The organism is Escherichia sp. MR, assembly GCF_005280595.1.
Classification (GTDB): Bacteria; Pseudomonadota; Gammaproteobacteria; order Enterobacterales; family Enterobacteriaceae; genus Escherichia; species Escherichia ruysiae.
The window spans coordinates 1-57,671 of sequence record NZ_SZVK01000013.1; the positions used below are offsets into that span (position 1 = coordinate 1).

Here is a 57,671-nt window from a genome sequence, read left to right on the forward strand (position 1 = left end):
GAAAGCGTGCGTATTGCCTGAAAACACAACCCGCTACGGGGGAGACTTACCCGAAATCTGATTTATTCAACAAAGCCGGAAGAGGCAGTAATACGCGAGAAGATGGGCTTTAATCCGCAGACTCTGCGCGAAGTATTGCAATCATGTCAGCAACAAGGGTATGTAGCTAAAAGCCTCGACTTAGACGTCGTAATGATTATTATTGATGGTGCCTTCAGCGGTATTGTTCAAAACTGGTTAATGAATATAGCGGGTTACGATCTTTATAAACAAGCACCCGCATTAGTCGATAATGTATTAAGAATGTTTATGTCAGATGAAAACACAACGAAATTAATTCATAAAACAAATGAATTAGGTATCGTATAAAGTTACATTCTATTGTGAAAATCCAGTTCGTCACAGTTAACCAGTTTTAGCGGATTAACCGAGTTCATATTGCGACATTTGTCTGTTTCTGTTGCCAGTAGTTCAATCCACTGCATCAGTAAGGTATCAAACAGAAAAACGGAGACAGCGAAAACGACGAGCCACCAATACTTGCGAATCATTACCTGAGCCTGTGCATGTTTAACCAAGTCTGGCAGGAAATATACACGAAATGAATAATCTGAAAACCAGGCTTACACTTCCTTTACTTTGCAATGAGATCGGGGTCAACTTCGCTGATCCGGCTTCGTTTTGACAGGTTGCCGGTCTTTCTTTTTTTCACTTTCGCCAGTTCCTCCGCGGAGTAATGCGACACGACATCCAGCCGTCGAAGTCCCATCTTGATGTACTCGCTGTTAATCTCAATACCAATGAATTTTCGCCCGCTGGCGACGGCTACGGCGCCGGTAGTAAAGCTACCGGCAAACGGATCGAGAACGACATCGCCAGGGTTGGAAGAAGCGAGAATTATGCGCTTCAGTAATGCTTCCGGTTTTTGCGTCGGATGGTTTTCATATTCATCCATCAAATAACGCACGCGCGGAAAATCCCAGACATTACCCGGTACTTTTTGGTGATTGTAAGGCTGTGGAGGATTTTTGCGATAATCGATCAACGCGCGTTGCGCACCGGTTTTAGCTTCAACCAGAATAGCATCACCGTTGAACGTGTAGTTCTTTGCATCTTTCACCATCATCAGGATGGGTTCGTACATGGAGCCATAGTGTTTCTTCGCCTGCACCCCAGAACTGTCATATGACCAGACGATGCGACTTTTGATGGTAAAGAACTTGCGGCACTGGATATCGATAAAGGGCATGTTTTCCGTGCTGTTCATGATGTACATGCTGCCCTGTTTTTTCAGAACGCGGTGGCACTCTGCAATCACTTCAAACAGCCAGTCGATAAACAGATCTTCTTTCCAGGCTTCGATCAGACCATCAAAATTTTTACCGATGTTATAAGGTGGGTCGGCAAAGATCAGATCGATGCTTTCGGTGGGTAGTTTTTTAAGCTCGGCAAGCGCATCACCGTGAATAATGGTCTTAGCTTCATTACCAAACCGGGTCGGTTCACATCCTGTTCTCATGGTCACTCCCTTTGTGACACCTATAAAAAAGGCGCTTCCCCATGCCGAGTCGCGCCTTTTTAATCAAGCATTTAGCTAACCTGAATTAGTTCATGCCGTACTTTTTCAATTTTTTACGCAGCGTACCACGGTTGATGCCCATCATCAGCGCAGCACGGGTCTGGTTACCACGGGTGTATTGCATCACCATGTCCAACAGGGGCTGTTCTACTTCAGCCAGTACCAGCTCATAGAGGTCATTCACATCCTGACCATTCAGTTGAGCAAAATAGTTCTTCAGTGCCTGTTTAACCGAGTCACGCAGGGGTTTTTGGGTTACCTGATCCTGAGAGTTAACGGTAGAAACGGTCAGTACGTCAGAATTTACGCGTTGTTCGAACATAGTTCTGTCAGCTCTTTATTTCTGTTTACGCAAAATTTTCGAAGTATGCCTCCAACGCCTCCAGCTGTTCGCTGGCATCCTCAATGGCGTTGAATGTGCGCCGAAACTGGTCATTTGGAGCGTGTTCCTGGAGATACCAGGAAACGTGTTTACGTGCAATTCGGTATCCTTTTGCCGGACCATAAAAGTCATGCAGTTCCCGAACGTGCGCGCAAAGCAAGCGCTTAACCTCTGCCAAAGGCAGCGGGGGCAGCAACTCCCCAGTGTCCAGATAATGCTGGATTTCCCGAAAGATCCAGGGTCTTCCCTGAGCTGCACGGCCTATCATCAGAGCATCCGCCCCTGTATAGTCGAGCACAGCTCTGGCTTTAAGCGGGTCAGTAATGTCGCCATTCGCGATAACCGGAATGGAAACTTTCTGCTTAACTGCCCGAATACTGTCGTACTCAGCTTCTCCATTGAACAAACAGGCGCGTGTACGGCCATGAATGGTCAGAGCCTGAATGCCACAGTCTTCAGCCAGTTGGGCAATCTCTTCACAGTTACGGTGTTCCGGCGCCCAGCCGGTGCGAATCTTCAGGGTAACAGGAACGTCCACTGCATTGACGACCTCGGTAAGGATCGATTTAACGACATCCGGGTACTGCAAGAGGGCTGAACCTGCGAGCTTGCGATTCACTTTTTTAGCCGGGCAACCCATATTGATATCAATAATCTGGGCACCGCTTTCCACGTTAATACGTGCTGCATCTGCCATTTCTTTCGGATCGCTACCGGCAATTTGCACGGTACGAATACCGGGTTCATCAATGTGCACCATCCGTAAACGAGATTTGTCGCTTTCCCAAACCTGAGGGTTAGAAGACATCATCTCGGATACTGTCAATCCGGCTCCCATCTCGTAGCACAACGTCCGAAAAGGTCTGTCTGTAATGCCAGCCATGGGCGCTGCGATCAGGCGATTTCTGAGCTGATATTGTCCGATGCGCATGAGTTAAGAAATGACCATACTGTGACTGCAAGGCGGCGTATATTACGCATTTTTTGCACGAGATGAAAGGCCAAACTTTGACCAATCCTCTGAGATGGATCAAAGAATTGCATTTAAAATGAGCGTGGCGCGATAATTACTCATAAAAATCATCATATTAGAAAATAGTGACTAAAATTTACACTCCAAGAAATTTGAGTAAGTTCTCAATTTTTCTTTATGAATGAAAATTTTGGCACGCAAAATTGCGTAAATAATCAGCAAATTTACGTGCCTTTTGTGACCTTGCTCGCACTTTGCTCTGCATCACCATGCGGTGATGCGAAGGTTAATTCTTACGACCGGTAATGCGACACCACTCTTCTTTTTCCACAACCGGGTCGAGCGTGAAGTTAGCTGCATAAGCCTCACAAACGCTCTCTGCCTGGCTTGCCAGAATACCGGAAAGGCCCAGCAAACCGCCTGAAACCGGCAGGACGCTGATTAACGGTGCCAGTTCACGTAATGGGCCTGCCAGGATATTAGCGACCACCACGTCGGCTTTCATTTCTTCTGGCTGATCTTTCGGGAGATAGAGTTCCAGACGGTCAGAAACGCCATTACGTTCGGCGTTGTCGCGGCTGGCCTGAATCGCCTGCGGATCGATATCAATACCAATGGCTTTTGCTGCACCCAGCTTCAGCGCCGCGATAGCCAGAATGCCGGAACCACAACCAAAGTCGATGACCGTTTTACCGGTTAAATCGAGGCTGTCGAGCCATTGCAGGCACAGAGAGGTGGTTGGATGAGTCCCTGTACCAAACGCCAGCCCTGGGTCTAACATCACGTTAACCGCATTTTCGTCCGGCACATCACGCCAGCTTGGGCAGATCCACAGTCGTTCACCAAAGCGCATCGGGTGGAAATTATCCATCCATTCGCGCTCCCAGTCTTTATCTTCCAGTTGTTCGATTTTATGCGCGAAGCCTGCGCCGAGCAGCGGATGGTTTTCCAGAATCGCCACCACGTCGTTCATATCGGTTTCAGCGTCGAACAGACCTATCACATCGGTATCGCCCCACAGGCGAGTTTCGCCAGGCAGAGGCTCAAACACCGGCGTATCGTGGGTGTCCTGAAAAGTGATAGAAACGGCACCTGCTTCCATCAGCGCATCGCTAAGATCTTCTGCGTTCGCGCCGGTGGTGTTCAGTTTCAGTTGGATCCAAGGCATGGCAAAACTCTTTATTTATCAGTAGTCAAAACGGTAGCTTGCGGGACGGATGTACCGAAACGGTTTCCGACCAGGAAAGCCAGCAAACTTAGCAGTAACGAGGGCACGATAGGGTGGAAGCCCAGGTACTGAATATTCAGCGTCGCAAGTACGGCATACAGCACGCCGCCGACGATCATCGCACTTAGCGCGCCTTTGGCGTTGGCGCGTTCCCAATAAAGACCCAGCACCAGCGGCCACAGGAAAACGGCTTCCAGTCCACCGAAGGCCAGCAAATTCAGCCAGATGATCATTTCTGGCGGCTTCCAGGCGGCAAGCAGCAGCAACGCGCCGAGAACTAACGTAATTACTGCCGACATCCGCTTCAGACGCGTCTCATTTTGCATTTGATCCGGACGGATATTCAGATAGAGATCTTTAATGATCGTAGCGGAACTTTGCAGCAATTGGGCGTTGATTGTTGACATGATCGCAGCCATTGGTGCAGCAAGGAAGATCCCGGCAGCAAACGGTGGCAGCACTTTTACCATCAGCGTCGGGATCACCAGATCCGGCACGGTGAGATCGGGGATCACTGCACGACCTAACGCTCCGGCAAGGTGCATTCCAAACATCAGGATCGCCACTACAACCGTACCAATGATGATCCCACGATGTACTGCTTTACTGTCTTTATAAGAGATGCAGCGTACCGCAGTATGTGGCAGACCAATCACGCCAAAGCACACCAGCACCCAGAACGACGTCATAAAGGCAGGTGACAGAATATCGTCAGCACCTTGTGGCGTAACCAGTTGTGGATCGATGGTTTGCAGCGTCTCTACTGCGTTGCTTAAGCCGCCAGCAGCATGAACCACGCCGACCAGCAGCACAATGGTGCCAATCAGCATCACCAGTCCTTGCATGGTGTCGTTCAGCACGCTGGCGCGAAAGCCGCCAAAGGCGGTATACAACGCAATACTAATACCGAAAATCAGCAGCCCGGTTTCATAAGGAATACCCGCAGCGGTTTCCAGCAGGCGCGCACCGCCGATAAACTGCACGGTCATTGCACCAACGAACGCAACCAGCAAACTCAAACTCGCCAGCCACACCAGAAGACGGCTCTGGTAGCGGGCAAACAGCATATCGTTCAGCGTCACCGCATTGTAGCGGCGCGCGAGAATCGCGAACTTTTTGCCAAGAATACCGAGTGAAAGCCATACCGCAGGCAACTGGATCATCGCCAGCAACACCCAGCCCAGCCCGTATTTATAAGCAGCACCTGGCCCGCCGATAAACGAACTGGCACTGATATAGGTTGCGGTGAGCGTCATCGCCAGCACAATACCGCCCATAGAACGGCTGCCGAGGAAATACTCATTAAGGAACGTGCCCGCGCTCCGTTTACGCATCGCGTAGACAGAGATCCCGAACACCACCACCAGATAGGCGACCAGCGGTAGAATTACTTCAAGCTGCATCGTCATCCTCCAGCGGGATATCGCGATAGATAAATTTTACCATTGCCCAGCACAGCCCAATAAACAGCAGCGGCGTCAGGATGCAGGCCATCTCAAACCAGCGCGGAAAGCCGGTAAAACCGGGGGCAACGCCAGGTAAGTAAGCGGCTACTAACCATACTGCCAGATACAAAAGGGTCAGCCCCAGCGCCCAGCGCGCCTCTTTATGGGCCTGAACAAAACGAGTGTCCACGGAAGGGGTCCTCCTCATGGGGGGATACGAGAAACGGGCAATTCTACGGCAAGTCTTCAGGCAGGGAAAACAATCTGACAGAAAATTGCCGTTCAGTGCCGTTGCAAAAAGTCTTCAATGTCAGCCAGTGAGGATATCCCTTCCATCGGGCCTTGCTGCATTACGGCGAGTGCGCCGCTGGCGTTAGCATATTGTAACGCCTTGTGTGCCGGGAAACCCGACAAGAAAAGAGTGACAAAAGTAGCGCCAAAGCAGTCGCCAGCACCGGTTGGATCGATGATTTCGCTATCGTGGCCTGCAATATGCTGGGCGTGTAATGTCCCGTTTTTTAGTTGGTAATAGCTGGCTCCACGCTGGGCGCGTTTTATCGCCACATGTTTTACGCCGCCGTGGAGAAGATCGCTAATAATCTGTTCTTCTGACAGATTTTTGTGACGGGCGAAGAAAGGGAGTTCGCTTTCGCTTGGGATAAAGATATCTGTATATTCAATTAAATAATCGAGAGCCTGCGCCATTTCGGGAATACTCAGCATCTCTTTGCGAATATTGGGGTCGAAAGAGACGGTGCCGCCAGCAGATTTGATCGTTGTTATCGCTTTGCGCATGACATCGATCATACGAAATGAGAACAGTGATGAACCCACAATGTGCAGATGATTACACTGTCTTAGCAAATCCTTATCAATGTGCCCGGCAGTAAACAAACCGCAGGCACTATTAGGAATATTAAAGACGAAATCCCGTTTCTGCGGATTTTGATAACTGACAAACGCTGTGCCTGTTACAGCATTGTTCATTATGTGGATACCATCGGTAATGACACCTTCATGACGCAGGCGTTCAATAATGAGACGGCCAAAATCATCGTTACCAACGCAACCGAAGAAAATAGCCCGCCGGGACAATTTTGCTACCTGTGCAGCAAAGATTGCTGGTGCGCCGCTGGGAAATGGCCCGATAAACTCCCCTGGCTGAGTGAATTTTTGTTGTGGGTTGCGGGACAAAAACTCGGCCAGCAATTCTCCCATAGCGCAGATGGTTATTGTCACAAAACCCCTCTCATTCCTGAAGCCTTTCGCGATTGGACCAGGTAAAGCAGTCATTGCTGGTATAAAGAATAACGAAATCTGCAGACTGCAATTGCTGCTGATATCGTTCGTTCATGCTGCGACTGACAATCACATTTTCTGCCTGATGAAGATGTCCGATAGCAGCCGTCGATGAATCGGTATTGGCAGTGACGATTACTGTCTTATTTTGGGCATTGTCAAAACAGAGTTGCCAGGCGGCGGCAACTCTGGGGGTATTGATATTCAGAGTACCATCTGCATCCAGATGACTGATTTCCAGAATGCTATGGGTAATGGTGAAATGCTGAAGCGCCTGTTCGAGCGGTTTTCCCGCCAGTGCGGTGTCAGGGCGCAGCATTTCACTGCCAGCCAGAATTATTTCGCCATCAATAAACTGATTTGCCAGCAGCGCATGTTCGGGATCGTTAGTGATCAGACGCAGTTTTTTTACTTCGCTGAGTAATGGAATGATCTTGCGGCAGATTGTTCCATGTCCAAGAAATAGCGTGTCACGATCGCTGATAAGGCGGGCACAATGCCGCGCAATTTCCATTTGTTGGGTCAGAGACAATATCGTAATGGGTGGTGCCGATTCAGGTTCAGGGGCGAGTGGTGTCGCAATGGCACCACCAAAAGAACGCTTTAAATACCCCTGTTGCTCCAGATAACTGAGATCGCCACGGATTGTCACGCCAGAGACGCCAAGTTGAGCAGATAAGTCATCAACTTTGATTTCACCCTGGGTAGCAACAATTTCTGCAATTTTTAATCTTCGTTTCAGTAGGTTAGATGATTTTCTCGGCACGTTAACACTCATCATTGGCCTTTAATGCGTAACACTATAGCCCCTTGTATTTTTCTTTGAAAGTTACCCTTCAACGTTATCTACATTTTGAAAATAAAACACTGGATAAAAAAACAGCAACGCAAAGTATTTAATTTATTGAAATTAATAAGAAATATTTTTATTGAGATATTTTTGTGATGGTTTCGTTTATAAAGTAAAAACCAACTTTAGTTATATCTTGTAAGTTATTTTGACGATATTCGACATGCATCACGCTTTTTGGCGCTTTTGCTGTGCTACTTTGCTTTCAAAATGAAAGTAATAATTCTCTTTCTTCGTTTTGTAAGAAGAACGCCGAAAAACAGGAGCCGCGATGTACATCATTTCAAGCAAAAATATGCTGAAAAAAGCCCAGTCAGAGGAATATGCCGTCCCCGCTTTCAATATTCATAACCTTGAAACATTACAGGTTGTCGTTGAGAGCGCCGCACAACTTCGCTCTCCCGTTATGCTGGCGGGAACACCCGGTACTTATCGTTATGGCGGAGTGGGAAGTTTAATTTCGTTAGTACAATCTCTGGCTCATGAGTACCGCCTGCCATTAGTCCTGCATCTCGACCACCATGAAGAGAGCGATGACATTTTTAATAAAGTACGCGCAGGGATTCGTTCAGTCATGATTGATGGTTCTCATCTGCCGTTTGAAGAAAATATAGCGCGGGTGAAAGAAGTCACTACGTTTTGCCACAGCCTTGATGTCAGCGTCGAGGCTGAACTGGGCCGCCTTGGCGGGCAGGAGGATGATCTGCTGGTGGATGAAAAAGATTCAGCTTATACCTCACCTGTTGCAGCCGCAGAGTTTGTACAACGCACACAAATTGACTCCCTGGCGGTAGCAATAGGCACTGCACATGGCTTGTATGCGAATGAACCACGTCTGGATTTTGCCCGGCTGGAACAAATTCGTCAGTTAGTGGATGTTCCGTTGGTGTTGCATGGCGCTTCGGGGTTATCGGAACAGGACATTCAGCACTGTATCCGCAGCGGTATCTGCAAAGTGAATGTTGCGACAGAACTGAAAATTGCTTTTGCCGATGCGTTAAAAGGATATTTCTACAACAATCCGGCAGCAAATGATCCTCGCCATTATATGCAGCCAGCAAAAGCCGCTATGAAGGAAGTCGTTACGCGCATTATCGGCGTTTGCGGCAGTGAAGGAAAAATTTAATACGTTGTACCCTACAAAAACAATGAGGACTGTTTATGAAAAATATTAAATTACTTGGCTCGGCAATGTTGGTGAGTCTGGCGTTGTTCTCACAAAGTTCATTAGCAAAAGAGTATAAAATTGGTGCATCATTATTAACGCAACAACATCCTTTTTATATCGATCTTGCGAATGCAATGAAAGAAGAAGCTAAAAAAGATAATGTCAATTTAAGCGTTTCTATTGCCAACCAGGATTTAAATAAGCAACTTTCAGATGTCGAAGATTTTATTACTAAAAAAGTGGATGCCATTATTATCTCTCCAGTGGACTCTAAAGGTGTACAGGCTGCGATAATTAAAGCCGACAAAGCTGGTATCCCTGTTATCACTGTTGATGTTGCTGCGGAAGGTGTTCCGGTAGTATCGCATGTTGCGACCGATAACTACGCGGGAGGTGTTGAAGCGGGCAAGTTAATGGGAAAACTATTGAACGGCAAAGGGTCTGTAGCCATTATTTCTTACCCGGCACTGCAATCGGTAGTTGCGCGCGTCGATGGTTTTAAAAAAGGGTTAAGTGATACACCGGAGATTAAAATTGTTGCTGAGCAACCGGGTATTACGCGTGCTGAAGCGTTAACGACGGCACAAAATATTATGCAGGCAAACGCCAACCTGAATGGGCTGTTTGGTTTTGGTGATGATGCCGCACTGGCAGCGGTTATAGCGGCGAAATCTGCGCATAACGACAATATCAAAATTATCGGTTTTGATGGCATGAAAGAAGCGCGCGATGCCGTAGACAGTGAAAAAACCTTTGCCGCAGTGATTCGACAATACCCGGATCAAATGGGCGCTAAAGCGATTGATGCCGCTGTGGATCATCTCAATGGTAAACCGGTAGAAAAAATGATCCCGGTACAACCCGGCGTTTATACAGGTAAATAATAAACATCTTCAACTCACAACAAAACGTCATCGGCGTTTTGTTGTGACACCGAGGTCATTATGACGGATGTTATTCTTGATGTTTCGCATATTGCGAAGACATTTGGTCATGTTCAGGCGTTAAAAGATATTACACTCTCCTTACGCAAAGGGCGGGTGCATACTTTATTAGGCGAGAATGGAGCGGGTAAGTCGACATTAATGAAAATACTCGCTGGAGTTTATCCGCCAACTCAGGGAACGATAAAACTACGTGGTGAAACCATCACCATTAATAATCCACAACATTCACGCCAGTTAGGGATTGCTATTATTTTTCAGGAATTAAGCCTGAGCAACAATATGACAGTGGCGGAAAACATTTATGCCAATAATGAACCACGCCGTTTTGGCATTATTAACGATAAAAAAATGCTCGCAGATTGCCAGAGTCTGCTCGCGGAACTGGGCATCCCACTGGATCCGCTGGAAATGGTCGGCAATATGTCGATGGCGCATCGTCAACTGGTAGAAATCGCCAAAGCATTAAGCTACGCGGCGGATGTCGTGATTATGGATGAGCCGACATCTTCGCTCAGTGATAACGAAGCAGAGATTTTGTTTAATATTATTGAAAAGTTAAAACAGCGAGGATGTGCGGTTATTTATATCTCTCACCGCATGGATGAAATTATGCGGATTTCGGATGATATTTCAGTGATCCGCGATGGTGAATATATTGCAACGCATGAAAAGAAAAACAGTGATATCCAGCATTTGATTGCCCAGATGGTTGGGCGGGAAATGAAAAATATCTGGCCAGCACGTCTTGGGGAAAAGCCGGATGAAAATGTTCCTGCAAAACTGGAAGTAAAAAATCTTTCCCATCCTTCGCTCTTTAAGGAGGTTAATTTTGCTGTTCGCCCGGGGGAAGTGCTGGGATTTTTTGGCCTTGTAGGTGCCGGGCGTTCTGATGTTATGAAGGCGCTGTTTGGCCTTATTCCGTACCACGGAACAGTGTTGATTGATGGCAAAGAGGTCAGGATCGCTAATCCCAAACAGGCCATTGATCATGGAATTGCTTTCGTAACGGAAAACCGCAAGGAAGAAGGGTTGGTGCTGATGCACGACGTCAATATGAACACGCACCATGTGGCGTTTCAATATAACGCTTCGCGGATGGGACTCATTAATCACCGGCAAGAAGAGGCGAGAACGGTTAAATCTGTCGCCAGAATGAACACAAAAGTGAGTTCCGTACATCAGGCTGTGGGGGCGCTGAGCGGCGGCAATCAACAAAAAATCGTGTTATCGAAATGGCTGGAGAAAACCCCGCGAATTTTATTGCTTGATGAGCCAACGCGCGGTGTGGATGTCGGCGCAAAATTTGAAATTTATAACGTGATACGCCAACTGGCGGCGGCGGGGACGGCCATTATTCTGGTGTCTTCTGAACTGCCAGAGGTTATGGCGCTAAGCGATCGTCTGGTGGTGATGCGTAATAAAACAATTGCCGATATTTATTCATGTGAAAATTTAACGCAGACGCAAGTAATGACCGCTGCAACAGGAGTGCGCTAAATGACAGAGAAAACTCTCTCCAGTCCAAAACGTTCTGAAATTCCCATCGCAAATAGCTTTAAAAAAGTCTTCAGGCAATATGGCGGTATCCTCAGTGGAATGGTGGTGTTAATCATTCTGTTCAGTTTTATTAATGACAGTTTTTTTACCACCAATAACATCACCAACATCATTCTTCAGGTGTCGATAATTGCAATTACCGCCTATGGAATGACTTATGTTCTTTTACTTGGCGATATTGATTTATCGGTCGGTTCAACTATTGCATTGATTGGTACATTTGCTGCGCTTGGGGCTTCATGGGGAATTCCATTTATTTTATTAGTTCCATTATCCATTATTGCAGCACTGGCTCTGGGGATGATAAATGGTGGCTTGACGGCTATAGCGGGTATCCCTTCGTTTATTGTCACCGTTGCTACTATGGGGATCTTCCGTGGGATCGCTTATATAGTGACTGACGGTATGCCTGTCATGATTAAAGATGATGCCTTTCTGGCGCTGGGGAACGGTGAATTTCTCTATATACCTATTCCTATCTGGATATTAATAATCTTATTGCTGGTTAATCATTTTATTCTTACTAAAACAACCTTTGGTCGGAAAATATATATTACCGGCGGTAATAAAGAAGCGGCAATCTATTCGGGTATTAATGTAACTCGCCTAAAAATTAAAGTCTTTATGATTACGGCGGTGTTGGCAGGCATTAGTGGGATGATCCTCGCCTCGCGCCTTTACTCAGGGCAGCCGAATTCCGCACTTAGCTACGAGTTGGATGCCATTGCTGCTGCCGTATTGGGGGGCACCAGTCTCAACGGTGGTTATGGCACGGTGGTGGGTACGGTGATCGGCGCATTAACCATAGGCATTATTAATAATGGTATGAACTTAATGAACGTTCCCTATTTCTACCAGATGGTGGTTAAAGGATTAGTCATTCTGGTAGCCGTTTATTTTGACGTAAGAAATAAAAGAAAACGCAGCTAATCATTTCAAGGAATTAATCATATGAATAAGGTCTTCACAATTGGAGAAATTCTGGTTGAAATTATGGCGAGTAAAATCGGCCAGCCATTTGACCAACCGGGTGTCTGGAACGGCCCTTATCCCAGTGGCGCGCCTGCTATTTTTATTGACCAGGTAACACGTCTGGGGGTTCCATGCGGTATCATTAGCTGTGTGGGGAATGATGGTTTTGGCGATATTAATATTCATCGCCTGGCGGCTGATGGTGTTGATATCCGGGGAATTTCCATCTTACCTCTGGAAGCTACCGGTAGTGCTTTTGTGACGTATCATAAGTCAGGCGACCGTGATTTTATTTTTAACATTAAGAATGCCGCGTGCGGTAAATTATCAGCGCAGCATGTTGATGAAAATATTCTGAAGGACTGTACCCATTTTCATATTATGGGCTCATCCCTGTTTTCATTTCATATGGTAGACGCAGTAAAAAAAGCAGTAACCATCGTTAAAGCAAATGGTGGTGTTATTTCTTTCGACCCTAATATTCGGAAAGAGATGCTCGATATTCCAGAAATGCGCGACGCCCTCCACTTTGTTCTTGAGTTAACGGATATCTATATGCCCAGCGAGGGCGAAGTGTTGCTCTTGTCGCCACATTCGACGCCGGAGCGTGCAATCGCTGGTTTTCTTGAAGAAGGTGTTAAAGAGGTGATTGTGAAGCGCGGCAATCAAGGTGCCAGTTACTACTCCGAGAATGAGCAGTTTCATGTTGAGAGCTATCCGGTGGAAGAAGTTGACCCAACCGGTGCGGGAGACTGCTTTGGTGGTGCGTGGATTGCCTGCCGCCAGCTAGGGTTTGATGCCCATCGGGCATTGCAATACGCCAACGCCTGCGGTGCACTGGCGGTAACCCGACGCGGCCCGATGGAAGGGACTTCCCGGTTGGCGGAGATCGAAGCGTTTATCCAGTGCCATAGCATGACTATTCGGGAAGCCGCGCAATGAATAATGAAATATGGCCGTGGATAGGCGATCTCTCGCAGGTTGCCGGGATTAAACACTATGAATTACGTAGTGGCAGAGCAAAGGGCACGGAAGCGTTTGATGTCCGCACAGGTGCGGGGCTGGCGTTTACGGTGGTAAAAGATCGTGCGCTGGACATTGCCTGGGCCAGCTATAAAGACACGGCGCTTTCTTTCATCACCCCCAACGGCATCGTCGCGCCAGCTTTTTTTGAGCCGCATGGCAACGGTTTTTTGCGTAGCTTCTATGCGGGATTATTAACCACCTGCGGGTTAAGCTACATCGGTACGCCCTGTGAGGATAATGGTGAAATGTTAGGATTACATGGGCGCCTGGCTGCGACACCAGCTGAAGAGGTGGGGTATCGCACAGAACGAACCGACGACGGTATTGAATTTATCATCAATGGCAAAGTGCGGGAAACGCGGCTGTTCGGTGAAAATCTGACGCTTGAGAGAACCATTCGCTGCCGCTATGGCGAAAATGTGCTGCGCATTGAAGACAGGGTTACTAATCAAGGTTTCACCCGCCAGCCGCTACAAATTCTCTATCACTTTAATTATGGCTGGCCTTTATTATCGCCACGGGCCGAAATATTGCTGTCAGCGAAAAGCGTGACGCCACGGACTCCGCGCGCGGTGGAAGGGTTAGCCAACCATCTGGAGATTTGTGCCCCGCAGCCAGGTTTTGACGAGCAGGTTTACTATCTCACGTTGAATAGTGACGATGACGGAATGAGTAAGGTTGCGCTGGTGAATGCCGAACTGGGATGGGGAATTTACGAAAAATTCGACACCCGGCAGCTACCCAATTTTATCCAGTGGAAAAATTTAGGTGCAGGCGAATATGTTATGGGACTGGAAGTGAGCAACAGTTTCCCTGATGGGCGCGATAAAGAACGAGCGCAGGGGCGTCTGCCCTTTATTGAGCCAGGGGAAACAAAGACATACAGCTTTGAGCTGGGAATTGTTGATGGCGATGCTGAAATTACTGCGTTAAAAACGGAAATTGCAGGTTACCGTTAGCGGCAATAAAAACGCCGGGCAGTGTTAACAGGCCCGGCGTTAATGCATTCATTGTTAAGCGCGATGAAAACACCGCGCGTCACAATTATTTTTCCTGAAGACCGAGTTTTTTCTCCAGATAGTGGATGTTAGTGCCACCATGCTGGAAGTTCTCGTCGTTCATGATGCGGATCTGCAGATCAACGTTGGTTTTGATACCGTCGATGATCAGCTCCTGCAGCGCATTCTTCATGCGAGCAATCGCCACGTCACGGTTTTCACCGTAGCAAATCAGTTTACCGATCATTGAGTCATAGTACGGCGGCACGGTGTAGCCAGCGTAGATATGAGACTCCCAACGCACGCCAAAACCGCCAGGTGCGTGGAAACGGGTGATTTTGCCCGGGCTTGGCAGGAAGGTATTCGGATCTTCGGCGTTGATACGGCATTCCACCGCATGGCCGCGAACGTGAACTTCTTCTTGCTTGATCGACAGCGGTTGACCTGCCGCGATACGCAGCTGTTCTTTGATCAGGTCAACGCCGGTGATCATTTCAGTAACCGGGTGTTCTACCTGAATACGGGTGTTCATTTCGATGAAATAGAACTCGCCGTTTTCGAACAGGAACTCGAAAGTACCTGCACCGCGATAGCCGATATCAACACACGCTTTAGCGCAACGTTCGCCGATGTAACGACGCAGTTCTGGGGTAATGCCCGGTGCTGGTGCTTCTTCGACCACTTTCTGGTGGCGGCGCTGCATGGAGCAGTCACGTTCCGCCAGATAGATAGCGTTGCCCTGACCGTCCGCCAGTACCTGGATCTCGACGTGGCGAGGATTTTCCAGGTATTTCTCCATGTAAACCATATCATTGCTAAAAGCAGCTTTTGCTTCCGCACGGGTCATGGAGATAGACTGCGCCAGTTCAGCGTCGCTGCGCACAACGCGCATACCGCGACCGCCGCCGCCACCGGAGGCTTTGATAATCACCGGATAACCAATGCGTTTTGCAATGGCGCGGTTTTTATCCATATCGTCGCCCAGCGGGCCGTCAGAACCCGGTACGCAAGGAACGCCAGCTTTTTTCATTGCTGCAATTGCAGACACTTTGTCGCCCATCAGGCGAATAGTGTCTGCTTTCGGGCCGATGAAGATAAAGCCAGAGCGTTCAACCTGCTCGGCAAAATTGGCGTTTTCGGAAAGGAAGCCGTAACCCGGATGGATTGCTACTGCGCCGGTGATTTCAGCGGCGCTGATGATAGCCGGGATGTTCAGATAACTTTTTACTGACGGAGCCGGGCCAATACAGACCGTTTCATCTGCCAGTAATACGTGTTTTAAATCGCGATCCGCGCTGGAGTGCACAGCGACAGTCTTAATGCCCAGTTCTTTACAGGCACGAAGAATACGCAATGCAATCTCGCCACGGTTGGCAATAACAATTTTATCCAGCATGTTCGCCTCGTTACTCGATGACGACCAGCGGCTCGTCAAATTCTACCGGTTGTCCACTTTCGACCAGAATTGCTTTCACAGTACCGGATTTGTCTGCTTCGATCTGGTTCATCATTTTCATGGCTTCAACGATGCACAGGGTATCGCCCACGTTCACTTTCTGACCCACTTCGATGAACGCTTTCGCGTCCGGGCTTGGGGTGCGATAGAAAGTACCAACCATTGGGGAACGTACGATGTGACCACTGATTTCCGCTGCTGCTGGCGCTTCCATGGAAGGAACGGTCGCCGGAGCGGCTGCGTTAGATTGAGCTGGCTGCTGCATCATCGGTGCAGCGTAAGCTTGTTGCATCATCGGGAAACTAGCGGCAGGTGCTGCACGGCTGATGCGTACTGACTCTTCGCCTTCAGAAATTTCCAGTTCAGAGATGCCTGATTCTTCAACCAGCTCGATCAGTTTTTTAATCTTACGAATATCCATGAGTGGGTTCCGTACTCTTTGTTTAGTGTGATTGTGACAGGCGTTTCACCGCCGTCTGTAAAGCGTATGCCCCGACAGCTGTATGCATAGCGATAAATTCCAGCTGACCGGGACGCCGGTCTATTTTGCCCCAGAGCGTCAATGTGAGACTTGACGGACATTGTGCAGCGATCTGCTGCTATCCTCCGGCAAAAAACAAAATATACCTTCGTTGCGCCATTGTCACCTTTTCCGCAGCTTAAAAACCGCGTTAGGGAGAACGAAGTCGCACATTATAACGATTTCGTAGCAATTGGCAGCTAAATACTGGTCTTATCAGGGAAGATAATCAACAGCTAACATGTAAATAACTTTCAACGCCGCGCATTTTGCAACAAGCCGCACAGTTCATGAAATTAGCGCCACCATTGACGGAACTTCTTAAAACGTAAGGCTAAAAGTAATAAAGCCAGCCCGGCGTAGATAACCGGCTGTGGTGAGATAATCTTCACTGACCACAGATAATGTATGGGAGCCAGGATCGCGACCAGATAGACGAAGTTATGCAACTGTTGCCAGCGTTTGCCTAATTTTCGCTGCATCGCCTGCGTGGAAGTCAATGCTAAAGCCAGTAAAATCAGCCAACTGACAATTCCGAGCGTTAAATAAGGTCGGGTGATTAATTCCTGACCGAATAACGTCAGATTATTCACGCCCAGTTCCAGTAAGGCATAACTGGTTAAGTGCAGCGTTGCCCAGACGAAACACCATAAACCCAGCAGGCGGCGGGTGCGTATCAATAAGGGCTGTTTAGCATAGCGCGCTAATGGCGTAATTAATAAGGTCGCCAGCAAGAATTTCAGCGCAGTCCGACCGGTAAAATGTTGAATATCTTTCACCGGGTCGGCGCTTAATCCGCCATGATTAATTGCCCATACCAGCCAGACAAACGGCAAAAATCCGGCAAGATGCAGGCAAACTTTCAGCCATGTCACTTGTTTTGCTGTCAGTCGCACTTAAAAATTCTCCCGTAAATCCAGGCCACGATAAAGCGACGCCACTTGATCGGCGTATCCGTTAAACAGCAGCGTTGGCTGGCGTTGTACATCCAGAATGCCACCTGAACCAATAAAACGTTCGGTGGCCTGCGACCAACGGGGATGATCAACATGCGGATTGACGTTGGCGTAAAAGCCATATTCATTGGGCGCTGCCAGATTCCAGGTGGTTGGCGGACGTTCACGGGTCAGCTTAATACTGACAATCGATTTAATCCCTTTAAAGCCATATTTCCACGGCACAATCAGTCGCACCGGTGCGCCATTTTGTGGCGGTAGCGCCTTGCCATAGACACCGACGGTCATCAGCGTGAGTGGATGCATCGCTTCGTCGAGACGTAATCCTTCTATATAAGGATATTTCAGGCCACCGCCAATAAACCGATCCTGCTGGCCTGGCATCTGTTCCGGCGCATAAATGGTTTCGAAGGCGACGTATTTCGCGTTACTGGTTGGTTCCGCCAGTGCCAGTAATTTGTGCAGCGGGAAACCAATCCACGGTACTACCATCGACCACGCTTCCACACAGCGCATACGGTAAATCCGCTCTTCCAGCGGGAAACGATGGGTTAAGGCGTCATGGTCGAGCGTTAATGGTTTGGCGACTTCACCACTGATTTTCAACGTCCACGGATCGGTTTTCAGGCTGCCGGCATTTGCCGCTGGATCCGCTTTATCCAGCCCGAACTCATAGTAGTTGTTATAGCCGGAAACTTTATCTTCCGGCGTGAGCGGCAGGTTATTTTGCCAGGCGGCAGGTTTACTAAACTCCAGCTGCTTCCCGGCTGGCGCGGGCGGACGATCGTTGCCCTTAAACCAGCTAAGCAGGTCGGCATGTGTAGTGGTTGGCAGAGAAAGTGCAGCTGCGCTGATGCCTAACGTTTTCAGAATCTGCCGACGTTGCATAAAAAAAGCCGATTCGGCAGTGACATCGGCTTCTGTAAATTGACGAATTTTTTTCATAACAGACTCCCGGTATGCTCCTGATTACTATGGCAGGGAGAATGTCAAAGTGCTGCTAAAATTTGTTAGTTATATGTAAATTATTTTGTACGAAATCTTAACTTATTTTTACCAGAGTGCGCCCCTGCACCTGGTTATTGATAATGGCTTCGGCAAACTTCGGTGCCTCTGTCAGTGAGATTTCTTTTGCTGCTTGTGAATAGAATGATTCCGGTAGATCGGCGACCAGACGCTGCCAGGCCTGCGCCCGACGAGCTGGTGGCGTCATGACTGAATCCACTCCTTGCAGACGGACGTTGCGCAGAATAAACGGCATTACCGTGGTTGGCAGAGCAAAGCCACCCGCCAGACCACAAGCCGCCACGCAGCCGCCGTAGTTCATTTGTGCCAGCACTTTCGCCAGTACTTTGTCACCAACAGTGTCAATTGCGCCTGCCCAGAGTTGTTTTTCCAGGGGACGGGACTCAGCAAACTCATCGCGGGGCAGAATACGGCTGGCTCCTAAACTTTTCAGATATTCATGGGTACTTTCGCGACCAGATACAGCAACGACCTGATAACCCAACTTATGCAGCAGCGCCACAGCCGTACTGCCGACGCCGCCGCTGGCGCCCGTCACCACAATCTCGCCATCCTGCGGACGAATACCGGCATCTTCCAGTGCCATTACGCACAGCATGGCGGTAAACCCGGCAGTACCAATAATCATCGCTTTACGCGCGTCCAGACCTTGCGGCATCGCAACCAGCCAGTCACCTTTTACGCGCGCCTGTTGTGCCAGCCCGCCCCAGTGGTTTTCACCGACGCCCCAACCCGTCAGTAACACTTCCTGACCGGCATGAAAACGAGGATCTTCACTGGCGCGTACAGTTCCGGCAAAGTCAATACCAGGAATCATCGGAAAATTACGGATGATTTTTCCTTTACCGGTAATCGCCAGCGCATCTTTATAATTCAGACTCGACCAGTGGACATCGACCGTCACATCGCCTTCCGGCAGGCGACTTGCGTCCAGAGTCTGTACAGATGCGAGGGTTTTACCGTCCTGCTGTTCTAAAAGTAACGCCTGCATAAGAGATCCTCATGTGCATGATGGATTGGAAAATAATTTCTGAAGACTATACTCGCTAATGGAAAAGCAAAGCCGATGAAGCGCAATAAATTGCGAGATAAATCTGATTTGCTAGTATGCCCGCGTCCTCACTATCGGAGTTAACACAAGGATGAGATTAACGACGAAATTTTCGGCCTTTGTCACGCTGCTCACCGGGTTAACAATTTTTGTGACCCTGCTGGGCTGCTCGCTTAGTTTCTATAACGCCATTCAGTATAAGTTTAGTCATCGTGTTCAGGCAGTGGCGACGGCGATCGATACCCACCTTGTGTCGAATGACTTCAGCACGTTGAGGCCACAAATCAGCGAACTGATGATGTCTGCGGATATCGTTCGCGTGGATCTTTTGCACGATAAAAAACAGGTTTATACCCAGTCCCGCAATGGTAGTTACCGTCCGGTGGGAACCAGCGATCTGTTTCGCGAACTGACTGTGCCGTTGATTAAACATCCGGGGATGTCGCTGCGTTTGGTTTATCAGGACCCGATGGGCAACTATTTCCACTCGTTGATGACCACCGCACCGCTCACCGGTGCGATTGGATTTATCATTATTATGCTCTTCCTGGCAGTACGCTGGTTACAGCGGCAACTTGCCGGGCAAGAATTGCTGGAAACCCGCGCTACACGTATTTTAAATGGCGAGCGTGGCTCGAATGTGTTGGGAACCATCTATGAATGGCCGCCCAGAACCAGCAGTGCGCTGGATACGCTGCTTTGTGAAATTCAGAACGCACGCGAACAGCACAGTCGTCTTGATACACTGATCCGCTCCTATGCTGCTCAGGACATCAAAACCGGCCTCAATAACCGACTTTTTTTCGATAATCAGTTAGCAACGTTACTGGAAGATCAGGAGAAAGTGGGTACTCACGGGATCGTGATGATGATCCGCCTGCCGGATTTCAATATGTTGAGCGACACTTGGGGGCACAGCCAGGTTGAAGAACAGCTCTTTACCCTGACAAATCTGTTATCGACATTTATGATGCGTTATCCCGGGGCGCTATTGGCGCGTTATCACCGTAGCGATTTCGCCGTGCTGTTGCCACATCGGACATTAAAAGAGGCGGAGAGCATTGCCGGGCAATTGATCAAGGCGGTCGATACCTTACCGACGAATAAAATGCTCGATCGTGATGATATGATTCACATCGGCATCTGTGCCTGGCGTAGCGGGCAGGATACCGAACAGGTGATGGAACATGCGGAATCCGCCACGCGCAATGCGGGATTACAGGGCGGCAATAGCTGGGCTATTTACGATGACTCGTTACCTGAAAAAGGACGCGGTAACGTTCGCTGGCGGACGCTCATCGAGCAAATGCTGAGTCGCGGAGGCCCGCGTCTTTATCAAAAACCGGCGGTTACTCGTGAAGGGCTGGTTCATCATCGCGAACTGATGTGTCGTATCTTTGATGGTAACGAAGAGGTCAGTTCGGCGGAATATATGCCGATGGTGTTGCAGTTTGGCTTATCGGAAGAGTATGACCGTCTGCAAGTCAGTCGCCTCATCCCGCTGTTACGCTATTGGCCACAAGAAAATCTGGCGATTCAGGTCACCGTTGAGTCGTTGATTCGACCGCGTTTCCAGCGTTGGCTACGTGATACGCTGATGCAGTGTGAAAAATCACAGCGAAAACGCATAATTATTGAACTTGCAGAGGCTGATGTTGGTCAACATATCGGTCGCTTGCAACCTGTCATTCGTTTGATGAATGCTTTAGGGGCTCGGGTCGCCGTCAACCAGGCTGGTTTGACGCTGGTAAGTACCCGTTGGATCAAAGAACTTAATGTTGAATTACTCAAGCTCCATCCGGGGCTGGTAAGAAACATTGAGAAGCGAACAGAGAATCAATTGTTGGTTCAGAGCATGGTAGAAGCGTGTTCCGGGACCAACACCCAGGTTTACGCTACTGGTGTACGTTCGCGAAGCGAGTGGCAGACCCTGATTCAGCGTGGGGTTTTGGGTGGGCAGGGAGATTTTTTTGCGTCCTCACAGCCACTTGATACTAACGTGAAAAAATATTCACAAAGATACTCGGTTTAACCTGCCGTTTGATCCGTTTTCACGTAGAATAACGCGCGCTGCGTTTCACGGGAGCGTGCTTGTCTGTTCGCCAGATTGTTGCAGCACATATGCAGATTAATGACCTTACGCAGTTGCAAACAGGCGAGGAATGCATGCTGATGCATTTAGCCTCTCTGGACTCAGGTAGAGATTTGTAACAAAGGAAACAAACTGCACTAATTTTCACCGTAGCAGATGATTTTTGCGCCTTGTCGCTGCTGCGTGTGGTTGGTAAAGTAAGCGGATTTTCTTTTCCGCCCCAGCTTTCAGGATTATCCCTTAGTATGTTGAAAAAATTTCGTGGCATGTTTTCCAATGACTTGTCCATTGACCTGGGTACTGCGAATACCCTCATTTATGTAAAAGGACAAGGCATCGTATTGAATGAGCCTTCTGTGGTGGCTATTCGTCAGGATCGTGCCGGTTCACCGAAAAGCGTAGCTGCAGTAGGTCATGACGCGAAGCAGATGCTGGGCCGTACGCCGGGCAATATTGCTGCCATTCGCCCAATGAAAGATGGCGTTATCGCTGATTTCTTCGTGACTGAAAAGATGCTCCAGCACTTTATCAAACAAGTGCACAGCAACAGCTTTATGCGTCCAAGCCCGCGAGTTCTGGTTTGTGTGCCGGTTGGCGCTACCCAGGTTGAGCGTCGTGCTATTCGTGAATCCGCGCAGGGCGCAGGCGCCCGCGAAGTATTCCTGATTGAAGAGCCGATGGCAGCAGCAATCGGTGCCGGCTTGCCGGTATCTGAAGCAACCGGCTCCATGGTGGTTGATATCGGTGGTGGTACTACTGAAGTTGCCGTTATCTCTCTGAACGGTGTAGTTTACTCCTCTTCTGTACGTATTGGCGGTGACCGCTTCGACGAAGCGATCATCAACTACGTTCGTCGTAACTACGGTTCTCTGATCGGTGAAGCGACTGCAGAACGTATCAAACACGAAATCGGTTCTGCTTATCCGGGCGATGAAGTCCGTGAAATCGAAGTTCGTGGCCGTAACCTGGCAGAAGGCGTGCCACGCGGCTTTACATTGAATTCCAACGAAATCCTCGAAGCGCTGCAAGAACCGCTGACCGGCATCGTTAGCGCGGTGATGGTTGCGCTGGAGCAGTGCCCGCCGGAACTCGCTTCCGACATTTCCGAGCGCGGAATGGTGCTCACTGGCGGTGGTGCGCTGCTGCGTAACCTTGACCGTTTGTTAATGGAAGAAACCGGCATTCCAGTTGTTGTTGCTGAAGACCCGCTGACCTGTGTGGCACGCGGTGGCGGCAAAGCACTGGAAATGATCGACATGCACGGCGGCGACCTGTTCAGCGAAGAGTAATCGGATGCAGGCAGGGGGAACATCTGTTTGCCCTGCCTGGTCTGATACGAGAATACGCATAACTTATGAAGCCAATTTTTAGCCGTGGCCCGTCGCTACAGATTCGCCTTATTCTGGCGGTGCTGGTGGCGCTCGGCGTTATTATTGCCGACAGTCGCCTGGGGATGTTTAGTCAAATCCGTACCTATATGGATACCGCCGTCAGTCCTTTCTACTTTGTTTCCAATGCTCCTCGAGAATTGCTGGATGGCGTATCACAGACGCTGGCCTCGCGTGATCAACTAGAACTTGAAAACCGGGCGTTACGTCAGGAATTGCTGTTGAAAAACAGCGAACTGCTGATGCTTGGACAATACAAACAGGAGAACGCGCGCCTGCGCGAGCTGCTGGGTTCTCCGTTGCGCCAGGATGAGCAAAAGATGGTGACCCAGGTTATCTCTACGGTTAACGATCCGTATAGCGATCAAGTCGTTATCGACAAAGGCAGCGTTAACGGAGTTTATGAAGGCCAGCCGGTCATCAGCGACAAAGGTGTTGTTGGCCAGGTGGTGGCGGTCGCCAAACTGACCAGCCGCGTGTTGCTGATTTGCGACGCGACCCATGCACTGCCAATTCAGGTACTCCGTAATGATATCCGCGTAATTGCTGCGGGTAACGGTTGTACTGATGATTTACAACTTGAGCACCTGCCAGCGAATACTGATATTCGTGTTGGTGATGTATTGGTGACATCTGGTCTTGGTGGACGCTTCCCGGAAGGTTATCCGGTGGCGGTCGTCTCTTCTGTGAAACTCGATACCCAGCGCGCTTATACCGTGATCCAGGCGCGTCCGACTGCGGGACTGCAACGTTTGCGTTATCTGCTGCTGCTGTGGGGCGCAGATCGTAACGGCGCTAACCCGATGACGCCGGAAGAGGTGCATCGCGTTGCTAATGAACGTCTGATGCAGATGATGCCGCAGGTATTGCCTTCGCCAGACGCGATGGGGCCAAAGTTACCTGAACCGGCAACGGGGATCGCTCAGCCGACTCCGCAGCAACCGACGACAGGAAATGCAGCTACTGCGCCTGCTGCGCCGACACAGCCCGCTGCTAACCGCTCTCCACAAAGGGCTACGCCGCCGCAAAGTGGTGCTCAACCGCCTGCACGTGCGCCAGGAGGGCAATAGTGGCGAGATATCGTAGCCAGGGGCGCTGGGTTATCTGGCTCTCTTTCCTCATCGCCTTGTTACTACAAATTATGCCCTGGCCGGATAATCTCATCGTTTTCCGGCCAAACTGGGTATTGCTCATCTTGCTGTATTGGATCCTGGCCTTGCCCCATCGCGTAAATGTGGGCACAGGTTTTGTGATGGGTGCCATACTGGATCTGATCAGTGGCTCTACGCTCGGTGTCCGGGCGTTGTCGATGAGTATCATTGCTTATCTGGTAGCACTGAAATTCCAGCTTTTCCGCAACCTGGCATTATGGCAGCAGGCGCTGGTCGTCATGTTGCTTTCGCTGGTAGTGGATATTATTGTTTTCTGGGCAGAGTTTTTAGTGATCAACGTCTCTTTCAGACCCGAAGTGTTCTGGAGTAGTGTAGTCAATGGTGTGCTCTGGCCGTGGATTTTCTTGCTGATGCGCAAAATCCGTCAGCAGTTTGCAGTGCAATAAAGGTTTCTATGACTTCTCTGTATTTAGCTTCCGGTTCTCCGCGTCGTCAGGAGTTACTTGCGCAACTTGGCGTGACCTTTGAACGTATTGTTACGGGCATTGAGGAACAGCGCCATCCGCAGGAGAGCGCGCAGCAGTATGTTATGCGTCTGGCGCGTGAGAAAGCGCAAGCAGGTGTTGCTCATACTGCGCAGGATCTCCCAGTACTGGGAGCGGATACCATTGTTGTCCTGAATGGGGAAGTGTTAGAGAAACCGCGCGATGCAGAACATGCGGCGCAGATGTTGCGCAAATTATCGGGACAGACTCATCAGGTAATGACGGCGGTGGCGCTGGCAGACAGCCAGTACATTCTCGATTGTCTGGTGGTCACCGATGTGACGTTCAGAACGTTAACAGACGAAGACATCGCGGGCTATGTTGCCAGCGGTGAACCGTTAGATAAAGCAGGTGCATACGGTATTCAGGGGCTGGGTGGTTGTTTTGTCAGGAAGATAAATGGCAGCTATCACGCCGTAGTCGGCTTACCGCTGGTTGAAACGTATGAATTATTAAGTAATTTTAACGCACTGCGTGACAAAAGGGATAAACATGACGGCTGAATTGTTGATAAACGTAACGCCTTCGGAAACACGAGTGGCGTATATTGATGGCGGTATTCTGCAGGAAATTCATATTGAACGTGAGGCGCGACGCGGAATAGTAGGCAATATCTACAAGGGTCGTGTAAGTCGTGTACTTCCGGGTATGCAGGCGGCTTTTGTAGATATTGGGCTGGATAAAGCCGCGTTTCTTCATGCATCCGACATCATGCCACACACCGAATGTGTGGCGGGTGAAGAACAAAAGCAGTTCACGGTGCGCGATATTTCGGAGCTGGTGCGTCAGGGACAAGATCTGATGGTGCAGGTGGTGAAAGATCCGCTTGGCACCAAAGGTGCGCGTCTGACCACCGATATCACGCTGCCGTCTCGCTATCTGGTGTTTATGCCAGGGGCTTCTCACGTTGGGGTTTCCCAACGCATTGAAAGTGAATCTGAACGTGAACGCCTGAAAAAAGTGGTCGCAGAGTATTGCGACGAGCAGGGCGGATTTATCATCCGTACTGCGGCGGAAGGGGTTGGCGAAGCGGAGCTGGCCTCCGATGCTGCCTACCTGAAACGCGTCTGGACCAAAGTGATGGAACGTAAAAAGCGTCCACAGACCCGTTATCAACTGTACGGCGAACTGGCGCTGGCGCAGCGTGTTCTGCGTGATTTCGCCGACGCTGAGCTGGATCGTATTCGCGTTGACTCGCGCCTGACTTACGAAGCGTTGCTTGAGTTCACTTCGGAATACATTCCCGAGATGACCAGTAAGCTGGAACATTACACCGGACGCCAGCCAATTTTCGATCTCTTTGATGTCGAAAACGAAATCCAGCGGGCGCTGGAACGCAAAGTAGAACTGAAGTCCGGCGGCTATTTGATTATCGACCAGACCGAAGCGATGACTACCGTGGACATCAATACCGGGGCGTTTGTTGGTCATCGCAATCTGGACGACACCATCTTCAATACCAATATTGAAGCGACGCAGGCTATCGCTCGCCAGTTACGGTTGCGTAATCTGGGCGGGATTATCATTATTGATTTCATCGACATGAATAATGAAGATCACCGTCGCCGCGTACTGCATTCGCTGGAACAGGCGTTGAGCAAAGACCGGGTGAAAACCAGCGTTAATGGTTTTTCGGCGCTGGGGCTGGTGGAGATGACGCGTAAACGCACCCGCGAAAGCATTGAGCACGTACTGTGTAATGAATGCCCAACCTGTCACGGTCGCGGAACGGTGAAAACCGTGGAAACCGTATGCTATGAAATCATGCGTGAGATCGTTCGCGTGCACCATGCTTACGACTCTGACCGTTTCCTGGTCTATGCTTCCCCGGCAGTAGCTGAAGCCTTGAAAGGCGAAGAATCGCACTCGCTGGCGGAAGTGGAAATTTTCGTTGGCAAACAGGTTAAAGTACAAATTGAACCGCTCTACAACCAGGAGCAGTTTGACGTCGTAATGATGTAAACAGATGCTGGGCCGCCATCCGGCAAAGGGTTTTTGAGTCACATTTTTAGCAGACAAGGAGTGACGGGTGAGGCGATTGCCGGGGATTTTACTGCTTACTGGAGCCGCGCTCGTTGTGATTGCTGCGCTGCTGGTCAGCGGCCTGCGTATTGCTTTACCGCACCTCGACGCCTGGCGCCCGGAAATCCTTAACAAAATTGAATCCGCGACGGGTATGCCGGTGGCAGCCAGTCAGCTCTCCGCCAGTTGGCAAAATTTTGGCCCAACACTCGAAGCGCACGACATCCGCGCTGAGTTGAAAGATGGCGGTGAATTTTCGGTTAAACGCGTCACCCTGGCGCTGGATGTCTGGCAGAGCCTGCTGCATATGCGCTGGCAGTTTCGTGACCTCACTTTCTGGCAACTGCGCTTTCGCACCAATACACCCATCACCAGTGGTGGTAGCAATGATAGCCTGGAAGCCAGCCATATCAGCGATCTGTTTCTTCGTCAGTTCGATCACTTCGATCTCCGCGATAGCGAAATCAGCTTCCTGACACCATCCGGTCAGCGCGCTGAACTGGCGATCCCGCAACTCACCTGGCTTAACGATCCACGTAGACACCGTGCGGAAGGTCAAGTAAGTCTCTCCAGTCTGACCGGACAACACGGCGTGATGCAGGTGCGCATGGATCTGCGTGATGATGAGGGACTGTTAAGCAATGGTCGCGTCTGGCTTCAGGCTGATGACATTGACCTGAAGCCGTGGCTCGGTAAATGGATGCAGGACAATATTGCGCTGGAAACGGCACAGTTCTCCCTTGAAGGCTGGATGACCATCGACAAAGGCGATGTGATCGGCGGCGATGTCTGGCTGAAACAGGGCGGTGCAAGCTGGCTGGGCGAGAAAAAAACGCATTCGCTGTCGGTGGATAATCTGACTGCGCACATAACGCGCGAACATTCGGGCTGGCAGTTTTCCATTCCTGATACGCGGATCACGATGGACGGCAAACCCTGGCCGAGTGGAGCTTTGACGCTGGCCTGGACACCAGAACAGGACGTTGGCGGGAAAAACAATAAACGCAGTGACGAACTACGGATTCGCGCCAGCAATCTGGAGCTGGCGGGGCTGGAAGGCATACGCCCATTAGCAGCGAAACTTTCACCTGCGCTGGGTGATATCTGGCGTTCAACCCAGCCGAGCGGCAAGATCAACACGCTGGCGCTGGATATCCCGCTTCAGGCGACAGAGAAAACCCGCTTTCAGGCGTCGTGGAGCAATTTGGCCTGGAAACAATGGAAATTACTGCCGGGTGCGGAACATTTCTCCGGGACGCTTTCAGGAAGCGTAGAAAATGGTTTGCTGACGGCTTCCATGAAGCAGGCGAAAATGCCTTATGAAACGGTATTTCGCGCACCGCTGGAAATTGCCGACGGCAAGGCAACCATAAGCTGGTTGAATAATGATAAAGGTTTCCAGCTGGATGGGCGTAACATCGACGTTAAAGCCAAAGCCGTCCATGCGCGCGGCGGTTTTCGTTACCTGCAACCTGCTAACGATGAACCCTGGCTGGGGATTCTGGCTGGCATCAGTACCGATGATGGTTCACAAGCCTGGCGCTATTTCCCGGAAAACCTGATGGGGAAAGAGTTAGTCGATTATCTAAGTGGCGCAATTCAGGGCGGTAAAGCGGATAACGCGACCCTGGTTTATGGCGGCAATCCACATCTTTTCCCTTACAAACACAACGAAGGTCAGTTTGAAGTGCTGGTGCCGCTGCGTAACGCGAAGTTTGCCTTCCAGCCGGACTGGCCTGCATTAACTAACCTTGATATTGAACTGGACTTTATTAACGACGGTTTATGGATGAAAACCGATGGCGTTAATCTGGGCGGTGTGCGCGCCAGTAACCTCACTGCGGTGATCCCTGACTACTCGAAAGAAATGTTGCTTATTGACGCTGACATTAAAGGTTCGGGTAAAGCCGTTGGTCCTTACTTTGATGAGACGCCGCTGAAGGATTCTCTGGGGGCGACCCTACAAGAACTCCAGCTAGACGGCGATGTGAATGCTCGCTTACATCTCGATATCCCGCTGAATGGCGAACTGGTTACAGCGAAAGGTGAAGTGGTGCTGCGCAACAACAGCCTGTTTATCAAACCCCTCGACAGCACCCTGAAAAATTTGAGCGGTAAATTCAGCTTTATCAATGGTGATCTGCAAAGTGAACCACTGACCGCAAGCTGGTTTAACCAGCCACTGAACGTGGATTTTTCCACCAAAGAAGGGACAAAAGCCTATCAGGTTGCGGTGAATCTCAACGGTAACTGGCAACCAGCGAAAACCGGCGTTCTGCCTGAAGCGGTGAACGAAGCGTTAAGCGGCAGCGTGGCGTGGGATGGTAAAGTGGGCATTGAGCTGCCTTATCATGCTGGCGCGACCTATAACGTAGAGCTGAACGGCGATCTGAAAAATGTGAGTAGTCACTTACCTTCGCCGTTAGCCAAACCTGCGGGTAAACCGCTACCTGTAAATATTAAGGTTGATGGCAATCTCAACAGCTTTGAATTAACCGGGCAAGCTGGCACGAATAACCATTTCAATAGCCGCTGGTTGCTCGGTCAAAAGCTGACGCTTGAGCGCGCCATCTGGGCGGCAGACAGCAAAACGCTTCCACCGTTACCGGAACAGAGTGGTGTTGAGTTAAATATGCCGCCAATGGACGGCGCCGAGTGGCTGGCGCTATTCCAGAAAGGCGCGACGGAAAAGGTTGGCAGCGCGGCGAGTTTCCCTCAGCACATTACGTTGCGTACACCGGCGTTGTCATTGGGGAATCAGCAGTGGAATAACCTGAGCATCGTCTCGCAGCCGATGGCAAACGGTACGCAGGTTGAGGCGCAAGGGCGTGAAATCAACGCTACGCTGGCGATGCGTAATAACGCGCCGTGGCTGGCAAATATTAAATATCTCTATTACAACCCGAACGTGGCAAAAACCGGTGGTGAATCAACGAATTCATCACCTTTCCCGACCACGGGGCGCATTAGCTTTCGTGGCTGGCCGGATGCGCAAATACGTTGCGCAGAGTGCTGGTTCTGGGGGCAAAAATTCGGTCGCATCGACAGCGATATCACCATTTCCGGCGATACGTTAACGCTGACTAATGGACTGATTGATACTGGTTTCTCGCGACTCACTGCCGATGGTGAATGGGTTAACAATCCGGGGAATGAACGCACCTCGCTGAAAGGAAAACTGCGCGGCCAGAAAATTGATGCCGCCGCAGAATTTTTTGGTGTCACGACGCCAATACGCCAGTCGTCATTTAATGTGGATTACGATTTACACTGGCGTAAAGCACCGTGGCAGCCGGATGAAGCGACGTTGAATGGCATCATTCATACCCAACTGGGCAAAGGCGAAATTACCGAAATCAGCACCGGACATGCCGGGCAATTGCTGCGCTTATTGAGCGTTGATGCCCTGATGCGTAAGCTGCGTTTTGATTTCAGAGACACCTTTGGCGAAGGGTTCTATTTTGACTCCATTCGCAGCACGGCGTGGATTAAAGACGGTGTTATGCACACCGATGACACGCTGGTGGATGGCCTGGAAGCGGATATCGCCATGAAAGGGTCGGTGAATCTGGTACGCCGCGATCTGAATATGGAGGCGGTTGTCGCGCCGGAAATTTCCGCGACGGTGGGGGTGGCTGCGGCCTTTGCAGTTAACCCCATTGTCGGCGCTGCGGTGTTTGCCGCCAGTAAAGTGCTGGGGCCGCTATGGAGCAAAGTCTCCATTTTGCGCTATCACATTTCTGGTCCGCTGGACGATCCGCAAATCAACGAAGTATTGCGCCAACCGCGTAAAGAAAAAGCGCAATGATTTGACGAGGGCGCGTAATTGCCCCAATCTCTTATGATAATCGTTGCCAAAGGCCAACGAGCCGGAACATAACCGTAGGTCGGATAAGGCGTTCACGCCGCATCCGGCAGCCGTAAAAAATCCTCTACCGCAGTAACTAACGAGTAGCAAAAACGATGAGTCTGAACCTGGTAAGTGAACAATTGCTAGCGGCGAATGGCCTGAAACATCAGGACTTGTTCGCGATCCTCGGTCAACTGACCGAACGTCGCCTTGATTATGGCGATCTCTATTTTCAGTCGAGCTATCACGAATCCTGGGTTTTAGAAGACCGCATTATTAAAGATGGTTCTTACAACATCGATCAGGGCGTTGGCGTGCGTGCAATCAGCGGTGAAAAGACCGGATTTGCTTACGCTGACCAAATCAGCCTGCTGGCGCTGGAACAAAGTGCGCAAGCGGCGCGTACCATTGTGCGTGACAACGGCGATGGCAAAGTACAGACGCTGGGCGCGGTAGAGCATAGCCCGCTGTATACCTCGGTTGACCCGCTGCAAAGCATGAGCCGTGAAGAGAAGCTGGATATCCTGCGTCGTGTCGATAAGGTTGCTCGCGAAGCGGACAAGCGCGTACAGGAAGTGACTGCCAGCCTCAGTGGCGTCTATGAATTAATTCTGGTTGCGGCGACTGACGGCACGCTGGCAGCGGATGTGCGCCCTCTGGTGCGTCTTTCTGTGAGCGTTCTGGTCGAAGAAGATGGCAAACGCGAACGCGGCGCCAGTGGCGGCGGCGGTCGTTTTGGTTATGAGTTCTTCCTTGCCGATCTCGATGGCGAAGTCCGTGCGGATGCATGGGCAAAAGAAGCCGTGCGTATGGCGCTGGTCAATCTTTCTGCTGTTGCCGCACCTGCGGGCACCATGCCGGTAGTTCTCGGCGCTGGCTGGCCCGGCGTGCTGTTGCATGAAGCGGTCGGTCATGGCCTGGAAGGCGACTTCAACCGCCGTGGTACTTCAGTCTTTAGTGGACAGGTCGGGGAGCTGGTGGCTTCTGAACTGTGTACCGTGGTTGATGATGGCACGATGGTCGATCGCCGTGGTTCGGTAGCGATTGATGATGAAGGTACGCCAGGTCAGTACAATGTGCTGATTGAGAACGGCATCCTGAAAGGTTACATGCAGGATAAACTCAACGCGCGCTTAATGGGTATGAAGCCGACTGGCAATGGTCGCCGTGAATCGTACGCTCACCTGCCCATGCCGCGTATGACCAACACCTACATGCTGCCGGGTAAATCGACCCCGCAGGAAATTATTGAATCCGTTGAGTATGGCATCTATGCGCCGAACTTCGGTGGCGGCCAGGTGGATATCACCTCCGGCAAATTTGTCTTCTCCACCTCAGAAGCGTATCTGATTGAAAACGGTAAAGTAACGAAGCCAGTGAAAGGCGCAACGTTGATTGGTTCCGGCATCGAAACCATGCAGCAGATTTCGATGGTGGGCAACGACCTGAAACTGGATAACGGCGTGGGTGTCTGCGGCAAAGAAGGGCAGAGTTTGCCGGTTGGCGTGGGTCAGCCGACGCTTAAAGTCGATAACCTGACCGTTGGCGGTACTGCGTAATCTATCCTGGCCGGTAAGCGTCGCATCAGGCATTGGTTGCCGGATGCGGCGCTTACCGACTTACGCACATAAATTACTTTTCTTTCCCGCGCCCGTGCATCTCCTGAAACAGCTTACCGACCTCAACAAAATAATCTGTCAGTGAGTTGATCACGACCTGCACCTTCAGTGGCAGCTTATCTTTTTCGGTATATAACGCATAAACCGGGCGTGGATCTGACTGGTAACGCGGCAGCAGGATCTCCAGTTCCCCGCGATTGATCTCGTTGATCACCCACATCAGCGGCACGTAGGCGATGCCGGCGCCTGCCGTCAGCCAGCGCACCAGCGTCATCGGATCATTTGTGACAAACCGTCCTTGCGGGATCAGTCGTGTTGAGATCCCTTCTGGCGCGATCAGTTCAAATTCATTGTCCGGGCGCACGCTGTATTCCAGCCATGAATGACTACTTAAATCGGCGGGTTTTTCCGGTATGCCGTATTGTGTGAGATAGCTTTTAGCTGCGCACACCACCATTGGCATCGCGCCCAGACGGCGGGAAAACAGGCTGGAATCCTGCAATGCGCCGACGCGGATCACCACATCCAGACCATCAGCGATCAGGTCGGGTGCAGGTATACCTGTGACCAGATTCACGCTCAGACCTGGGTACTCTTTCAGCATTTTTGCTGTCAGCCCGGCGAGAACATTTTGTGCCATAGTTGAAGAACAGCCAATGCGCAGCGTCCCGATGGGGGTGTTATTGAAGGCATACAATTGCTCATGGACATCCTGCACTTCATGGAGCATCCGACGGCAGCCCTGGTAGTAAATTCTACCGGCTTCAGTCAAGCCAATGCTGCGTGTGCTGCGGTTTAACAGCTTTACCTGCAACTCATCTTCCAGTTTTGACACCGTCTGACTGATGGACGAAACGCTCATCTGTAGCTGTCTGGCGGCGGCGGTAAAAGAGCCAAATTCAACTACTTTGGCAAACACCGACATACGTTTTAGTCGTTCCATTATTCACTCTGACTTAAAAGTGATTTAGATCACATAATATAGATAACAGCATAACAGTTACGCTAATATATTAAATATCAATCTACAGCAATGTTGCTCTCGCCCGGCTTTCCATGCCCTTCTCTGCGGCGACAGATGCTGAAAATAATAACGCCTGCTCTCTCTATACAACCAAGGTCAACATGAGTCTGTTTCCCGTTATCGTGGTGTTTGGGCTGTCCTTCCCACCGATATTTTTCGAATTGCTTTTATCACTGGCGATTTTCTGGCTGGTGCGCCGGGTACTTGTGCCAACAGGTATCTACGACTTTGTCTGGCATCCGGCGTTGTTCAACACCGCGCTCTATTGCTGCTTGTTTTATTTGATATCGCGACTGTTCGTTTGAGGTTGAAGTGAAAACACTAATAAGAAAATTCTCCCGTACGGCCATCACGGTCGTATTAGTCATTCTGGCCTTCATCGCAATTTTTAATGCCTGGGTCTATTACACCGAATCCCCGTGGACGCGTGACGCACGCTTTAGCGCCGACGTCGTTGCGATCGCGCCGGACGTATCCGGACTCATTACTCAGGTAAATGTTCATGATAACCAGCTGGTGAAAAAAGGACAGGTACTGTTCACCATCGATCAGCCGCGCTATCAAAAGGCGCTCGAGGAAGCGCAAGCCGATGTTGCTTATTATCAGGTGCTGGCACAGGAAAAACGCCAGGAGGCCGGACGTCGTAACCGTCTCGGCATACAGGCGATGTCTCGCGAAGAGATAGACCAGGCCAACAACGTACTACAAACAGTTCTGCATCAGTTAGCGAAAGCGCAGGCGACCCGCGATCTGGCAAAACTGGATCTTGAACGCACGGTGATCCGCGCACCGGCGGATGGCTGGGTGACCAACCTCAACGTCTATACCGGTGAGTTTATTACCCGTGGCTCAACGGCGGTTGCGCTGGTGAAACAGAACTCCTTCTATGTGCTGGCCTATATGGAAGAAACCAAGCTGGAAGGGGTGCGCCCGGGGTATCGCGCAGAGATCACGCCGCTTGGCAGTAACAAAGTGCTGAAAGGTACGGTTGATAGCGTCGCTGCCGGGGTCACCAACGCCAGCAGTACGCGCGATGATAAAGGAATGGCGACTATCGACTCTAACCTGGAGTGGGTGCGTCTGGCGCAACGAGTTCCGGTACGTATTCGTCTCGATAATCAGCAAGAGAACATCTGGCCTGCGGGCACCACCGCGACGGTGGTGGTCACTGGCAAACAGGATCGTGACGAAAGCCAGGATTCGTTCTTCCGTAAAATGGCTCATCGCCTGCGTGAGTTTGGTTAATCACGATGGGTATTTTCTCCATTGCTAACCAACATATTCGCTTTGCGGTAAAACTGGCGACCGCCATTGTGCTGGCGCTGTTTGTTGGCTTTCACTTTCAGCTGGAAACGCCACGCTGGGCGGTACTGACAGCGGCGATTGTTGCCGCCGGTCCGGCCTTTGCTGCCGGTGGCGAACCGTATTCTGGCGCTATTCGCTATCGTGGCTTTTTACGCATCATCGGCACATTTATCGGCTGTATTGCCGGGCTGGTGATCATTATTGCGATGATCCGCGCCCCTTTGCTGATGATTCTGGTGTGCTGTATCTGGGCCGGTTTTTGTACCTGGATTTCTTCACTGGTACGAATAGAAAACTCCTATGCGTGGGGACTGGCTGGTTATACCGCGCTGATCATTGTGATCACCATTCAGCCGGAACCGTTGCTGACGCCGCAGTTTGCCGTCGAACGTTGTAGTGAGATCGTTATCGGTATTGTGTGTGCGATTATGGCGGATCTGCTCTTTTCTCCGCGATCGATCAAACAAGAAGTGGATCGAGAGCTGGAAAGCTTGTTGGTCGCGCAATATCAATTAATGCAACTCTGTATCAAGCATGGCGATGGTGAAGTTGTCGATAAGGCCTGGGGCGACCTGGTTCGACGCACCACGGCGCTACAAGGTATGCGCAGCAACCTGAATATGGAATCTTCCCGTTGGGCGCGAGCTAATCGACGTTTAAAAGCGATTAATACGCTATCGCTGACGCTGATTACCCAGTCCTGCGAAACCTATTTGATTCAGAATTCGCGCCCGGAATTGATCACTGATACTTTCCGCGAATTTTTTGACACGCCGGTAGAAACCGCGCAGGACGTTCACAAGCAGCTCAAACGCCTGCGAAGAGTTATTGCCTGGACCGGGGAACGGGAAACACCTGTCACCATTTATAGCTGGGTCGCGGCGGCAACACGTTATCAATTGCTCAAACGCGGTGTTATCAGTAATACAAAAATCAACGCCACCGAAGAAGAGATCCTGCAAGGCGAGCCGGAAGTAAAAGTTGAGTCAGCCGAACGTCATCATGCGATGGTTAACTTCTGGCGAACCACACTTTCCTGCATTCTGGGCACGCTTTTCTGGCTGTGGACGGGTTGGACTTCCGGCAGTGGCGCAATGGTGATGATTGCGGTAGTGACGTCACTGGCGATGCGTTTGCCGAATCCACGCATGGTGGCGATCGACTTTATCTACGGGACGCTGGCGGCGTTGCCGTTAGGGCTGCTCTACTTTTTGGTGATTATCCCAAATACCCAACAGAGTATGTTGCTGCTGTGTATCAGCCTTGCCGTGCTGGGATTCTTCCTTGGCATTGAAGTACAGAAACGGCGACTGGGTTCAATGGGGGCGCTGGCCAGCACCATCAATATTATCGTGCTGGATAACCCGATGACGTTCCATTTCAGTCAGTTTCTCGACAGCGCATTAGGGCAAATCGTTGGCTGTGTATTGGCGTTTATTGTTATTCTGTTAGTGCGGGATAAATCACGCGACAGAACCGGACGCGTATTGCTTAATCAATTTGTTTCAGCTGCTGTTTCCGCGATGACCACCAATGTCGCGCGTCGTAAAGAGAACCATCTTCCGGCACTTTATCAGCAGTTGTTTTTGCTGATGAATAAATTTCCCGGAGATTTGCCGAAATTTCGCCTGGCGCTGACGATGATTATCGCGCACCAGCGCCTGCGTGATGCGCCGATCCCGGTTAACGAGGATTTATCGGCGTTTCACCGACAAATGCGCCGCACAGCAGACCATGTGATATCTGCCCGTAGCGATGATAAACGTCGTCGGTACTTTGGGCAGTTGCTGGAAGAACTGGAAATCTACCAGGAAAAGCTACGCATCTGGCAAGCGCCACCGCAGGTGACGGAACCGGTGCATCGGCTTACCGGTATGCTCCATAAGTATCAACATGCGCTGACCGATAGTTAAGTTAAAACCGACGCCAAAAGCGTCGGTTTTTTCATGTCTATACTTAGCGATGAACGGCAGAACTCGCCGCGAAACGTGACGGTGGCAACAGATGAATATCTATACATTTGATTTTGATGAGATTGAGAGTCAGGAGGATTTTTATCGCGACTTTAGCCAAACCTTTGGCCTGGCGAAAGATAAGGTACGCGATCTCGACTCTCTATGGGATGTGTTAATGAATGATGTCCTGCCGCTACCGCTGGAGATCGAATTCGTTCATCTGGGAGAGAAAATGCGTCGCCGTTTTGGCGCGTTAATATTGCTGTTTGATGAGGCAGAGGAAGAGCTGGAAGGGCATTTGCGTTTTAATGTTCGTCATTAGCGCAAAAAAAAGCCCCCGAACCGGGGGCAATATCGTCGGACAAGACGATGAGGGTTTATTTGTACAGTTCAGCCGTAGCGTGCCAGGTGTCACCGCTACGAGCTTCAGTAATCTGGTAGGCCGTTGCGCCTTTTTCTTCCGCTTTTTTATTCAACATTTCACGCATATCCATCGGCGAAGACGCCACCCCGCTGACGGACACTGTACCGATAGCTTCACGGTTTTGCGCTTGTGCAGCATTAATGGAATCGGCAGCGAAGGCACCGAAAGAGAGAACAGAAAGTACGCTTAATACAGCAACAGTGGTTTTGATTTTCATGATTTTTACCTCGACATAATCTTTTAGCTGGGCCTTTGTTTCGTGACCCATATCACAAAATCAAGTATACACTAATTATTTAGCTAATTAATACCACGCTAACTGTTTCTATTGGATTTAAAGTGTTAAAAATATTAATTTTTATAACAAAGTGGAATTAAAAACATATGGCACCATTATAAATGTCATTAATTTCAATATTATATCGTTTTTTGCATAATGTGCGATTATTACCCTATGTATTCGATATGTGAATGTTTTGTCGCAGCAAAGCGCACTATTCGTTAATAGATGACAGGGGAAAGCAGGGGGATAAGAGGAGAATGCAGCATTTTTCCCGCCGCCAGAAGCGGCGGGGTAGAGATTAAAGCTCCTGGTCGAACAGCTCTAAAATCGCTTCGTACAGGTCTTTGACGGTAAAACCTTTAGCAGGGGTGGTAAAGATGGTGTCATCACCGGCAATGGTGCCAAGAATACCTTCTGCTTTGCCCAGAGAGTCCAGCAGACGCGCAATTAATTGTGCCGCGCCAGGGCTGGTATGAATCACCACAACAGCGTCATTGTAGTCGATATCCAGCACCAGATTTTTCAGCGGACTGGAGGTGGTTGGTACGCCCAGTTCAGCTGGTAGGCAGTAAACCATTTCCATCTTGGCATTGCGGGTACGTACAGCACCAAACTTGGTTAACATCCGCGAGACTTTAGACTGGTTAATATTGTCAAAGCCTTGCTCCTGCAATGCGGCGACGATTTCGCCCTGGGAGCTAAATTTCTCTTCTTTAAGTAACGCTTTAAACGCTTTAACTAATTCTTCTTGCTTAGCCGAGCTTCGCATAAGTCACCCGATATGGTGGTTGATACAACATTATTGTGCATACAGATGAATTTTTATGCAAACAGTCTGCCCTGGAGAAGGCTGAAATAATGTTATGAAAGAGCGGGATTTTATCAAATTTCGTTATTGAGAAACATGCCTGCGTCACGGCATGTAAATTTCGCTTAAAAGTAAATTAATTGTTATCAAAATGATGTTGTTTTGGCTGAACGGTAGGGTATATTGTCACCACCTGTTGGAATGTTGCCCTAATGCATAAGCGACTGTTAATTACGTAAGTTAGCTCCCTGATTACGTCAATTAAATGCATAAACGCCAAATTTGCGTGACTACACATTCTTGAGAAGTGGTCATTGTAAACAGGGAATTTGTGGATTAAGGTCGCGGCAGCGGAGCAACATATCTTAGTTTATCAATATAATAAGGAGTTTAGGATGAAAGTCGCAGTCCTCGGCGCTGCTGGTGGTATCGGCCAGGCGCTTGCACTACTGTTAAAAACCCAACTGCCTTCAGGTTCAGAACTCTCCCTGTATGATATCGCTCCAGTCACTCCCGGTGTGGCCGTCGACCTGAGCCATATCCCTACTGCTGTGAAAATCAAAGGTTTTTCTGGTGAAGATGCGACCCCTGCTCTGGAAGGCGCAGATGTCGTTCTTATTTCTGCAGGTGTTGCGCGTAAACCGGGTATGGATCGTTCTGACCTGTTTAACGTTAACGCCGGTATCGTGAAAAACCTGGTACAGCAAGTTGCGAAAACTTGCCCGAAAGCGTGCATTGGTATTATCACTAACCCGGTGAACACCACTGTGGCTATCGCTGCAGAAGTGCTGAAAAAAGCCGGTGTTTATGACAAAAACAAACTGTTCGGCGTTACCACGCTGGATATCATTCGTTCCAACACCTTTGTTGCGGAACTGAAAGGCAAACAGCCGGGCGAAGTTGAAGTGCCGGTTATTGGCGGTCACTCTGGTGTTACCATTCTGCCGCTGCTGTCTCAGGTTCCTGGCGTAAGCTTCACCGAACAAGAAGTGGCTGATTTGACCAAACGTATCCAGAACGCGGGTACTGAAGTGGTTGAAGCGAAAGCCGGTGGCGGGTCTGCAACCCTGTCTATGGGCCAGGCCGCTGCACGTTTTGGTCTGTCTCTGGTTCGCGCACTGCAGGGCGAACAAGGCGTTGTAGAATGTGCCTACGTTGAAGGCGACGGTCAGTACGCACGTTTCTTCTCTCAACCGCTGCTGCTGGGTAAAAACGGCGTGGAAGAGCGTAAATCTATCGGCACCCTGAGCGCATTTGAACAGAACGCGCTGGAAGGTATGCTGGATACGCTGAAGAAAGATATCGCCCTGGGCGAAGAATTCGTTAATAAGTAATTGATTAGCGGATAATAAAAAACCGGAGCACAGACTCCGGTTTTTTATTTTGAGCGCACGACTTAATTAGTCGCTGGATATTCCTGAATGGTGACCTGCAACGTTAGCTGCTTATCGTCACGCATCACTACAACTGGGATCACTGAGCCAGGTCGGATTTCCGCAACCTGATCCATCGTCTCCAGTGCGGAGATGGCTGGTTTGTTATCCACAGAGATAATCAGATCGTTGACCTGGATACCCGCATTCGCCGCCGGACCATCAGGTGACACTTCGTTAACCACAATTCCTTGCAGTTGATCGATACCGCCGCCCTGCGCGTGCAGAGGTGCGATTTCTCGTCCACCAATGCCAATGTATCCACGGATCACGCGACCATCGCGGATCAGCTTATCCATAATTTTGGTTGCTAACTGGAAAGGAATCGCAAAGCCGATACCTTCCGGCGTTTCGCCATCGTTACTCTTATCAAACGACAGCGTGTTGATGCCCATCAGTTCTCCCAGCGAGTTCACCAGCGCGCCGCCGGAGTTACCGTGGTTAATGGAAGCATCGGTTTGCAGGAAGTTTTGCCGCCCGGTCGGGTTCAGGCCGATTCGACCTGTGGCACTGATAATGCCCTGGGTAATGGTCTGCCCAAGGTTATACGGGTTACCGATCGCCAGCACCACATCGCCAATGTGCGGTACGCGTCGTGAATTGATAGGAATAGTGGGTAAACCACCAGTGGCATTAATTTTAAGCACCGCCAGATCGGTTAGAGAGTCAGATCCCACCAGTAATGCTTCAAAAACACGACCATCCTGTAAGGCGACGATGATCTGATCGGCGTCGTTGATCACGTGTTTATTGGTGATGATATAACCGCGTTGATCCATGATCACGCCAGATCCCAGTGTACGGATCTCAAGCTGGTTGTGTGAGGCGGTGTTCAAACCACGGTTATAAACGTTGACTACCGCTGGCGCGGCGCGGCGAACCGCCAGATTATAGCTGGCAGGCGTCTCATCGGTACTGTCGAATTGCGGTGTGGAAAGCGGGTTAATGCTGCGCAGCGAAGGCATGGCAACCAGCAGAATAGCGCCGACAATTAATCCAATCGCAACGGAACGTAAGAGCTTCACAAACATGATGGAGGCGTCATTAAAAAAGGGAACGGCAGCAGCATACCACGAGTTAACCGGACATCACACGTCAGCCTGATGCCCGGTTTACGACATTAACGCATTAGCAGGTAAATGCTCTCATTGCCACGTACGATCTGCAGGGCGATGATGGCCGGTTTTGTCGCCAGCACTTTGCGCATTTCAGCGATCGAATTCACCCGATCGCGGTTGACGCCAATGATCACATCATCTTTTTGCAAGCCAGCCTGAGCGGCGGGGCTTCCTTTGACAACCTCATCGATCTTAATACCTTTGCCGCCATCTTTTAGCTGACCGTCACTCAACGTCGCGCCTTCCAGCGCAGGTGTGATCATCTCGGCACTGGCTGACGATGAGGTGCTGGTATCGAGCGTCACTTCTACTTCCAGCGGTTTGCCGTTACGCAGCAGGCCGAGTTTCACTTTCGTGCCCGGCTCGGTGGTCGCGATACGGGAACGCAACTCAGCAAAGCTATTCAGCGGTTTGCCGTTGAGACTGGTAATAATATCGCCTGCTTTCACGCCTGCTTTTGCCGAGCCAGAACCTGGCAGCACTTCGCTGACAAACGCGCCGCGCTGAACGTCTAAATTAAATGCTTTGGCGATATCGGCACTCATTTCGGTGCCTTTAATGCCTAACAGGCCGCGTTTGATTTCACCAAAGTCGATAAGTTGCTGCGCCAGGGTACGCGCCATATTACTCGGAATGGCAAAACCAATTCCTACGCTACCGCCGCCCGGGGCAAGGATTGCGGTGTTGATGCCAATTAATTCACCGTTAAGGTTTAACAGTGCACCGCCGGAGTTACCACGGTTAATAGAGGCATCGGTCTGAATAAAGTTTTCCAGACCTTCGAGATTTAACCCGCTGCGGCCTAATGCGGAAACAATCCCGGAGGTGGCGGTTTGCCCAAGACCAAACGGGTTGCCGACCGCGACGGCAAAATCACCGACGCGCAGTTTATCGGAGTCGGCAATGGCAATTTGCGTTAATTTGCCGGGATTCTGAATTTGCAACAGGGCAATATCGCTCTGCTCATCACCGCCAATCAGCTTCGCATCAAACTCACGCCCGTCATTGAGCTGAATACTGATTTTCTGTGCCTGATTAATGACGTGATTGTTGGTCAGCACATAACCTTTATTGGCATTGATTATGACGCCGGAACCTAAACCTTCGAAAGGTTGCGCAGGCTGATCCGGTAAATCATCACCAAAAAACTTTTTGAATTCTTCCGGAATTTTCTGCTCCTGGCTGGCGGTTCCTTCGACTCGAACACTGACCACTGCGGGAAGCACTTTTTCCAGCATCGGCGCCAGACTGGGCAGTGGCGCTTGACCGGCAACCTGGCCGGGAATCGATGCGATGGCCTGAAACGGCGCCGAGAGAGTTAACCCGACACTTAACGCTAATGCACTCAACAGCTGGGTTTGCTTTTTCATTATTCCTGCTCTCGTACCTGAATGATAAGAAAAAGAGATTCAAAACAGTTTGATGTTATTGAATTTTCAGATGGTAAACAATGAGACACCAGATTAAATGATAGTCGGGGGAAGAAGAGAAGAGGAGGGCGCAATGGCTGCGCCCGCAAAATAAATTAGTCGCGCTTCGCGCCGGTACGTAACAGGCCGGATGCGCCTTCAGAATAGTCACGCGGCATCTGCACCGGAGCCTGATCGTTGCTGGCTTCAGATTCTGCCAGACGATTGCGGAACGGGTTGGCTTCAGCAGACAGTTCCGGCAGCAGGCTGCTGGAGCTTTTCGCCATGTGTTGATACAGCTGGCGATAGTCGTGCGCCATAGTATCCAGTAATTCCGCGCTGCGGGCAAAGTGGTTAACCAGCTCTTCGCGATACTCGTCCAGTTCAGCTTTATTCTTTTCAAGTTCGTACTGCAACGCCTGTTGCTGGCGCAGTTTACGATTACCAAAACGCATGGCCACAGCACCAATAATGATGCCGACGACTAACCCAATTAGCGCATATTCCCAGGTCATGAACATCTCCCGTTGTCTTTTGTTTCCGTAGGGTGTTGGCTTCAGGCTCCATGCCTGCGGCTGATTATGCCACTATAACCGTTAATTCCACAGAAGTGGAATCCCGACTGCATATCGCGTAGTGTAGAACGGCCTTTTTTTCGTCAACCGTGAACAACGGCACACCGATTATTCAAGGAATAACAAGAACATCATGCAAAGCGTTACCCCGACATCGCAATACCTGAAGGCGCTCAATGAAGGCAGCCATCAACCCGACGACGTACAAAAAGAGGCCGTCAGTCGGCTGGAGATTATCTACCAGGAATTAATCAACAGCACGCCGCCAGTCGCCAGGGCTAGCGGGTTAATGGCACGGGTCGGTAAGCTGTGGGGTAAGCGCGAAGATACAAGCAACGCGCCGGTGCGTGGCTTATATATGTGGGGCGGTGTAGGGCGCGGAAAAACCTGGCTGATGGATCTTTTCTATCAAAGTTTGCCTGGGGAGCGAAAACAGCGGCTGCATTTTCACCGTTTTATGCTGCGGGTGCATGAAGAATTAACCGCATTGCAAGGGCAGAGCGATCCGCTGGAAATTATTGCTGATCGTTTCAAAGCAGAAACCAATGTGCTCTGTTTTGATGAATTTTTTGTTTCTGATATTACCGACGCTATGCTGCTGGGCGGCCTGATGAAAGCATTGTTTGCTCGCGGTATAACGCTGGTTGCAACGTCAAATATCCCACCGGATGAGCTTTATCGCAATGGCCTGCAACGTGCGCGTTTTCTTCCTGCAATTGATGCCATTAAACAGTATTGTGATGTTATGAACGTGGACGCCGGTGTTGATTATCGGCTGCGTACCCTTACTCAGGCGCATCTGTGGCTGTCGCCGCTTAATGATGAAACGCGTGAGCAGATGGATAAGCTGTGGCTGGCGCTGGCAGGTGCAAAACGAGAACAAGCCCCTACGCTGGAAATCAATCATCGACCGCTGGCGACGATGGGCGTAGAAAACCAGACGCTGGCGGTGTCATTTACCACGCTGTGCGTTGATGCCCGCAGCCAGCATGACTATATTGCGCTCTCACGTCTGTTTCACACGGTGATGTTGTTTGATGTGCCCGTCATGACGCGGTTGATGGAGAGTGAAGCGCGGCGTTTCATTGCGCTGGTGGATGAATTTTACGAGCGCCATGTCAAGCTGGTGGTGAGCGCGGAAGTACCTTTGTATGAGATTTATCAGGGCGAGCGGCTGAAGTTTGAGTTCCAGCGTTGCCTGTCACGTCTGCAAGAGATGCAAAGCGAAGAGTATTTGAAGCGCGAGCATTTGGCGGGTTAAAACCTGTCACAAATCACAAAAAGGGGTCGATCTTTGACCCCGACTTCTCTATAATCTTGCGACCCCACGTTACAAGAAAGTTTTTTTCCCAAAACTTTTTGTGTGCTGGCATAGGCTATTCGAAGGGGTAGGTTTGCCGGACTTTGTCGTGTGAACCTCAACAATTGAAGACGTTTGGGTGTTCACCAACGTGTAACTATTTATTGGGTAAGCTTTTAATGAAAACTTTTACAGCTAAACCAGAAACCGTAAAACGCGACTGGTATGTTGTTGACGCGACCGGTAAAACTCTGGGCCGTCTGGCTTCCGAACTGGCTCTGCGCCTGCGCGGTAAGCATAAAGCGGAATACACTCCGCACGTAGATACTGGTGATTACATCATCGTTCTGAACGCTGACAAAGTTGCTGTAACCGGCAACAAGCGTACTGACAAAGTGTACTATCATCACACCGGTCACATCGGTGGTATCAAACAAGCGACCTTTGAAGAGATGATTGCTCGCCGTCCTGAGCGTGTGATTGAAATCGCGGTTAAAGGCATGTTGCCAAAAGGCCCGCTGGGTCGTGCTATGTTCCGTAAACTGAAAGTTTACGCGGGTAACGAGCACAACCACGCGGCACAGCAACCGCAAGTTCTTGACATCTAATCGGGATTATAGGCAATGGCTGAAAATCAATACTACGGCACTGGTCGCCGCAAAAGTTCCGCAGCTCGCGTTTTCATCAAACCGGGCAACGGCAAAATCGTTATCAACCAACGTTCTCTGGAACAGTACTTCGGTCGTGAAACTGCCCGCATGGTAGTTCGTCAGCCGCTGGAACTGGTCGACATGGTTGAGAAACTGGATCTGTACATCACCGTTAAAGGTGGTGGTATCTCTGGTCAGGCTGGTGCGATCCGTCACGGTATCACCCGCGCTCTGATGGAGTACGACGAGTCCCTGCGTTCTGAACTGCGTAAAGCTGGCTTCGTTACTCGTGACGCTCGTCAGGTTGAACGTAAGAAAGTCGGTCTGCGTAAAGCACGTCGTCGTCCGCAGTTCTCCAAACGTTAATTGCTTTCTGCTCCGGCAGAATACAATTTGCGAAAAAAACCCGCTTCGGCGGGTTTTTTTATGGCTAAAATCTGAATCAGCGTAAAAATGGAAAGGTGCTTTTTGCTACCGCCTGACAGGCAGGTAAAACAAAAACAACATCGCCGATAAGGGATTAAGTCAACCATTTCAGACTAAAGCGCATCTCTTTTTCCCCATTTCTGGTATCGACTTACCACAAAGGTCGCAAAATCTGGTAAACTATCATCCAATTTTCTGCCCAAATGTCGGGTATTGCTCATTTTTTGTTTGATTTTCGAACAAAGAGAGTCGTTCCTTACTGGGTAACATAACTTCTGACTGGCCACCTGGTGGCTGGTAGCAGTAAAAATTCTGACTATACCTGGAGGTTTTCATGGCTGTCGCTGCCAACAAACGTTCGGTAATGACGCTGTTTTCCGGTCCTACTGACATCTATAGCCATCAGGTCCGCATTGTGCTGGCTGAGAAAGGTGTAAGTTTCGAGATCGAACACGTGGAAAAGGACAATCCGCCTCAGGATCTGATTGACCTCAACCCGAATCAGAGCGTTCCGACCCTGGTGGATCGTGAACTGACCCTGTGGGAATCTCGCATCATTATGGAATATCTGGATGAGCGTTTCCCGCATCCGCCACTGATGCCTGTTTACCCGGTAGCTCGCGGTGAAAGCCGTCTGTACATGCACCGTATCGAAAAAGACTGGTACACGCTGATGAACACCATCATCAACGGTTCAGCCTCTGAAGCCGATGCTGCACGTAAGCAACTGCGCGAAGAACTGCTGGCGATTGCGCCGGTCTTCGGTCAGAAGCCGTACTTCCTGAGCGATGAGTTCAGCCTGGTCGATTGCTACCTTGCTCCGCTGCTGTGGCGTCTGCCGCAACTGGGCATCGAGTTTAGCGGCCCGGGTGCGAAAGAGCTGAAAGGCTATATGACCCGCGTCTTTGAGCGTGACTCTTTCCTTGCTTCCTTAACAGAAGCAGAACGTGAAATGCGTCTGGGCCGGAGTTAATCTGTATGGATTTGTCACAGCTAACACCACGTCGTCCCTATCTGCTGCGTGCATTCTATGAGTGGTTGCTGGATAACCAGCTCACGCCGCACCTGGTGGTGGATGTGACGCTCCCTGGCGTGCAGGTTCCTATGGAATATGCACGTGATGGGCAAATCGTACTCAACATTGCGCCGCGTGCGGTTGGCAATCTGGAACTGGCGAATGATGAAGTGCGTTTTAACGCGCGCTTTGGTGGCATTCCGCGTCAGGTTTCAGTACCGCTGGCTGCCGTGCTGGCTATCTACGCCCGCGAAAATGGCGCAGGCACGATGTTCGAGCCTGAAGCTGCCTACGATGAAGATGCCAGTATCATGAATGATGATGAAGCGTCGGCAGATAATGAAACCGTTATGTCGGTCATTGACGGCGATAAGCCCGATCACGATGATGACCATCATCCTGACGATGAACCGCCACAGCCTCCACGCGGTGGACGCCCGGCATTGCGGGTTGTGAAATAAATGATAAACAGGCCCATGTGGCCTGTTTTGCTATCTACCTTCTTTTCGCCTGATTTTAATACTGTGTTACGATAACTTCGCTATTATCCGTCAACATATTTTCCCAGAAAGAGCTCTATGAACGCATTTGATCCGCAAGCAGAAGATTCTCCGGCTACTATCGGTCGTAACTTGCGTCGTCGTCCACTGGCGCGCAAAAAACTCTCCGAAATGGTGGAGGAAGAGCTGGAGCAGATGATCCGCCGTCGTGAATTTGGCGAAGGTGAGCAACTGCCATCTGAACGCGAACTTATGGCGTTCTTTAACGTTGGGCGTCCTTCGGTACGTGAAGCGTTGGCGGCGTTAAAGCGCAAAGGTCTGGTACAAATTAATAATGGTGAACGCGCTCGTGTCTCGCGTCCTTCTGCGGACACCATCATCGGCGAGCTTTCCGGCATGGCAAAAGATTTTCTTTCCCATCCTGGTGGGATAGCCCATTTCGAACAGTTACGTCTGTTCTTTGAGTCCAGCCTGGTGCGCTATGCGGCTGAACATGCCACCGATGAACAAATTGATTTGCTGGCCAAAGCACTGGAAATCAACAGTCAGTCGCTGGATAACAACGCCGCGTTTATTCGTTCAGATGTTGATTTCCACCGTGTGTTGGCAGAGATCCCTGGGAACCCGATCTTTATGGCGATCCACGTTGCTCTGCTCGACTGGCTGATCGCCGCCCGTCCGACAGTCGCCGATCAGGCGCTGCACGAGCATAACAACGTTAGTTATCAGCAGCATATTGCGATCGTTGATGCGATCCGTCGTCACGATCCCGATGAAGCCGATCGCGCATTGCAATCGCACCTCAACAGCGTTTCTGCCATCTGGCACGCCTTCGGTCAAACCACTAACAAAAAAAAATAATGCCACTTTAGTGAAGCAGATCGCATTATAAGCGTTCTGTATGATGTGTTGCTTATTTGATCTGGTATAACAGGTATAAAGGTATATCGTTTTTAACAGGCAAGCATCACTTCAGAGGTATTTATGGCAACAAATTTACGTGGCGTAATGGCCGCACTCCTGACTCCTTTTGACCAACAACAAGCACTGGATAAAGCGAGTCTGCGCCGCCTGGTTCAGTTCAATATTCAGCAGGGCATCGACGGTTTATACGTAGGTGGTTCAACCGGCGAAGCCTTTGTGCAGAGCCTTTCCGAGCGTGAACAGGTACTGGAAATCGTCGCGGAAGAGGCGAAAGGCAAGATTAAATTAATCGCTCACGTAGGTTGCGTCAGCACTGCTGAAAGCCAACAACTTGCGGCATCCGCTAAACGTTATGGCTTTGATGCCGTCTCTGCCGTTACGCCGTTCTACTATCCTTTCAGCTTTGAAGAACACTGCGATCACTATCGGGCAATCATTGATTCAGCGGATGGTTTGCCGATGGTGGTGTACAACATTCCGGCGTTAAGCGGCGTTAAACTGACCCTGGATCAGATCAACACTCTGGTTACGTTGCCGGGTGTCGGGGCGCTGAAACAGACCTCTGGCGATCTCTATCAGATGGAGCAGATCCGTCGTGAACATCCTGATCTGGTGCTCTACAACGGTTACGACGAAATCTTTGCTTCCGGCCTGCTGGCGGGCGCTGATGGTGGTATCGGTAGTACCTACAACATCATGGGCTGGCGTTATCAGGGCATCGTTAAGGCGTTGAAAGAGGGCGATATTCAAACCGCGCAGAAACTGCAAACCGAGTGCAACAAAGTCATTGATTTGCTGATTAAAACAGGCGTATTCCGTGGCCTGAAAACAGTTCTTCACTATATGGATGTGGTGTCCGTTCCGCTGTGCCGCAAACCGTTTGGTCCGGTGGATGAAAAATATCTGCCAGAACTGAAGGCGCTGGCTCAGCAGTTGATGCAAGAGCGCGGGTGAGTTTTTCCCCTCACTCGCCCCTACCGGGTGAGGGGAAATAAACGCATCTGTACCCTACAACTTTCATACCAAAGCGTGTGGGCAACGCCCATCGCGGGAGACTCACAATGAGTACTACAACCCAGAATATCCCGTGGTATCGCCATCTCAACCGCGCACAATGGCGAGCATTTTCCGCTGCCTGGTTGGGATATCTACTTGATGGTTTTGATTTCGTTTTAATTGCCCTGGTACTCACCGAAGTACAAGGTGAATTTGGGCTGACGACGGTGCAGGCGGCAAGTCTGATCTCCGCAGCCTTTATCTCACGCTGGTTCGGCGGCTTGATGCTTGGGGCTATGGGGGATCGTTACGGGCGTCGTCTGGCAATGGTCACCAGTATCGTTCTCTTCTCGGTCGGGACGCTGGCTTGTGGCTTTGCGCCAGGCTATATCACTATGTTTATCGCTCGTCTGGTGATCGGCATGGGGATGGCAGGAGAATACGGTTCCAGCGCCACCTATGTCATTGAAAGCTGGCCAAAACACCTACGTAACAAAGCCAGTGGTTTTCTGATTTCCGGCTTCTCTGTGGGTGCTGTCGTTGCCGCTCAGGTTTACAGCCTGGTGGTTCCGATCTGGGGCTGGCGTGCGCTGTTCTTTATCGGCATCTTACCGATCATCTTTGCTCTCTGGCTGCGTAAAAATATCCCGGAAGCGGAAGACTGGAAAGAGAAACACGGGGGTAAAGCACCGGTACGCACAATGGTGGATATTCTTTACCGTGGTGAACATCGCATCGCCAATATCGTGATGACGCTGGCGGCAGCTACTGCGCTGTGGTTCTGCTTTGCCGGCAACCTGCAAAATGCCGCAATCGTCGCTGTTCTTGGGCTGTTATGCGCCGCAATTTTTATCAGCTTTATGGTACAGAGTACGGGCAAACGCTGGCCAACCGGTGTGATGCTGATGGTGGTTGTGTTGTTTGCTTTCCTCTACTCATGGCCGATTCAGGCGCTGCTGCCGACGTATCTGAAAACTGAGCTGGCTTATAACCCACATACGGTCGCCAATGTGTTGTTCTTTAGTGGTTTTGGTGCGGCGGTGGGTTGCTGCGTCGGTGGCTTCCTCGGTGACTGGCTGGGAACGCGCAAAGCCTACGTTTGTAGCCTGTTAGCTTCACAATTGCTGATTATTCCGGTGTTTGCGATTGGCGGCGCAAACGTCTGGGTACTCGGTCTGTTACTGTTCTTCCAGCAAATGCTTGGTCAGGGCATCTCCGGGATCTTACCGAAACTGATCGGCGGTTATTTCGATACCGACCAGCGTGCAGCGGGGCTGGGCTTTACCTACAACGTCGGCGCACTTGGCGGCGCACTGGCTCCAATCCTCGGCGCGTTGATCGCTCAACGTCTGGATCTGGGCACTGCGCTGGGATCGCTCTCGTTCAGTCTGACGTTCGTGGTGATCTTGCTGATTGGTCTGGATATGCCATCCCGCGTTCAGCGTTGGCTGCGCCCGGAAGCGTTGCGGACTCATGACGCTATCGACGGCAAACCATTTAGCGGTGCCGTACCGTTTGGCAGCGCCAAAAACGATTTAGTCAAAACCAAAAGTTAATTCTGTAGCCCGGCCTCTGTACCGGGTCTTTCGCTAAGGGAAGATGTATGTCGTTACTTGCACAACTGGATCAAAAAATCGCCGCTAACGGTGGACTGATTGTCTCCTGCCAGCCGGTTCCGGACAGCCCGCTCGATAAACCCGAAATCGTTGCTGCCATGGCATTAGCGGCAGAGCAGGCAGGTGCGGTTGCTATTCGCATAGAAGGTGTGGCAAACCTGAAAGCCACGCGTGCGGTGGTGAGCGTGCCGATTATCGGGATTGTGAAACGCGATCTGGAGGATTCTCCGGTACGTATCACAGCTTATATTGAAGATGTTGATGCACTGGCGCAGGCGGGCGCGGACATTATCGCGATTGACGGCACCGACCGACCGCGTCCGGTGCCTGTTGAAACGCTGCTGGCACGTATTCACCATCACGGTTTACTGGCGATGACCGACTGCTCAACGCCGGAAGACGGCCTGGCATGTCAAAAGCTGGGAGCCGAAATTATTGGCACTACGCTTTCTGGCTATACCACGCCTGTAACGCCAGAAGAGCCGGATCTGGCGCTGGTGAAAACGTTGAGCGACGCCGGATGTCGGGTAATTGCCGAAGGACGTTACAACTCGCCAGCGCAGGCGGCGGATGCGATGCGCCACGGCGCATGGGCGGTAACGGTGGGTTCTGCCATTACGCGTCTTGAACACATTTGTCAGTGGTACAACACAGCGATGAAAAAGGCGGTGCTATGACCACACTGGCGATTGATATCGGCGGTACTAAACTTGCCGCCGCGCTGATTGGCGCTGATGGGCAGATCCGCGATCGCCGAGAACTTCCTACGCCTGCCAGCCAGACACCAGAAGCCTTGCGTGAAGCCTTGGCCGCGTTAGTCTCCCCGTTGCAAGCTCATGCGCAGCAGGTTGCCATCGCTTCAACCGGGATCATCCGCGATGGCAGCTTGCTGGCGCTGAATCCGCATAATCTCGGTGGATTGCTACATTTTCCGTTAGTCAAAACTTTGGAACAACTTACCGATTTGCCGACCATTGCCATTAACGATGCGCAGGCCGCAGCGTGGGCGGAGTATCAGGCGCTGGAAGGCGATATAACCGATATGGTGTTTATCACCGTTTCCACTGGTGTTGGCGGCGGTGTAGTGAGCGGCGGCAAACTGCTTACCGGCCCAGGTGGTCTGGCGGGGCACATCGGACATACGCTTGCCGATCCGCAGGGGCCTGTCTGTGGCTGTGGACGCACAGGTTGCGTGGAAGCGATTGCTTCTGGTCGCGGCATTGCAGCGGCAGCGCAGGGTGAGCTGGCTGGCGCGGATGCGAAAACCATTTTCACGCGCGCCGGACAGGGTGACGAGCAGGCGCAGCAACTGATTCATCGCTCCGCACATGCGCTGGCAAGACTGATTGCCGATGTTAAAGCCACGACTGATTGCCAGTGTGTGGTGCTCGGCGGCAGTGTTGGGCTGGCGGAAGGGTATCTGGCGCTGGTGGAAACGAATCTGGCTAAGGAGCCAGCGGCATTTCATGTTGAGTTACTGGCGGCGCACTACCGCCATGATGCAGGTTTACTTGGGGCTGCGTTGTTGGCTCAGGGAGAAAAATTATGATGATGGGTGAAGTACAGTCGTTACCATCTGCCGGTTTACATCCAGCACTACTGGACGCGTTAACGCTGGCATTAGCTGCCAGGCCGCAGGAAAAAGCGCCGGGTCGTTACGAATTGCAGGGCGACAATATCTTTATGAATGTCATGACGTTTAACACTCAATCGCCCGTTGAGAAAAAAGCCGAATTGCACCAGCAGTACATTGACATCCAGCTGTTATTAAACGGCGAGGAGCGGATTCTGTTTGGTATGGCAGGTACTGCGCGCCAGTGTGAAGAGTTCCACCATGAAGATGATTACCAGCTTTGCAGCGCCATTGAAAACGAGCAAACCATCATCCTGAAACCGGGAATGTTTGCCGTGTTTATGCCAGGAGAACCGCATAAACCGGGATGCGTTGTCGGCGAACCTGGTGAGATTAAAAAGGTGGTAGTGAAGGTTAAGGTCGAGTTAATGGCTTAAAATTTAGTTGGATAGCTCGTTTTATAAATTCGCCAGACACTGTCTGGCGAATTCATTGTTACCTCGCTTAAACTTCCAGCCAGTTCATAATGCCGTCTGCCGCCTTACGACCTTCGGCGATGGCGGTCACCACCAGATCCGAACCACGCACGATGTCACCACCGGCAAAGATTTTCGGATTGCTGGTTTGGAAAGCGTTTTCGTTACCTTCCGGAGCGATAATGCGACCCTGTGAATCCAGCTCAACGCTGTGTTCTGCCAGCCATTCCATGCTGTGCGGGCGGAAACCAAACGCCATGATCACCGCATCTGCCGGAACGATATGTTCGGAACCTGCCACGATCTCCGCGCGGCGACGGCCTTTAGCGTCCGGTTCGCCCATTTCGGTGCGCACCATTTTCACGCCGCTGACTTTACCGTTGCCATTCACTTCAATACCCAGCGGCTGGACGTTGAATTTGAACTCTACGCCTTCTTCCCGCGCGTTTTTCACTTCGCGGCGGGAACCCGGCATGTTCTCTTCATCACGACGATAGGCACAGGTAACGTGCTTAGCACCCTGGCGCACGGAAGTCCGCACGCAGTCCATCGCGGTATCGCCACCGCCAAGTACCACCACGCGTTTGCCTTCCATGCTGACGAACGGTTCGTCGCGGGTTTCGCTAAAGCCCATTAACTGTTTGGTGTTGGCGATGAGGAACGGCAGCGCCGCGTACACGCCATCGGCGTCTTCGTTTTCCAGTCCTCCACGCATTGACTGATAAGTGCCGACACCGAGGAACACGGCATCGTAATCTTTCAGTAGATCGTCCAGTTGCACGTCACGTCCCACTTCGGTATTGAGTTTGAATTCAATACCCATGCCGGTGAAGATTTCACGGCGGCGCGTCATTACCTCTTTTTCCAGCTTGAAAGCCGGAATACCGAAGGTCAGCAGGCCGCCGATTTCCGGGTGACGGTCGAAGACGACAGCTTTGACACCGTTGCGTGTCAGCACATCCGCACACGCCAGACCTGCCGGGCCTGCGCCGATAATCGCCACTTTTTTACCCGTCTGCTTCACGCCGGACATATCCGGACGCCAGCCCATTTCGAACGCTTTATCATTGATATAACGCTCAATATTGCCGATGGTCACTGCGCCAAACTCATCGTTCAGGGTACAGGAACCTTCGCACAGACGATCCTGCGGGCAAACGCGTCCACACACTTCCGGCAGGGTATTGGTTTGATGCGACAGTTCTGCCGCTTCAAAAATACGTCCCTCGTTGGCGAGCTTCAGCCAGTTCGGGATGTAGTTGTGTACCGGGCATTTCCACTCGCAGTATGGGTTGCCGCACGACAGGCAGCGGTCAGCCTGCGCTTTGGCCTGGCCTTCGGAAAACGGCTCGTAAATTTCAACAAACTCAATTTTGCGGATCTTCAGCGGTTTCTTTGGCGGATCAACGCGCTGCAGGTCGATAAATTGATAAACATTCTGACTCATTGTTGCTACCCCTTACTGCGCCTGCACGCGCAACTCTGCTGCGCTACGACTACGGTGCCCCAGCAGTGCTTTTACATCACTGGACTTCGGTTTAACCAGCGCAAATTTAGTGGCGAAGATTGACCAGTTCGCCAGAATCTCTTCGCCACGCTGCGAACCGGTATGCTGCACATGCTCAGTGATAAGACCACGCAGATGCTCTTCATGGATCGCCAGAGAGTCAACGTTTAAGACCTCGACCAGTTCCGGGTTAACGCGTTTGCGGAAATCACCACTTTCGTCGAGAACGTAAGCGAAGCCGCCGGTCATGCCCGCACCGAAGTTAACACCGGTTTTACCCAGAATACAGACGATACCACCCGTCATGTATTCACAGCCGTTGTCGCCAATGCCTTCTACCACGGTAATCGCACCGGAGTTACGCACGCCAAAACGTTCACCCGCGCGGCCAGCGGCATACAGACGACCGCCGGTCGCGCCATACAGGCAAGTGTTGCCGATAATGCTCGCCTCGTGGCTGCGGAAGGCCGAGCCAACCGGAGGACGAATGGCGATTAAGCCGCCCGCCATGCCTTTACCGACATAGTCGTTGGCATCGCCCGTCAGATACAGCTCCACGCCGCCCGCGTTCCACACGCCGAAACTCTGGCCTGCGGTGCCGTTGAAGTACGCTTTAATCGGATCGGCAGCCAGCCCCTGATCGCCGTGCGTCTGGGCGATATAACCTGAAAGCGATGCGCCCACGGAACGGTCGGTGTTACGAATATCGAACCAGAAGGTTTTACTCTGACGCTCATCGACAAACGGTTTCGCCTGTTGCAGCAACTGCGCGTTCAGCAGACCGTTATCGAACGGCGGGTTGTTTTCGGTGCAGTAGAGCGCCTTACCAGGATGCGGCTCGGCAGTCTCCAGCAGCTTCGATAGCGCCAGTTTTTGCTGTTTAGCGGTGAAACCGTCCAGCTCTTTTAGCAGGTCGGTGCGACCAATCAGATCCACCAGACGCGTCACGCCCAGCTGTGCCATCAGCTCGCGGGTTTCACGGGCGATAAATTCAAAGTAATTCGTCACCTTGAACGGCAGGCCGTGGTAGTGATTTTTACGCAGTTTTTCGTCCTGAGTTGCCACGCCGGTGGCGCAGTTGTTCAGGTGGCAAATACGCAGATATTTACAGCCGAGCGCCACCATTGGGCCAGTGCCGAAGCCGAAGCTTTCTGCGCCAAGAATCGCTGCTTTGATGATATCGACGCCAGTTTTCAGACCGCCATCAACCTGCAAACGGATCTTATGACGCAAGCCGTTGGCAACCAGCGCCTGTTGTGTTTCAACAAGCCCCAGTTCCCACGGGCAGCCTGCGTATTTCACTGACGACAGCGGACTTGCGCCGGTGCCACCGTCATAGCCAGCGATGGTGATTAAATCGGCATAAGCTTTCGCCACACCGGTGGCGATGGTGCCAACGCCCGGTTCGGAAACCAGCTTCACGGAGATCATCGCTTTCGGGTTAACCTGCTTGAGGTCGAAAATAAGCTGCGCTAAGTCCTCGATAGAGTAGATATCGTGGTGCGGTGGCGGGGAGATCAACGTTACGCCGGGTACGGAATAGCGCAGTTTGGCGATGTAAGGAGTGACTTTATCGCCCGGCAACTGACCGCCTTCGCCCGGCTTCGCGCCCTGAGCGACTTTAATCTGAATCACGTCGGCATTGACCAGATACGCCGGAGTGACGCCGAAGCGACCGGAAGCGACCTGTTTAATGCGCGAGACTTTGTTGGTGCCGTAGCGCGCCGGATCTTCCCCCCCTTCACCGGAGTTGGAGTTGCCGCCGATGCTGTTCATCGCTTCCGCTAGTGCCTCGTGGGCTTCCGGGCTTAACGCGCCGATAGACATCGCAGCGGTATCGAAGCGTTTAAACAGTTCGCTTGCCGGCTCAACATCAGCAATGTTGACCGCGTTTTCACCCGGCGTAATTGCCAGCAGATCGCGCAGCGTTGTTGCCGGGCGCTCGTTAACCAGCTTCGCGTATTCCTGATAGTCGCTGTACTCGCCGCTCTGTACCGCCTGCTGCAGCGTGCGCACGACGTCTGGGTTGTAGGCGTGGTATTCGCCGCCATGCACATATTTCAGCAGGCCGCCCTGGCTGATGGGCTTACGCGCCAGCCAGGCTCGTTTTGACAGATTCAGCAGATCCTGCTGGAAGTCTTCGAAGCCTGCCCCGCCAATGCGGCTGACCGCGCCCTGGAAGCACAGGCTCACAACATCATCGTGCAGACCGACCGCCTCAAACAGTTTCGAGCAGCGGTAAGAGGCGATGGTGGAGATGCCCATCTTGGACATGATTTTGTACAAGCCTTTGTTGATGCCGTTACGGTAGTTGAGCATCACAGTACGATAATTTTTGGCAATCGCGTGGGTGTCAACCAGGCGACCCAGTGTTTCATAGGCAAGGTACGGATAAATAGCCGTCGCGCCGAAGCCCAGCAACACGGCGAAGTGGTGTGGATCGCGGGCGCTGGCGGTTTCGACGATGATGTTGGCGTCGCAACGCAGGCTTTGATCGACCAGACGGGTCTGGATCGCGCCAACCGCCATCGGGGCTGGAACCGGCAGGCGATCTTTAGCGATATTCCGGTCGGAAAGCACCAGCAGCACGGTGCCGCTACGCACCATTTTTTCGGCTTTATCGCACAGCTCTTTGACCGTCGCTTCGAGCGTGTTTTTGGTTGCGTCAAAGGTGATATCCAGGGTATCTGCGCGGTAGTGCTCTTCTTTCATCGTCGTGAGCTGTTTGAAATCAGAGTAGAGCAGAATCGGCGATTTAAAGCTTAAACGGTGTGCCTGGCCTTCGGCTTCACAGAAGACGTTCATTTCGCGCCCGATGCTGGTAGCGAGCGACATAACATGCGCTTCACGCAGCGGGTCGATTGGCGGATTAGTGACCTGGGCAAACTGCTGGCGGAAGTAGTCGTAAATAATGCGCGGCTGGCTGGAGAGCACGGCGAATGGGGTGTCGTCGCCCATCGAACCGACAGCTTCCTGACCGTTTTCGCCCAGCACACGGATCACAGAGTCCAGCTCTTCCGCGCTGTAGTTAAACTGTTTCTGGTAGCTGGCAAGCGTGTCGTCGTCCAGTTCACGGCTACCCACTTCTTCATCGGGCAAGTCTTCAAACGGCACCAGGCGGCGAACGTTTTTCTCCATCCACTCTTTATATGGATGGCGGCTTTTCAGGTCATCATCGGTTTCTGCCGAGTGCAGAATACGCCCACTGCGGGTGTCGATCACCATCAGTTCGCCCGGCCCCACGCGGCCTTTTTCAACCACTTCGTCAGGCTGATAATCCCAGATGCCGACTTCAGAGGCGCAGGTGATGAGCTTATCTTTGGTGATGACGTAGCGCGCCGGACGCAGACCGTTACGGTCGAGGTTACAGGCAGCGAAGCGACCGTCTGACATCACGATGCCCGCCGGGCCATCCCACGGCTCCATATGCATGGAGTTAAAATCGAAGAACGCGCGCAGTTCCGGATCCATATCTGGGTTGTTCTGCCAGGCTGGTGGAACTAACAGACGCATGGCGCGGATGATATCCATCCCGCCTGCCAGCAGCAGTTCCAGCATGTTATCCATCGAACTGGAGTCAGAGCCGGTTTCGTTGACGAACGGCGCGGCGTCGTGCAAATCCGGGATCAGCGGCGTCTGGAATTTATAAGTACGGGCGCGCGCCCACTGACGGTTACCGGTGATAGTGTTGATTTCGCCGTTGTGCGCCAGATAGCGGAACGGCTGCGCCAGCGGCCAGCGCGGCACGGTGTTGGTGGAGAAGCGTTGATGGAACAGACAGATAGCTGATTCCAGACGCAGATCAGCAAGATCCAGGTAAAAGCGCGGCAAATCCGCCGGCATACACAGACCTTTATAGATGTTGACCAGATTCGACAGGCTACAGACGTAGAAGTCTTTATCGGCTTCGAGACGTTTTTCGATGCGGCGACGGGCGATAAACAGACGGCGCTCCATATCGCGCGGACGCCAGCCTGCCGGGGCGTTCACAAAAATTTGCTCAATGCGCGGCAGCGAGGAGAGGGCGATTTCACCCAGTACACCTTCGTTGGTAGGGACATCACGCCAGCCGACAATCGACAAGGTTTCGCGTTGTAGCTCTTCTTCAACGACGCGGCGTGCGGCGGCGGCGAGTTCAGGATCTTTATTCAGGAAGATCATCCCGACGGCGTAGTTTTTCGCTAAACGCCAGCCGCGTTCCTGCGCAACGATGCGAAAAAAGCGATCCGGTTTTTGTAACAGCAGGCCGCAACCGTCACCAGTTTTACCATCAGCGAGAATCGCGCCACGGTG

The 57,671-nt window shown here is 51.1% G+C and carries 53 protein-coding genes and 1 pseudogene (1 of these 54 running past the window's edge); 31 read left to right on the plus strand and 23 right to left on the minus strand.

Annotated features, from left to right (window positions below; all coding sequences use genetic code 11):
• Positions 1–87: 87 nt before the first annotated feature.
• Positions 88–369: pseudogene (locus tag FC814_RS07895) on the plus strand (TetR/AcrR family transcriptional regulator C-terminal domain-containing protein); the annotation flags it as partial.
• A gap of 2 nt (positions 370–371) precedes the next feature.
• Here the strand turns inward: FC814_RS07895 and FC814_RS07900 are convergent.
• From FC814_RS07900 to FC814_RS07940, 9 genes are all read right to left on the minus strand, one after another.
• The gene (locus FC814_RS07900; RefSeq protein ID WP_010345321.1) at positions 372–551 is read right to left on the minus strand and encodes a DUF2556 family protein; all 180 of its coding nucleotides are present in this window, start codon (positions 549–551) and stop codon (positions 372–374) included.
• Positions 552–634: 83 nt separating this feature from the next.
• Positions 635–1,519: an adenine-specific DNA-methyltransferase gene (yhdJ, locus tag FC814_RS07905; RefSeq protein WP_137325780.1), complete on the minus strand. Its 885-nt coding sequence runs from the start codon at positions 1,517–1,519 to the stop codon at positions 635–637.
• Positions 1,520–1,604: 85 nt separating this feature from the next.
• Positions 1,605–1,901: a DNA-binding transcriptional regulator Fis gene (fis, locus tag FC814_RS07910; protein WP_000462905.1), complete on the minus strand. Its 297-nt coding sequence runs from the start codon at positions 1,899–1,901 to the stop codon at positions 1,605–1,607.
• Positions 1,902–1,926: 25 nt separating this feature from the next.
• On the minus strand, positions 1,927–2,892 hold the full coding sequence (gene dusB / locus FC814_RS07915; RefSeq protein ID WP_001219652.1) for a tRNA dihydrouridine synthase DusB: 966 nt from the start codon (positions 2,890–2,892) through the stop codon (positions 1,927–1,929).
• A 328-nt stretch (positions 2,893–3,220) separates the two neighbouring features.
• The gene (prmA, locus tag FC814_RS07920) at positions 3,221–4,102 is read right to left on the minus strand and encodes a 50S ribosomal protein L11 methyltransferase (RefSeq protein WP_001145823.1); all 882 of its coding nucleotides are present in this window, start codon (positions 4,100–4,102) and stop codon (positions 3,221–3,223) included.
• An 11-nt stretch (positions 4,103–4,113) separates the two neighbouring features.
• A complete protein-coding gene (gene panF, locus FC814_RS07925) occupies positions 4,114–5,565 on the minus strand; it encodes a sodium/pantothenate symporter (protein ID WP_001175701.1) in 1,452 nt (483 codons plus the stop codon).
• Entirely contained in the window at positions 5,555–5,797 is a 243-nt protein-coding gene (locus tag FC814_RS07930; protein ID WP_000381170.1) for a YhdT family protein, read from the minus strand. Before FC814_RS07930 ends, panF begins: the two co-directional genes overlap by 11 nt.
• 92 nt (positions 5,798–5,889) lie before the next feature.
• Positions 5,890–6,825: a sugar kinase gene (locus tag FC814_RS07935; RefSeq protein ID WP_137325799.1), complete on the minus strand. Its 936-nt coding sequence runs from the start codon at positions 6,823–6,825 to the stop codon at positions 5,890–5,892.
• A gap of 31 nt (positions 6,826–6,856) precedes the next feature.
• Positions 6,857–7,687: a DeoR/GlpR family DNA-binding transcription regulator gene (locus FC814_RS07940; RefSeq protein WP_000987962.1), complete on the minus strand. Its 831-nt coding sequence runs from the start codon at positions 7,685–7,687 to the stop codon at positions 6,857–6,859.
• A gap of 340 nt (positions 7,688–8,027) precedes the next feature.
• Here FC814_RS07940 and FC814_RS07945 point away from each other — a divergent pair, with 340 nt between their 5' ends.
• Genes FC814_RS07945 through FC814_RS07970 form a run of 6 tightly spaced genes read left to right on the plus strand, consistent with a single transcriptional unit; the run spans position 8,028 to position 14,385 of the window.
• Positions 8,028–8,882 carry a tagatose bisphosphate family class II aldolase gene (locus tag FC814_RS07945; RefSeq protein WP_137325781.1) on the plus strand — a complete coding sequence of 285 codons (855 nt, stop codon included), beginning with the start codon at positions 8,028–8,030 and terminating at the stop codon, positions 8,880–8,882.
• Between the two features lie 35 nt (positions 8,883–8,917).
• Positions 8,918–9,808 (plus strand): substrate-binding domain-containing protein, encoded by an 891-nt coding sequence (locus FC814_RS07950; protein WP_137325782.1) that lies wholly within the window; start codon positions 8,918–8,920, stop codon positions 9,806–9,808.
• A 60-nt stretch (positions 9,809–9,868) separates the two neighbouring features.
• Complete coding sequence (locus FC814_RS07955) at positions 9,869–11,368, plus strand: sugar ABC transporter ATP-binding protein (RefSeq protein WP_085460261.1); 1,500 nt, start codon at positions 9,869–9,871, stop codon at positions 11,366–11,368.
• Positions 11,369–12,358, plus strand: coding sequence for an ABC transporter permease (locus tag FC814_RS07960; RefSeq protein ID WP_137325783.1), 990 nt, complete (start codon positions 11,369–11,371; stop codon positions 12,356–12,358).
• Between the two features lie 21 nt (positions 12,359–12,379).
• Complete coding sequence (locus FC814_RS07965; protein ID WP_032226579.1) at positions 12,380–13,342, plus strand: sugar kinase; 963 nt, start codon at positions 12,380–12,382, stop codon at positions 13,340–13,342.
• Positions 13,339–14,385: an aldose 1-epimerase family protein gene (locus FC814_RS07970; protein WP_137325784.1), complete on the plus strand. Its 1,047-nt coding sequence runs from the start codon at positions 13,339–13,341 to the stop codon at positions 14,383–14,385. Before FC814_RS07965 ends, FC814_RS07970 begins: the two co-directional genes overlap by 4 nt.
• 85 nt (positions 14,386–14,470) lie before the next feature.
• On the opposite strand, the gene accC is transcribed toward FC814_RS07970, so the two are convergent.
• The 5 genes from accC to FC814_RS07995 form a co-directional block, all read right to left on the minus strand.
• Positions 14,471–15,820, minus strand: coding sequence for an acetyl-CoA carboxylase biotin carboxylase subunit (accC, locus tag FC814_RS07975; protein WP_000884623.1), 1,350 nt, complete (start codon positions 15,818–15,820; stop codon positions 14,471–14,473).
• A gap of 10 nt (positions 15,821–15,830) precedes the next feature.
• A complete protein-coding gene (gene accB, locus FC814_RS07980; protein ID WP_000354618.1) occupies positions 15,831–16,301 on the minus strand; it encodes an acetyl-CoA carboxylase biotin carboxyl carrier protein in 471 nt (156 codons plus the stop codon).
• Positions 16,302–16,696: 395 nt separating this feature from the next.
• Positions 16,697–17,296: a protein-methionine-sulfoxide reductase heme-binding subunit MsrQ gene (gene msrQ / locus FC814_RS07985; protein ID WP_001240072.1), complete on the minus strand. Its 600-nt coding sequence runs from the start codon at positions 17,294–17,296 to the stop codon at positions 16,697–16,699.
• The gene (msrP, locus tag FC814_RS07990; RefSeq protein ID WP_137325785.1) at positions 17,297–18,301 is read right to left on the minus strand and encodes a protein-methionine-sulfoxide reductase catalytic subunit MsrP; all 1,005 of its coding nucleotides are present in this window, start codon (positions 18,299–18,301) and stop codon (positions 17,297–17,299) included.
• A 97-nt stretch (positions 18,302–18,398) separates the two neighbouring features.
• Complete coding sequence (locus tag FC814_RS07995; RefSeq protein ID WP_032226573.1) at positions 18,399–19,373, minus strand: oxidoreductase; 975 nt, start codon at positions 19,371–19,373, stop codon at positions 18,399–18,401.
• A gap of 151 nt (positions 19,374–19,524) precedes the next feature.
• Here FC814_RS07995 and csrD point away from each other — a divergent pair, with 151 nt between their 5' ends.
• Positions 19,525–21,465: an RNase E specificity factor CsrD gene (csrD, locus tag FC814_RS08000; protein WP_001241425.1), complete on the plus strand. Its 1,941-nt coding sequence runs from the start codon at positions 19,525–19,527 to the stop codon at positions 21,463–21,465.
• On the opposite strand, the gene FC814_RS22830 is transcribed toward csrD, so the two are convergent.
• Entirely contained in the window at positions 21,462–21,611 is a 150-nt protein-coding gene (locus FC814_RS22830) for a hypothetical protein (protein ID WP_016159494.1), read from the minus strand. The genes csrD and FC814_RS22830 overlap by 4 nt on opposite strands.
• A gap of 159 nt (positions 21,612–21,770) precedes the next feature.
• Between FC814_RS22830 and mreB the strand changes: the two genes are divergently transcribed.
• The 7 genes from mreB (at position 21,771) to tldD (ending at position 32,001) form a co-directional block, all read left to right on the plus strand.
• Positions 21,771–22,814 (plus strand): rod shape-determining protein MreB, encoded by a 1,044-nt coding sequence (gene mreB, locus FC814_RS08005; protein WP_000913396.1) that lies wholly within the window; start codon positions 21,771–21,773, stop codon positions 22,812–22,814.
• Positions 22,815–22,879: 65 nt separating this feature from the next.
• Positions 22,880–23,983 carry a rod shape-determining protein MreC gene (gene mreC / locus FC814_RS08010; protein WP_000802526.1) on the plus strand — a complete coding sequence of 368 codons (1,104 nt, stop codon included), beginning with the start codon at positions 22,880–22,882 and terminating at the stop codon, positions 23,981–23,983.
• Entirely contained in the window at positions 23,983–24,471 is a 489-nt protein-coding gene (mreD, locus tag FC814_RS08015) for a rod shape-determining protein MreD (protein ID WP_000135265.1), read from the plus strand. Before mreC ends, mreD begins: the two co-directional genes overlap by 1 nt.
• 8 nt (positions 24,472–24,479) lie before the next feature.
• On the plus strand, positions 24,480–25,073 hold the full coding sequence (gene yhdE, locus FC814_RS08020) for a nucleoside triphosphate pyrophosphatase YhdE (protein ID WP_000203083.1): 594 nt from the start codon (positions 24,480–24,482) through the stop codon (positions 25,071–25,073).
• A complete protein-coding gene (rng, locus tag FC814_RS08025) occupies positions 25,063–26,532 on the plus strand; it encodes a ribonuclease G (protein ID WP_113411969.1) in 1,470 nt (489 codons plus the stop codon). Before yhdE ends, rng begins: the two co-directional genes overlap by 11 nt.
• Positions 26,533–26,599: 67 nt before the next feature.
• Entirely contained in the window at positions 26,600–30,400 is a 3,801-nt protein-coding gene (yhdP, locus tag FC814_RS08030) for an AsmA2 domain-containing protein YhdP (RefSeq protein WP_137325786.1), read from the plus strand.
• Positions 30,401–30,555: 155 nt separating this feature from the next.
• The gene (tldD, locus tag FC814_RS08035) at positions 30,556–32,001 is read left to right on the plus strand and encodes a metalloprotease TldD (RefSeq protein WP_000055925.1); all 1,446 of its coding nucleotides are present in this window, start codon (positions 30,556–30,558) and stop codon (positions 31,999–32,001) included.
• Between the two features lie 73 nt (positions 32,002–32,074).
• On the opposite strand, the gene aaeR is transcribed toward tldD, so the two are convergent.
• Entirely contained in the window at positions 32,075–33,004 is a 930-nt protein-coding gene (aaeR, locus tag FC814_RS08040) for an HTH-type transcriptional activator AaeR (RefSeq protein WP_000440317.1), read from the minus strand.
• A 182-nt stretch (positions 33,005–33,186) separates the two neighbouring features.
• Here aaeR and aaeX point away from each other — a divergent pair, with 182 nt between their 5' ends.
• The 4 genes from aaeX (at position 33,187) to FC814_RS08060 (ending at position 36,667) form a co-directional block, all read left to right on the plus strand.
• Complete coding sequence (aaeX, locus tag FC814_RS08045; RefSeq protein WP_000051841.1) at positions 33,187–33,390, plus strand: p-hydroxybenzoic acid efflux pump operon protein AaeX; 204 nt, start codon at positions 33,187–33,189, stop codon at positions 33,388–33,390.
• A 7-nt stretch (positions 33,391–33,397) separates the two neighbouring features.
• The gene (gene aaeA / locus FC814_RS08050) at positions 33,398–34,330 is read left to right on the plus strand and encodes a p-hydroxybenzoic acid efflux pump subunit AaeA (protein ID WP_000854026.1); all 933 of its coding nucleotides are present in this window, start codon (positions 33,398–33,400) and stop codon (positions 34,328–34,330) included.
• 5 nt (positions 34,331–34,335) lie between these two features.
• Positions 34,336–36,303: a p-hydroxybenzoic acid efflux pump subunit AaeB gene (gene aaeB / locus FC814_RS08055; RefSeq protein WP_000510934.1), complete on the plus strand. Its 1,968-nt coding sequence runs from the start codon at positions 34,336–34,338 to the stop codon at positions 36,301–36,303.
• Positions 36,304–36,394: 91 nt separating this feature from the next.
• A complete protein-coding gene (locus tag FC814_RS08060; RefSeq protein WP_001029011.1) occupies positions 36,395–36,667 on the plus strand; it encodes a barstar family protein in 273 nt (90 codons plus the stop codon).
• Between the two features lie 55 nt (positions 36,668–36,722).
• Here FC814_RS08060 and yhcN read toward each other — a convergent pair whose 3' ends face one another.
• Positions 36,723–36,986, minus strand: coding sequence for a peroxide/acid stress response protein YhcN (gene yhcN / locus FC814_RS08065; RefSeq protein WP_010345287.1), 264 nt, complete (start codon positions 36,984–36,986; stop codon positions 36,723–36,725).
• A 364-nt stretch (positions 36,987–37,350) separates the two neighbouring features.
• Positions 37,351–37,821, minus strand: a complete 471-nt coding sequence (argR, locus tag FC814_RS08070; RefSeq protein WP_001257843.1) for a transcriptional regulator ArgR — start codon at positions 37,819–37,821, stop codon at positions 37,351–37,353.
• A gap of 434 nt (positions 37,822–38,255) precedes the next feature.
• On the opposite strand from argR, the gene mdh reads away from it, so the two are divergent.
• Positions 38,256–39,194 carry a malate dehydrogenase gene (mdh, locus tag FC814_RS08075; protein ID WP_001295272.1) on the plus strand — a complete coding sequence of 313 codons (939 nt, stop codon included), beginning with the start codon at positions 38,256–38,258 and terminating at the stop codon, positions 39,192–39,194.
• A 62-nt stretch (positions 39,195–39,256) separates the two neighbouring features.
• On the opposite strand, the gene degS is transcribed toward mdh, so the two are convergent.
• The 3 genes from degS to zapG all read right to left on the minus strand — a co-directional run bounded on the left by degS (position 39,257) and on the right by zapG (position 42,335).
• Complete coding sequence (gene degS / locus FC814_RS08080) at positions 39,257–40,324, minus strand: outer membrane-stress sensor serine endopeptidase DegS (protein ID WP_000497715.1); 1,068 nt, start codon at positions 40,322–40,324, stop codon at positions 39,257–39,259.
• Between the two features lie 89 nt (positions 40,325–40,413).
• The gene (gene degQ, locus FC814_RS08085) at positions 40,414–41,781 is read right to left on the minus strand and encodes a serine endoprotease DegQ (protein WP_000745039.1); all 1,368 of its coding nucleotides are present in this window, start codon (positions 41,779–41,781) and stop codon (positions 40,414–40,416) included.
• 155 nt (positions 41,782–41,936) lie between these two features.
• Positions 41,937–42,335 (minus strand): Z-ring associated protein ZapG, encoded by a 399-nt coding sequence (gene zapG / locus FC814_RS08090; protein ID WP_010345273.1) that lies wholly within the window; start codon positions 42,333–42,335, stop codon positions 41,937–41,939.
• A 193-nt stretch (positions 42,336–42,528) separates the two neighbouring features.
• Here zapG and zapE point away from each other — a divergent pair, with 193 nt between their 5' ends.
• The 11 genes from zapE to nanQ all read left to right on the plus strand — a co-directional run bounded on the left by zapE (position 42,529) and on the right by nanQ (position 51,832).
• Positions 42,529–43,656 carry a cell division protein ZapE gene (zapE, locus tag FC814_RS08095; RefSeq protein ID WP_137325787.1) on the plus strand — a complete coding sequence of 376 codons (1,128 nt, stop codon included), beginning with the start codon at positions 42,529–42,531 and terminating at the stop codon, positions 43,654–43,656.
• 218 nt (positions 43,657–43,874) lie between these two features.
• Positions 43,875–44,303: a 50S ribosomal protein L13 gene (gene rplM / locus FC814_RS08100; RefSeq protein ID WP_001517180.1), complete on the plus strand. Its 429-nt coding sequence runs from the start codon at positions 43,875–43,877 to the stop codon at positions 44,301–44,303.
• Positions 44,304–44,318: 15 nt separating this feature from the next.
• Complete coding sequence (gene rpsI / locus FC814_RS08105) at positions 44,319–44,711, plus strand: 30S ribosomal protein S9 (protein WP_000829818.1); 393 nt, start codon at positions 44,319–44,321, stop codon at positions 44,709–44,711.
• 394 nt (positions 44,712–45,105) lie between these two features.
• Positions 45,106–45,744 carry a stringent starvation protein SspA gene (sspA, locus tag FC814_RS08110; protein WP_000257293.1) on the plus strand — a complete coding sequence of 213 codons (639 nt, stop codon included), beginning with the start codon at positions 45,106–45,108 and terminating at the stop codon, positions 45,742–45,744.
• A 5-nt stretch (positions 45,745–45,749) separates the two neighbouring features.
• A complete protein-coding gene (sspB, locus tag FC814_RS08115) occupies positions 45,750–46,247 on the plus strand; it encodes a ClpXP protease specificity-enhancing factor (protein ID WP_000366123.1) in 498 nt (165 codons plus the stop codon).
• Positions 46,248–46,364: 117 nt separating this feature from the next.
• The gene (nanR, locus tag FC814_RS08120) at positions 46,365–47,147 is read left to right on the plus strand and encodes a transcriptional regulator NanR (protein WP_137325788.1); all 783 of its coding nucleotides are present in this window, start codon (positions 46,365–46,367) and stop codon (positions 47,145–47,147) included.
• A 123-nt stretch (positions 47,148–47,270) separates the two neighbouring features.
• Complete coding sequence (nanA, locus tag FC814_RS08125; RefSeq protein WP_000224714.1) at positions 47,271–48,164, plus strand: N-acetylneuraminate lyase; 894 nt, start codon at positions 47,271–47,273, stop codon at positions 48,162–48,164.
• Between the two features lie 107 nt (positions 48,165–48,271).
• Positions 48,272–49,762 carry a sialic acid transporter NanT gene (gene nanT, locus FC814_RS08130; RefSeq protein WP_000108483.1) on the plus strand — a complete coding sequence of 497 codons (1,491 nt, stop codon included), beginning with the start codon at positions 48,272–48,274 and terminating at the stop codon, positions 49,760–49,762.
• A 47-nt stretch (positions 49,763–49,809) separates the two neighbouring features.
• Entirely contained in the window at positions 49,810–50,499 is a 690-nt protein-coding gene (locus tag FC814_RS08135) for an N-acetylmannosamine-6-phosphate 2-epimerase (RefSeq protein ID WP_000054234.1), read from the plus strand.
• Complete coding sequence (gene nanK / locus FC814_RS08140; RefSeq protein ID WP_000209043.1) at positions 50,496–51,371, plus strand: N-acetylmannosamine kinase; 876 nt, start codon at positions 50,496–50,498, stop codon at positions 51,369–51,371. Before FC814_RS08135 ends, nanK begins: the two co-directional genes overlap by 4 nt.
• A complete protein-coding gene (nanQ, locus tag FC814_RS08145) occupies positions 51,368–51,832 on the plus strand; it encodes an N-acetylneuraminate anomerase (RefSeq protein WP_137325789.1) in 465 nt (154 codons plus the stop codon). Before nanK ends, nanQ begins: the two co-directional genes overlap by 4 nt.
• A gap of 67 nt (positions 51,833–51,899) precedes the next feature.
• Here nanQ and gltD read toward each other — a convergent pair whose 3' ends face one another.
• Positions 51,900–53,318: a glutamate synthase subunit GltD gene (gene gltD / locus FC814_RS08150; protein ID WP_137325790.1), complete on the minus strand. Its 1,419-nt coding sequence runs from the start codon at positions 53,316–53,318 to the stop codon at positions 51,900–51,902.
• Positions 53,319–53,330: 12 nt separating this feature from the next.
• Positions 53,331–57,671: the 3' portion of a glutamate synthase large subunit gene (gltB, locus tag FC814_RS08155; protein WP_032226595.1), read on the minus strand. It continues 120 nt past the right edge of the window; the window shows 4,341 of its 4,461 coding nt (coding positions 121–4,461); its start codon lies beyond the right edge, outside the window; it ends in the stop codon at positions 53,331–53,333.

What these genes read in the sequence shown, in the direction of transcription:
- FC814_RS07970 (WP_137325784.1), top strand. Translation starts at nt 13,339, where the DNA reads ATGAATAATGAAATATGGCCGTGGATAGGCGATCTCTCGCAGGTTGCC.
- aaeR (WP_000440317.1), bottom strand. Translation starts at nt 33,004, where the DNA reads ATGGAACGACTAAAACGTATGTCGGTGTTTGCCAAAGTAGTTGAATTT.
- gltD (WP_137325790.1), bottom strand. Translation starts at nt 53,318, where the DNA reads ATGAGTCAGAATGTTTATCAATTTATCGACCTGCAGCGCGTTGATCCG.
- prmA (WP_001145823.1), bottom strand. Translation starts at nt 4,102, where the DNA reads ATGCCTTGGATCCAACTGAAACTGAACACCACCGGCGCGAACGCAGAA.
- rng (WP_113411969.1), top strand. Translation starts at nt 25,063, where the DNA reads ATGACGGCTGAATTGTTGATAAACGTAACGCCTTCGGAAACACGAGTG.
- FC814_RS07935 (WP_137325799.1), bottom strand. Translation starts at nt 6,825, where the DNA reads ATGGGAGAATTGCTGGCCGAGTTTTTGTCCCGCAACCCACAACAAAAA.
- degQ (WP_000745039.1), bottom strand. Translation starts at nt 41,781, where the DNA reads ATGAAAAAGCAAACCCAGCTGTTGAGTGCATTAGCGTTAAGTGTCGGG.
- accC (WP_000884623.1), bottom strand. Translation starts at nt 15,820, where the DNA reads ATGCTGGATAAAATTGTTATTGCCAACCGTGGCGAGATTGCATTGCGT.
- FC814_RS07940 (WP_000987962.1), bottom strand. Translation starts at nt 7,687, where the DNA reads ATGATGAGTGTTAACGTGCCGAGAAAATCATCTAACCTACTGAAACGA.
- aaeX (WP_000051841.1), top strand. Translation starts at nt 33,187, where the DNA reads ATGAGTCTGTTTCCCGTTATCGTGGTGTTTGGGCTGTCCTTCCCACCG.
- rpsI (WP_000829818.1), top strand. Translation starts at nt 44,319, where the DNA reads ATGGCTGAAAATCAATACTACGGCACTGGTCGCCGCAAAAGTTCCGCA.
- FC814_RS07950 (WP_137325782.1), top strand. Translation starts at nt 8,918, where the DNA reads ATGAAAAATATTAAATTACTTGGCTCGGCAATGTTGGTGAGTCTGGCG.
- FC814_RS07945 (WP_137325781.1), top strand. Translation starts at nt 8,028, where the DNA reads ATGTACATCATTTCAAGCAAAAATATGCTGAAAAAAGCCCAGTCAGAG.
- mdh (WP_001295272.1), top strand. Translation starts at nt 38,256, where the DNA reads ATGAAAGTCGCAGTCCTCGGCGCTGCTGGTGGTATCGGCCAGGCGCTT.
- nanT (WP_000108483.1), top strand. Translation starts at nt 48,272, where the DNA reads ATGAGTACTACAACCCAGAATATCCCGTGGTATCGCCATCTCAACCGC.
- accB (WP_000354618.1), bottom strand. Translation starts at nt 16,301, where the DNA reads ATGGATATTCGTAAGATTAAAAAACTGATCGAGCTGGTTGAAGAATCA.
- FC814_RS08135 (WP_000054234.1), top strand. Translation starts at nt 49,810, where the DNA reads ATGTCGTTACTTGCACAACTGGATCAAAAAATCGCCGCTAACGGTGGA.
- nanQ (WP_137325789.1), top strand. Translation starts at nt 51,368, where the DNA reads ATGATGATGGGTGAAGTACAGTCGTTACCATCTGCCGGTTTACATCCA.
- rplM (WP_001517180.1), top strand. Translation starts at nt 43,875, where the DNA reads ATGAAAACTTTTACAGCTAAACCAGAAACCGTAAAACGCGACTGGTAT.
- yhcN (WP_010345287.1), bottom strand. Translation starts at nt 36,986, where the DNA reads ATGAAAATCAAAACCACTGTTGCTGTATTAAGCGTACTTTCTGTTCTC.
- FC814_RS07955 (WP_085460261.1), top strand. Translation starts at nt 9,869, where the DNA reads ATGACGGATGTTATTCTTGATGTTTCGCATATTGCGAAGACATTTGGT.
- yhdE (WP_000203083.1), top strand. Translation starts at nt 24,480, where the DNA reads ATGACTTCTCTGTATTTAGCTTCCGGTTCTCCGCGTCGTCAGGAGTTA.
- FC814_RS07965 (WP_032226579.1), top strand. Translation starts at nt 12,380, where the DNA reads ATGAATAAGGTCTTCACAATTGGAGAAATTCTGGTTGAAATTATGGCG.
- yhdJ (WP_137325780.1), bottom strand. Translation starts at nt 1,519, where the DNA reads ATGAGAACAGGATGTGAACCGACCCGGTTTGGTAATGAAGCTAAGACC.
- FC814_RS08060 (WP_001029011.1), top strand. Translation starts at nt 36,395, where the DNA reads ATGAATATCTATACATTTGATTTTGATGAGATTGAGAGTCAGGAGGAT.
- FC814_RS22830 (WP_016159494.1), bottom strand. Translation starts at nt 21,611, where the DNA reads ATGCATCAGCATGCATTCCTCGCCTGTTTGCAACTGCGTAAGGTCATT.
- FC814_RS07900 (WP_010345321.1), bottom strand. Translation starts at nt 551, where the DNA reads ATGATTCGCAAGTATTGGTGGCTCGTCGTTTTCGCTGTCTCCGTTTTT.
- degS (WP_000497715.1), bottom strand. Translation starts at nt 40,324, where the DNA reads ATGTTTGTGAAGCTCTTACGTTCCGTTGCGATTGGATTAATTGTCGGC.
- argR (WP_001257843.1), bottom strand. Translation starts at nt 37,821, where the DNA reads ATGCGAAGCTCGGCTAAGCAAGAAGAATTAGTTAAAGCGTTTAAAGCG.
- FC814_RS07995 (WP_032226573.1), bottom strand. Translation starts at nt 19,373, where the DNA reads ATGCAGGCGTTACTTTTAGAACAGCAGGACGGTAAAACCCTCGCATCT.
- tldD (WP_000055925.1), top strand. Translation starts at nt 30,556, where the DNA reads ATGAGTCTGAACCTGGTAAGTGAACAATTGCTAGCGGCGAATGGCCTG.
- dusB (WP_001219652.1), bottom strand. Translation starts at nt 2,892, where the DNA reads ATGCGCATCGGACAATATCAGCTCAGAAATCGCCTGATCGCAGCGCCC.
- mreB (WP_000913396.1), top strand. Translation starts at nt 21,771, where the DNA reads ATGTTGAAAAAATTTCGTGGCATGTTTTCCAATGACTTGTCCATTGAC.
- zapE (WP_137325787.1), top strand. Translation starts at nt 42,529, where the DNA reads ATGCAAAGCGTTACCCCGACATCGCAATACCTGAAGGCGCTCAATGAA.
- sspB (WP_000366123.1), top strand. Translation starts at nt 45,750, where the DNA reads ATGGATTTGTCACAGCTAACACCACGTCGTCCCTATCTGCTGCGTGCA.
- sspA (WP_000257293.1), top strand. Translation starts at nt 45,106, where the DNA reads ATGGCTGTCGCTGCCAACAAACGTTCGGTAATGACGCTGTTTTCCGGT.
- nanR (WP_137325788.1), top strand. Translation starts at nt 46,365, where the DNA reads ATGAACGCATTTGATCCGCAAGCAGAAGATTCTCCGGCTACTATCGGT.
- nanA (WP_000224714.1), top strand. Translation starts at nt 47,271, where the DNA reads ATGGCAACAAATTTACGTGGCGTAATGGCCGCACTCCTGACTCCTTTT.
- FC814_RS07960 (WP_137325783.1), top strand. Translation starts at nt 11,369, where the DNA reads ATGACAGAGAAAACTCTCTCCAGTCCAAAACGTTCTGAAATTCCCATC.
- msrP (WP_137325785.1), bottom strand. Translation starts at nt 18,301, where the DNA reads ATGAAAAAAATTCGTCAATTTACAGAAGCCGATGTCACTGCCGAATCG.
- csrD (WP_001241425.1), top strand. Translation starts at nt 19,525, where the DNA reads ATGAGATTAACGACGAAATTTTCGGCCTTTGTCACGCTGCTCACCGGG.
- mreC (WP_000802526.1), top strand. Translation starts at nt 22,880, where the DNA reads ATGAAGCCAATTTTTAGCCGTGGCCCGTCGCTACAGATTCGCCTTATT.
- nanK (WP_000209043.1), top strand. Translation starts at nt 50,496, where the DNA reads ATGACCACACTGGCGATTGATATCGGCGGTACTAAACTTGCCGCCGCG.
- zapG (WP_010345273.1), bottom strand. Translation starts at nt 42,335, where the DNA reads ATGACCTGGGAATATGCGCTAATTGGGTTAGTCGTCGGCATCATTATT.
- fis (WP_000462905.1), bottom strand. Translation starts at nt 1,901, where the DNA reads ATGTTCGAACAACGCGTAAATTCTGACGTACTGACCGTTTCTACCGTT.
- panF (WP_001175701.1), bottom strand. Translation starts at nt 5,565, where the DNA reads ATGCAGCTTGAAGTAATTCTACCGCTGGTCGCCTATCTGGTGGTGGTG.
- aaeB (WP_000510934.1), top strand. Translation starts at nt 34,336, where the DNA reads ATGGGTATTTTCTCCATTGCTAACCAACATATTCGCTTTGCGGTAAAA.